This window comes from Janthinobacterium sp. NKUCC06_STL (assembly GCF_019345455.1).
In the GTDB taxonomy this organism is placed as follows: domain Bacteria; phylum Pseudomonadota; class Gammaproteobacteria; order Burkholderiales; family Burkholderiaceae_D; genus Janthinobacterium; species Janthinobacterium rivuli.
In genome coordinates this window covers 454264-511934 of sequence record NZ_JAHKQY010000003.1, presented here as the reverse complement: position 1 = coordinate 511934, position 57671 = coordinate 454264, and the positions used below count along the sequence as shown (strand labels likewise).

Below are 57671 nucleotides of genomic sequence, written 5' to 3'. Positions count from 1 at the left end.
GACGATCAGGCGCTCTTCGCGAGCCAGCTGCGACAGGATCGAGCAGATACCTGCGCGATACATCTTTTTGTTCACTTTGTGGGTGAAGTTTTCGTCAGGCGAGTTCGGGAAAATCCGACCACCGCCGCGCCACAGTGGCGACGACGACATACCAGCACGAGCGCGGCCGGTACCTTTTTGGCGCCATGGCTTTTTCGTCGTGTGGTGAACTTCTTCACGGTCTTTTTGCTTGCGGTTACCACTACGTGCATTCGCTTGATAAGCGATGACGACTTGGTGGATCAGCGCTTCATTGTAGTCACGGCCGAAAATCGTATCGGCTGCAGCAACGTTCGAGGCGGCTTGACCTTGCGCATTCAGAAGCTTGAGTTCCATCGTTTAAGCTCCCTTCTTGGCTTTGGTTTTGATGGCTGGCGAGACAACTACCTGGCCATTTTTCGCACCTGGAATCGCGCCTTTGACCAGCAACAGCTGACGGTCGGCATCGATACGGGCGATCACGAGGTTCTGGATCGTACGGTTAACGTCACCCAGATGACCGGTCATGCGCTTACCAGGGAAAACGCGACCTGGATCTTGTGCCATACCGATGGAACCTGGAACGTTGTGCGAACGCGAGTTACCGTGCGTTGCACGGCCAGAAGCGAAGTGGTAACGTTTGATAACGCCTGCATAGCCTTTACCGATGGTAACGCCTTGCACGTCGATCTTTTGACCGACTTCGAACAGGGAAGCAGCGACAACATCGCCAGCTTTCAGTTCAGCGGCTTTGGCAGCGTCGACACGGAACTCTTTCAACAGAGTACCGGCTTCAACACCAGCTTTAGCGTGATGACCAGCAACAGCTTTGGTCACGCGGGAAGCGCGACGTTGACCGAATGCGACCTGAACAGCGGAGTAACCATCTGTTTCAGGGGTTTTGATTTGCGCAACACGGTTGTTCGATACGTCCAACACGGTGACCGGGATCGAATCCCCTTCATCCGTGAAAATGCGCATCATACCAACCTTGCGACCGAGAAGGCCTAGGCTCATTTTTTCTCCATTCCCACCTGCGATTGGGCGGGGCTTGTTTAACTACAAAGTAACGTAGGACTCAAAAAAGACGAATCCATACCGAAGCCGGCTAGTATATAGCACAAAAACCCTTGACGCAACAAGTTAACACGAGGTATGTCAAAGTGTTGCAAGACGCCCCTGCGGGAGTTGTCGGCGCGCCTGAAAAACGCTGCCACAAGGCAATTTAACGGCCGCAAAGCACGGCGGCATGCGGCCTGCCGCACCGGGCGCCACCGGCGGCAAGTCAGTGGCAGCCGCAGAAACAACAAGGGCGCGTACACGGCGTACGCTCCCTTGCCCTCCTCCATCTTGCCCTCCTGCATCAGGCCTGGCGCCGGGCGGAGCGCGACTCAGCTCAGACCTTGCACTGCTCGATGCAATGCTGGTAGACCATCTCGCAAATCGGGCTCGAGGCCGAACCGGGCATGCCGCCCGAGCACGTATTGGCCCGGATGGCGCACTCCAGCGTGCAATCATTGCCAGCCATGGCATACGAGGCGCTGCAGCCGATGGCAAACAGGAATACCGCGATTTTCTTGTACATGCATGTCTCCAATTGTGTTTTTTCAGGAATCAAAGCGCACCCAGGCAAGCTGCCGGGAGCAGGTGCTTACTTCTGGCAATTGGCCAGACAATGCTCGTACAGATCCTCGCAGATGGGGCTGCCGCCGAGATGCGCGCGGCAATTGGCCACTTTCTGCCCGCACTCGCTATAGCACTGCGTGACATCGCCAGCGGCAACCGCATACGAGGCGCTCAGGCCCAGCGCAAACAGAAAAGCCATCGTCTTCTTGATCATATTTCGTCTCCGTTTATCAGATGGAAGAACAAGCAGGAAGACACGCCATCCTCGCACCGCCCCGGGCCGGCGCCACGGCGCCCGCCATTACCCAAAAAGCAATGCCAATAGAATACCGTAAACAATACCAACCAACTACCAATTATTGTGCCACCTTCGTTCCGGCCAAATAAAAAGCCAGCCAGGACACATCACCGTCACGGCTGGCTGCAAATGCGGAGGCGCATGGCGCCCGGATGGCCCCTATTCCTGCGGCGCTCCTTTGCCAATCTGATACCAGTCAACCTTGCGCGTCGCCACCATGATGGCGGCCAGGACGGCGAAAAGCAGGATGCTGCCCATTACCAGCGCATTGTTTTCCGAGTTCAGCAATCCGTACAGGGCGCCATAGAGCATTGTCAGCGCCACGCCGAAGCCGATGCCGCGCCAGGCGTTGTGCAATACATGCGCCAGGTAAAAACTGGTCAGCGCGATACAGGCGGCGCTGGCGATCAGGTAAGCGGCAAGGAAAGCGATATGCTCGGCCAGGCCCACCAGCAGCAGGAAGAAGATCACCAGCGACAGGCCCACCAGCAGATATTGCACGGGATGGATCGGCAGACTCTTCAGGATCTCGAAGATGAAGAAGGCGGCAAACGTCAGCGCCACAAACAGCAAGCCATACTTGGTGGCCCGGTCCGACTGCGAATACACATTGATCGGCTCGATGAAACCGACGCTGAAACGGTCCACCTGGCCCAGCGGTGCGCTGTCGGGCACCTTGAACTCGCCCTCGATCGTGCTCAGCTGCGTTTGCGCATTGCTGGCCAGCGACGAGATATTCCATTCGACCTGAAAGCCATCGGCATTGATCTGGCGGTGTTTCGGCGACGGCAGGAAGCGCCCGCCAAACTGCGGATGGGGCCAGTTCGACTTGATGCTGATCTGGCTGTTTTTCGCCACCGGCACGAAATGCTGGCGTTCGATGCCATCGAGGCCCAGGTCAAAGCTGAATTTCACCTGCTGCGCTTGCGCCAGCGGCATGGCGCCCAGGGGTGCATGCAGGCCGCTGCGGAAGGCAAACAGGTCGGTGCCCTGTTCGAATTCGATCTGGCGCCCGCCCCAGTCGATTTTCGGGATGTTGCGGATGCCGCGCACGTCCTCGATGGACAAGGCAACAAACGGCTCGCCCAGGGTCACGCGCGCGTCCGGCGTCTTGCGCGGCAACTGCTCAAGACTGGGCACCGTGAAGTCGCCCTTGAACGCATGCTGGCCGCTGTACACCAGCACCTGGTGGATGCCACGGTAGCGGCGGTCGGTCTCGATGGTGCCTTCCTGCAGCAAGAGGTTCGGGTACACCAGCAAGCGGCGCTGCATGACGCGGCGCTGCACCTGCGTCTGCGCCGGCACGCTGCCTTTCTGCTCCTTGTCGACGGCGATCTCGACCCGCTCGTCATATTGCTCCACATACGGGATCACGAGGATGGGACCGATGATGGTTTGTTCGCGCACCGAATCGGCGGCGATGCTGTTGACGGCTTCCTGGCGGAATTCCATCCGCTCCTTGATCGTTTCCTGAATCATCAGCAAAGGCAGGCCGATCAGCAGCATCAGGCCGAACACGATCAACGCTTTGACTAACAGAGTTTTTTGCATGGCGCATCCTTGAAGTAAGGCGGCCAGTGTAAAAAAGCTGTGTGCGCTGACGATGCAGTCCGTGTGAAGCGGGCAAATAAAGTGCGCTACACAAGCGGCAGGCACAGGCGCGCACAGGCGCCGCCCTCCGCATGATTAAGCACCTCGACCGTGCCGCCATGCAGCGAGGCCACCTCGCGCACGAAGGGCAGGCCCAGGCCCGTGCTCTTGCCGGCGCTCGGGCGCGGCAGGGAATAGAAACGCTCGAAGACGCGTTCCAGCGCATACGCGGGGATGCCTGCGCCGCGGTCGCGCACGGCAATTTCGACTTGGCTGCCCTGGCGCCGCGCCGTCAGGTCGATGCAGCTGCCCGGTGGCGCAAAGCCGGCCGCGTTGTCGAGCAAATTGCCCAGCGCCTGACGCAGCAGCAGGGCGTCGCCCGCCACGCTGGCTTCGTCGTGTTGCACCTGCAGGCGCACGCCGCGCGCCGCCAGGGTGGCGGCCGCGTCCTGCGCCACTTGCGCCAGCAGGGGCGCCAGCGCGATGCGCTCAGGGTGATCCAGCCGTTGCTGTTTTTCCACGCGCACGAGAGCCAGCAGCTTGTCGATCAGCTGCCGCTGGCGCGCATTCTGTTCCAGGATGCTGGCGAGAAACTGGCGGCGCTCGGCCGGCGGCATGTCTTCCTGCAGCAGCTCGGCCGAGGCCTGGATGGCGGCGATCGGGCTTTTCAATTCATGCGCCAGGGTGTGCATCAGCTGCTCCACGTATTCCTTGCCTTCCAGGCGCGTGCGCATCGCCTCGAGCGCCCGCCCCAGGGTGCCGATCTCATTCTGACCCAGCGCCGGCAGCGCCACCTTGCGCCCCGCTTCCACGTCGCCGATATAGTGCATCAGCTTGCCCAGCGCATGGTGCAGCCACCAGGCAAATGCCAGGCCGATCAGCAGCGACAGCAGCAACAGGATGGCGCCGCGCTGCAATATCTTGCGCTGGCTACGCTCGACAAACGCTTGCACGCTGGCGTTCGGCTTGGCCACCGTCAGCACGCCGATCACCTCATTGCCGTCGCGAATCGGTGCGGCCACGTGCATCACGGTCGACATCTCGTCGTCGGGCCGGCTGCGCGTGCTGCGCGCGCCATACTTGCCCTGCAAGGTCAGGTACACGTCATTCCAGCGCGAATAATCGCGCCCCACGTCGCGCCCGCTGGAATCGAACAGCACGATGCCGTGCCGGTCCGTAATAGTGATGCGGTAATCGAGGGTGCGCTTGCGCACGCCATTGATATTCACGTCCACGCCATGGCGCGCGTAACCCTGCATGCGCTCGGCCACGGGCGACTGCGCCAGCGTGCCCGCCTTCAGGTCGGGCGCCACCAGGCTGGCCAGCAGTTGCGAAGTGTCGACCAGGGTGTCTTCCAGGGTCGAGCGCACGCCGGGCTTGACCTGTTCCATGAAGACATTCAGCAGGAACCACGCGGCCAGCCCGACGATCAGGAAGTAGCCGAGCAGGATGCGCAGGCCGATCTTCATGCGCCGGCCAGGCTGTAGCCGAGGCCACGGTGGGTCTGGATGGAATCGACCTGCGCATCGACGGCGCGCAGCTTGGCACGCAGCGATTTGACGTGCGCGTCGACGGTGCGCTCAAGCGTATCGGGCGCCCCGCTCCACACGCGCTCCATCAGCTGCGCGCGCGACAGCACGTGGCCCGGATGCTCGAGCAGGGTTTTCAGCAACAGGTATTCATAGCGGGTCAGGTCCAGCGGCTGGCCGTGAAAGAGCACTTTCGCCTCCAGCGCGCGCAGCTCGAAGCGCGCCGGCGCGGCCGCGGCGGCAGGCGCGGCTATCGTCATGCCAGTCTCGCGGGGAGCTTGCGCAACACCGGCGCGGCGCAGGATGACGCGGATGCGCGCCACCAGTTCGCGCGGCGAAAACGGCTTCGTGACGTAATCGTCGGCGCCGATTTCCAGGCCGACGATGCGGTCGATCTCGTCGCTGCGGGCCGTCAGGAAGATCACCGGCACCTCGGAAAACTGGCGCAGCCGGCGGCACACTTCCAGCCCGCTCATGTCGGGCAAGCCCACGTCGAGCACCACGAGAACGGGCATCTGCGCGGCTTCGCCGGGCGTTGGGCGCAACGCGGCCAGGGCGTGCTCGCCCAGCATCACATGGCGCGGCATAAAGCCGTCCGTGCGCAAGGCATAGGCGATGCTGTCGGCAATCGCCTGTTCATCTTCCACGATCAGGACAGTCTTGGACATGGCGGCGGCACGCATTAATGGACAAGCCCGGAGTATCCCCGAAGCACGCGAGCGGCGTCAATCGCGTGCGCTGGCAAAAAGCCGCCCATCCCAAAAAACTTATAGTATATTTATTACGGCATGACTCCACCGATACACCGTGTTTGACACCCGTCCGAGGAGACTATGAAGACCCATACCATCAGCCTGCTATGCGCCGTCAGCCTGCTGGCCGCCTGCGCGGCGCCAGCGACGCTCACCACCTCCAATGAACAGCACGACGCCTGCAACGCGGCCGAACTCAAAGGCCAGTTTGGCGAAGCGGAACTGGCTTGCGTACAGGCGCTGCGCAGCGCCGAGCAAGCCGGGGCCAGCGCGGACGTCCTCTCGCAGCGCCAGTACAACCTGGGCCGCATCAAGCGTTTGCAGGGCAAGAATGCGGAAGCGGAGCAGTTGTACCGGCAAGCGCTGGCCACGGAAGAAGCGGCGCAGCCGCGCAGCGACGCGCGCGTCGGCCGCCGCATGGTGGAACTGGCGTCGGCCCTGGCAGCGCAAGGCAAATGGCAGGAAGGCACGGGCTATCTGGAACGTGTGCTGCCGCTGTTGCCGAAGCTGTCGCCCGCCTCGCGCACATATTCGGCGGAAGTGCTGCGCCAGTACGCGAAGCAGTTGCAAGGCGGTCCGCAAGCGGCACTGGGCGCGCGCTTTGAAGCCGTCGCGGCCAGCCTGCAATAAGCGACTCGCGGGGCCCGGCCTAGGGCTGGGCGACGTGGATGCTGGCCTTGATGTGCTTGAGGTGAGCCACGATGGTGAACGTCATCACCACCAGCAGCGACCAGGAGCTCCATTTGCTGACATGCACGACCGACCAGGCGCCAAGCTGGTTCGGATAGCGCCATACGCCCCAGAAGGTGCTGATGTTTTCAGCCAGCCAGATGAAGAAGCCGACCAGCACGAAACCGAGCAGCAAGGGCATGCTGCGGTCGCGGTCGAGCGGACGGAACACCACGCTGGTGCGCGCGTACAGGCCCAGCGCGCAGGCGGCCAGGTACCAGCGATAGTCGCCGATGTAGTGGTGAGTAAAGAAGTTGGCGTAAATCAGCAGCGCGATCAGCACCGCCATCCAGTATGGCGGATGGTGGCGGATCCGCATGTCGAGCAGGCGCCAGGTCTGGATGATGTAGCTGCCGACGGCCGCATACATGAAGCCGGAAAACAGGGGCACGCCGAACACCTTGGTGTAGGCGAAGTCGGGATAGCTCCACGACTGGATCGTCCCCGACACCTTGAACACCTCCAGCGCGAAGCCGACCGCATGAAACAGGCAGATGGCTTTCAATTCATCCCACGTTTCCAGCCCGCTCCAGAGCATCGCGCCCTGGATCGCCAGCGCCACCAGCAGCAGCACGTCATAGCGCGGCAGGCCGAACAGGCCAGCGCGCGGCACCAGGAACACGGCAGCGAAAAACAGCCCCACGAACAGGCACGACCTCGCCTCCTTGATGCCGAAATACAAAAATTCGGTCAAGAAACGCGGCCAGCCGCGCAGGCGCTCACGGGGAGCTGCATTTAACAGGTGGGTATCGAGGGCATTAAGCATGCGGCAACTTTATCGTCCAGCCGCGGCACTGTAAAGCGATTTTGCAGAGATGCGCTGGCACCAATAGCAATGGGGCCGGGCGCACTCACGATCGTGAGCAGGCCCGGCCCCATCATCAGGCAGCGGGACACCCCGCCGGCCTGTTTAAAAACGATTATTGCAGTTTGATTTCGACATCAACACCAGCTGGCAGGTCCAGCTTCATCAGCGCGTCAACGGTTTTGTCCGTTGGGTCAACGATGTCCATCAGGCGTTGGTGCGTACGGATCTCGAACTGATCGCGCGAAGTTTTGTTGACGTGCGGGGAACGCAGCACGTCGAAACGCTGAATACGGGTAGGCAGTGGTACTGGGCCTTTGACGACAGCGCCGGTGCGCTTCGCGGTTTCAACGATTTCCAGAGCGGACTGGTCGATCAGTTTGTAATCGAAAGCCTTCAGGCGGATACGGATTTTTTGGTTTGGTGCCGACATGATATTTCCTTAAAAGAACGAACCGCGCGGTCTGCACGGCAATGAGGTCATACGGGAATTTCTGACACAACAACCGTCAGGGTCGACATGATAGCACCAAAATGCTTGCCAACCCCGGCAGTTGAATAAAAAGAAGGGCGCCGGGCGACGACGCGTCTTCTTTTATGCAGGCTTAAGAATTAAGCCAGGATTTTTGCAACAACACCAGCGCCGACGGTACGGCCGCCTTCGCGGATAGCGAAGCGCAGACCTTCTTCCATCGCGATCGGGTTGATCAGCTTGACGGTGATCGACACGTTATCGCCTGGCATGACCATTTCTTTGTCTGCTGGCAACTCGATCGAACCGGTTACGTCCGTCGTGCGGAAGTAGAACTGTGGACGATAGTTGTTGAAGAATGGCGTATGACGGCCGCCTTCGTCTTTCGACAGAACATAGATCTCGCCGGTGAAGTGTGCATGCGGCTTGATCGAGCCTGGCTTGGCCAGAACTTGACCACGTTGCACGTCTTCACGCTTGGTGCCGCGCAGCAGCAGACCAACGTTGTCGCCTGCTTGACCTTGGTCCAGCAGTTTGCGGAACATTTCCACGCCGGTGCAAGTCGTTTTGACGGTATCGATAATACCAACGATTTCGATCTCTTCGCCGACTTTAACAATGCCGCGCTCGATACGACCGGTCACAACGGTACCGCGACCCGAGATCGAGAACACGTCTTCCACTGGCATCAGGAAAGCACCGTCAACAGCGCGCTCTGGCGTTGGGATGTACGAATCGAGGGCATCGGCCAGACGCAGAACCGCGTCAACGCCCATTTCGCCTTCTTTGCCTTCCAGCGCCATACGGGCCGAACCTTTGATGATAGGCACGTCGTCGCCAGGGAACTCATACTTCGACAACAGCTCGCGCACTTCCATTTCAACCAGTTCCAGCAGCTCTGCGTCGTCGACCAGGTCGCACTTGTTCAGGAACACGATGATGTATGGAACGCCAACTTGGCGGGCCAGCAGGATGTGTTCGCGGGTCTGTGGCATTGGGCCGTCAGCTGCGGAGCATACCAGGATCGCGCCGTCCATCTGGGCAGCACCGGTAATCATGTTTTTGATGTAATCGGCGTGGCCTGGGCAGTCAACGTGCGCGTAGTGACGCGATTCCGTTTCGTACTCGACGTGGGCGGTGTTAATCGTGATACCGCGCGCTTTTTCTTCTGGTGCTGCATCGATCTGGTCGTATGCTTTAGCTTCGCCGCCGAATTTCTTCGACAGAACCGTTGCGATTGCAGCGGTCAGCGTGGTTTTACCGTGGTCGACGTGGCCGATGGTGCCGACGTTGACGTGCGGCTTGGTCCGTTCGAATTTACCTTTTGCCATTTTATTCTTCCTTAGAACAATGATTTAAATGTAGGGACCGGCATTCTCGTGAAAGCCGGCCCGGAACTTCTATTACTTAGCTTTCGAGCTTACGATTGCTTCAGTCACATGCTTAGGTGCTTCAGCATAGTGCTTGAATTCCATCGTGTAAGTCGCACGACCTTGGGTCGACGAACGCAACGACGTGGCGTAACCGAACATTTCCGACAGAGGCACTTCGGCCTTGATGATCTTGCCGCCACCGCCAGCAATTTCATCCATACCTTGCACCATGCCGCGACGCGACGACAGATCGCCCATCACGGTACCGGCGTAGTCTTCCGGCGTTTCCACTTCCACGGCCATCATCGGCTCCAGGATGACTGGCGATGCTTTGCGGCAGCCATCTTTGAATGCCATCGAAGCGGCCATGCGGAATGCATTTTCGTTCGAGTCAACATCATGGTACGAACCGAAGAACAGCGTGACTTTCACGTCAACGACTGGGTAACCAGCCATCACGCCCGAAGTCAGCGTGTCGCGCACACCTTTTTCAACTGCAGGGATGTATTCGCGAGGAACGGTACCGCCCTTGATCGCGTCAACGAATTCGAAGCCCTTGCCCGGTTCTTGCGGTTCGATCTTCAGAACCACGTGACCGTATTGACCACGACCACCCGATTGCTTGACGAATTTGCCTTCCGACTCTTCGCACACTTTACGGATCGTTTCGCGGTAAGCCACTTGTGGCTTGCCGACGGTCGCTTCAACGTTGAATTCGCGCTTCATGCGGTCAACGATGATGTCCAGATGCAACTCGCCCATACCGGCGATGATGGTCTGGCCCGATTCTTCATCGGTACGCACGCGGAACGATGGATCTTCTGCAGCCAGGCGGTTCAGCGCCAGGCCCATTTTTTCCTGGTCGGCCTTGGTTTTTGGCTCGACTGCCTGCGAAATCACTGGCTCAGGGAAGACCATGCGCTCCAGAACGACGCTGGCTTTCTCGTCGCAAAGCGTATCGCCAGTGGTGGTGTCTTTCAGACCCACAACGGCGGCGATGTCGCCAGCGCGCATTTCCTTGATTTCTTCGCGTTCGTTCGCTTGCATCTGCACGATACGGCCGATACGCTCTTTCTTCTGCTTCACGGAGTTCAACACCGAGTCGCCCGAATTCAGGGTACCCGAGTAGCAACGGATGAAGCACAACTGACCGACGAACGGATCGGTTGCGATCTTGAACGCCAATGCCGAGAATTTCTCATTGTCGTCAGCGGCGCGCTCGACTGGTTGCTCGTCCTCGTCCAGACCTGGGACAGGTGGAATGTCGATTGGCGATGGCAGGTACTCGATGACCGCGTCCAACATGGCTTGTACGCCCTTGTTTTTAAAGGCGGTACCGCACAACATTGGAACGATTTCGCTGGCGATGGTACGCTGACGCAGGGCAGCCTTGATCTCTTCTTCCGAGAGGTCGCCTTCTTCCAGGTACTTGTTCATCAGGTCTTCCGACGCTTCAGCAGCGGCTTCAACCATGTTTTCGCGCCACTTGGCAGCTTCAGCGGCCAGGTGTGCAGGAATCTCGCCGTATTCAAACTTCATGCCTTGCGAAGCGTCGTCCCAGATAACCGCTTTCATCTTGACCAGATCGATAACACCGGTGAAGACGTCTTCAGCGCCGATAGGCATCTGAATAGGTACTGGGTTGGCTTTCAGACGCGAACGCATCTGATCGTAGACCTTGAAGAAGTTGGCGCCGGTACGGTCCATCTTGTTCACGAAGGCCAGACGTGGCACTTTGTACTTGTTAGCCTGACGCCATACCGTTTCCGATTGTGGCTGCACGCCGCCGACTGCACAGTAAACCATGCAGGCGCCATCCAACACGCGCATCGAACGTTCCACTTCAATGGTGAAGTCAACGTGGCCTGGGGTGTCGATGATGTTGATGTGGTGAGCTGGGAAGTTGTTAGCCATGCCTTTCCAGAAGCACGTAACAGCAGCCGAGGTAATCGTGATACCGCGCTCTTGTTCCTGTGCCATCCAGTCGGTGGTGGCAGCGCCATCATGGACTTCGCCCAGCTTGTGGTTCACGCCTGTGTAGAACAGGACGCGCTCGGTCGTGGTCGTCTTACCTGCATCGATGTGAGCGGAGATACCGATATTACGATAGCGCTCAATGGGGGTCTTGCGGGCCATAATTAATCCTAAATGAATGGACAAAACCGAGCAGCATTTTTTTGCAAAAATGAGCCCGGCCTCGAACAACAGATGCTTGACAGCCGCCTTGCGGTAGCTGGCTTTATATTAGAAGCGGAAATGCGAGAACGCTTTGTTCGCTTCAGCCATACGATGGACTTCGTCGCGTTTTTTCATCGCGCCGCCGCGGCTTTCAGCCGCTTCCATCAGCTCACCGCCGAGGCGTTGTGGCATCGATTTTTCGCTGCGCTTGTTAGCAGCTTCACGCAACCAACGCATGGACAAAGCCATACGACGGACTGGGCGAACTTCGACCGGCACCTGGTAGTTTGCACCACCGACGCGACGGGATTTCACCTCAACCAACGGCTTGGCGTTGTTGATTGCGGTAGCAAAAACTTCGAGTGGATCTTTACCCGATTTTGCTGCGATGTGCTCGAAAGCACCGTAGATGATGTTTTCTGCAACCGATTTCTTACCGGACAGCATCAGCACGTTTACAAATTTAGCGACATCAGTGTTGCCGAATTTTGGATCTGGCAAAATTTCGCGCTTGGGTACTTCACGACGACGTGGCATATCAATTCCTTTCAATCTTCAGTTGAGCGCGCGTTCTTCGCACACTCGCGGACGACCATCATAGTCTTCCACTTACTCGACCAGATGCGGTCGACTACATTCACTTAGCTAGTTGCCACTGAGCGAAACTTGGGTTTGCTGCGTACAACTTATTACTTCTTGCCAGCTTTAGCGCGCTTGGTACCGTACTTCGAACGCGATTGCTTACGGTCTTTAACGCCTTGGGTATCCAGGGCACCGCGAACCATGTGGTAACGCACACCCGGCAAATCCTTGACGCGACCGCCGCGCAACAGCACAACACTATGCTCTTGCAGGTTATGGCCTTCACCGCCAATGTACGAAATGACTTCGAAACCATTGGTCAGACGAACTTTAGCGACTTTACGCAGAGCCGAGTTAGGCTTCTTTGGAGTCGTGGTGTAAACACGTGTGCAGACGCCACGTTTTTGCGGGCTGTTTTCCAGCGCCGGCGATTTGCTCTTCACGGTCAAAGCGACGCGTGGATTGCGAATCAATTGATTGATGGTTGGCATCGTTATAAATCCAACAAAAAACTACGATTAATAACCCGGGCAAGATGCCCGGCGACTAAAACCTCGTCCCGCTTTCATCTACTGCACACCGGAGGCGCCCGCAGCCACTCGATAAGGAGCGGCCATGAAATGCCAAGCAATACGTAAACGATGAGCAGAATAAAATCGAGAACTCGCTAGTTTAGACCTTGTGTTACAGGGGGTCAATCTGTTTACCGCTTTTTGCTATAAAAAAAGGCAAAAAAGCGGCACTTTTGTAGCATTTTGACTAATCTTTGACCGCGGCGCGCAGACGCCGCCGCCTCGCGGTGCTTGATGATTTGACATTCTTTCTCTGCCACCAAGCATCTGCCGCGCACATTCTTGTATGACCGCAAGACAACAAAAGGATTGATAATAGCGGACATTTTTCGCTGCCCTCCCTTATGCGCTCCTTGCTTCGCCCTGCCACTCTGTTCCTGCTCCTGACGTATGCCTTGCTGACGGCCGTACCCTTCATCCCCGCGCTGCTGGGACGTGCGCTCGAGCATCCCTGGCAGATGCTCACGTTCGAGCTGCTGGCCTGGCTGGCCGTCTGGAGCGTGTTCAAGCGTCCCGCGTATTTCCACTGGCTGCTGGTGCCTGCCTTCCTGGCCCTGCCGACGGAAATCTACCTGTTCATCTTCTATGGCCAGGGTATTTCCACGCACCACCTGGGCATCATCTTTGAAACCAGCCCCAAGGAAGCGATGGAATTCCTCGGACAAAAAGTGTGGCTGATGGGCGCCGTCATGCTGGGCGTGATCGCCTGGTGCGCGCTGAGCTGGTATGCGGCCGCACGCACGCGCGACCTGGACTGGCGCGGCAAGACGCGCCCGGCCGCCTTCGTGCTGCTGCTCCTGCTGGGCGGCTTCTGGGCCTATGGCCATGAATTCGGTTTCGAGGCCAAGGTCCTGCACAGCGCCACCGCACCGGCCAAGGCCAGCGGGCCGGCGGCCAGCGGCAAGGCGGGCGCCTCCGGCTTCGGCGACGCCAGCTCGGCCGACGATGACACGGCCGAGGAAGACGAGGAAAGCAGCAAGCCGGAAAACGCCAGCATCGCCGGCGCCGATGAAACGGGCCTGGGCTGGCCCAGCCTGCCCCACTGGGCGCGCCTGCCCTACGCCTTCGACACCGTCAGCAATTCCTGGCCTTTCGGCCTGGCCGCGCGCGGCTTCGATTTCTACAAGGAACGCCGGTACCTGGCCGAGCTGGGACAGAAAAGCAGCAGCTTCCGTTTCGGCGCGCACCAGCAACAGCCCGATACCCACCCGGAAGTGGTGGTCATGGTGATCGGCGAATCGTCGCGCTACGACCGCTGGAGCCTGAACGGCTATGAACGCGACACCAATCCCCTGCTGAAACAGGAAAGCAACCTGGTGCCGCTGGCCGACGTCATCACGGCCGTTTCCGCCACGCGCCTGTCCGTGCCCGTCATCATCTCGCGCAAGCCGGCCACGCAAAGCCTCAAGGATGGTTTTTCAGAGAAATCCTTCCTGACCGCCTATAAGGAAGCGGGTTTCAAGACCTACTGGCTGTCGAACCAGATCTCGTTCGGCCAGTTCGACACGCCCGTGTCCGTGTTTGCCAAGGAAGCGGACGTGGTGCAATTCCTGAACCTGGGCGGCTTTACCAACAATTCAAACTTCGACCAGATCCTGTTCGACCCGTTCAAGAACGCGCTGGCCGACCCGGCGCCGAAAAAACTCATCGTGCTGCACACCCTGGGCAGTCACTGGAACTACAGCCAGCGCTATCCGAAGGCGTTCGACAAGTGGCAGCCGTCGCTGTTCGGCGTCGACAAGCCCGTCTACACGGACACGGCCATCAAGCCGCAGCTCAACAACAGCTACGACAGCTCCATCCTGTACACGGACTGGTTCCTGTCGAACGTCATCGGCATGCTAAAGGACGACGGCCAGCGCACCGCCCTGCGCAGCTCGCTTGTCTACGTGGCCGACCACGGCCAGACCCTGTACGACGGCACTTGCCGCCTGGCCTTCCATGGCCACAACACGCAATTCGAATTCCATGTGCCCGCCTTCGTCTGGTATTCGCCGCAATTCCAGCAGCACTATCCGGACAAGGTAACGCAGCTGCGGCGCCATCAGAAGGCGCGCCTGTCGACGGAAAACATGTTTCATACGCTGCTCGACCTGGGCGACATCCGCTTTGCCGGCGAACAGCCCGAATGGAGCATCGCCAGCCCCCGCTTCAAGCAGCACAAGCGCTACGTCGACAGCTATGGCTGGACCAACTACGACAACGCCATCATCCGCGGCGATTGCCGCGAAGTGATCGACAAGAGCACGCCGGAAAAGCAGGACAAGTAAGCGGCGGGCGGGCGACTGTCAGGCCGCCGCGGAATGGCGTTCGGCATCGCGCTCGGCATCGCGCAGCAAGGCCTCCGGCACGCCGCGCTTTTTCAGCGCCGCGATCAGCCGCGCCGTCGAGCCCTGCGCCAGTTGCGCCTCATCGCGGCGCAAGCCGTCGCTCAGATAGGCCTTCAACAGCGTTTGATAACCGGCAAAGCCGCGTAGTGGCGCGATCTCTTTCATGGCGTCCACCACGTCGACCGGAATGCGCAAGGTAATCGACGTCATGGGACGATCTTTCGCCAGGCGGGTTTTCAAGCGGTCAGACAGCATATGCAGTTTCCTCCTTGTGATCCGCCATACGGGCGGAAATAATGCGGATGGCGACGTCCTCGATCTCGACATGTACCACGAACAGCAGCCGCCCGGCAGCATCGAAACCGATGGCGGCATCGCGTGCCTCCTGATTGCGCGAGGCTTCCACCAGCACCAGCAGCGGGTCGCCAAATACCTGCGCAGCCTCCTCGAACCGGATACCGTGCTTGCGCTGGTTCAGCTGCGCCTTGGCAGCATCCCATACAAACGCATCAGCCCCCAGGGTGAAGTGGACGTCCATTTAAAAAGATTAGCACACGTATTGACGATGTCAATACAAACCATCGCGTGGGAGCGCACGTCCTCAAGCCATGTCCAGCACGCCGCCGCAATCGGCCGGTTGCGCCATGTGCGTGCTGAGCCAGTCGAAGACGCGCCCGGCCTTGTCCGCTATGCCGGCGTCAAATCCGCGCTGGGCCAGCAGGGCGATGCCATTCGTTGCTTGCAGCACGCCGGGCGCCAGCAACAGCGCGCCGGCATCATCGCGGCGCACGCACCATGGCGCCAGGCAGTCCTCCAGCAGCGGCCCCAGCACCAGGTTGTGCGACGAGACGATCACCAGGTGGTCTGCGGCCAGACTGTGCAGCACGGCGGCGGCCGCCGCCACCGATTCGAGGTGGTTCGTGCCGCGGAAGATTTCATCGATCAGGAACAGGGCCGGCGCGCCCTCCTCGGCCAGCGCCAGCAATTCGCGCGCGCGCCGCAATTCGGCGATATACAAACTTTCGCCGCCATCGAGCGAGTCTTCATTCTGCATGCTCGCGTACACGACCAGGTGCGGCACATCGGCGCTGTCCGCATAACAGAAACCAAAGGCCCGCGCGCAGACCAGGTTCAGGCCTATGCAACGCAGCAAGGTGCTCTTGCCGATACCGTTTTGGCCGGAGATGAAGCAGCCCTTGCCCTGCACGCCGAACGACAGCGGTGCGGCATTCTCCAGCAAGGGATGCCGCATACCCTGCAAGGCCAGCGCGCGCGGCGCCGCGGTGCCCGCCCAGCAAAACACGGGGGCCGCACGCAGCTGCCGCGCCAGCGCCAGGTCCGCTTCCAGCTGGGCCACCTGGGTAAAGGTCTCGCGCAGGAAGGGCAGCTGCCGCGCCACCAGCTGGCGCGTGCGGAAATAGCGCTTGACGTTTTTCAGCAGCAGCCAGTCGCCATATTCGACCAGCAGCGTATCGATGAAGGGCACGTAATGCAGCAACGAGCGCTCGATGGCGCGCGTCAGCCTGGCCGCCTGCGCGCTGCCGGCAGCCAATGACGAGGCTGCCGGCACATCGAGCCGCACCAGCGCGGCACGGGTTTTCAGCAGGTGGCGCAAGGTATCGAGCGTGCGTTCCCACAGCTTGGCGCTTTCGTAAAAACGCACTTGCACGGTCATCAGCGCAACACAGGCGGCCAGCACGCCAAACAGCGCCGGCCAACCTGCCAGCCAGCTGGCGGCGATGGCCAGCAACAAGGCCAGCGGCACCAGCCATAGCCAGGCACCCCACCATGGCGCCGGCGGCAGCGCCGCACCGAACAGGGTCTCGCTCACTTCCGTATCGGCCTGGCGCAAGGGACGGCAGGCTTGCTGCAGGCTGGCCGCCTGGGCCGGCTCGTCCAGCAATCGCCGGACGCGTGCAATGGAGGCCGGATCGGCCTGGCCACCGCTCAGGCGCCGGTGCAGCTCCTGCTGGCCGAAGATGCTGGTCTCGCGCGCCAGTTGCGACGCATACTGGTCGAGCAGCAGCTCGTTCCAGGTCTGGCCATCGAGCGCTGGCGCCTCGCCCGTCAGCCGTTGCAGCATCGCCACGTCGCTGCGCGCAAAAGGATAATCGAGCGCTGGCGCCAAGGCACGGGCAGGGAAAAGTTGCTGGAGGAACGGATGCATGGCGCCTGGGGAAGAGTCAAAAAAGGAGTCGCCACAGCAGATGCAGGCGATTGCCAATTTATCAAGCACAACTTGCGCGGACGGACATACTGGACAGCGCGGACACTTCGGACAGCCGGACACGAGAATTTTTCTCCATTCAAATCAATGACTTAATCTCTGGCACGGATCGTGCATTGGAAAACGCATCCTTCACGAGACATGACCATGATCCGCGATACTTCCTCCCAAGACGCCGTACTGACCGCCCCGCCGGGCCAGCGCCACAAGCAACGCGCCCTGCTGCTGGCCGGCGCCGTCATCGTCATCGGCGCCGCCATCGCTGTCGTTGCCGGCTGGCGCAACAGCGAGCATTCCGTCAACAGCAGCCGCCTGCGCATCGCCGAGGTCACGCGCGGCACCCTGATCCGCGACGCGGCCGTCACTGGCCGCGTGGTTGCCTCGATCAGCCCGACCTTGTACTCGACCACGGTGGCCACTGTGACCTTGAAAGCCAAGGCGGGCGACACGGTGAAAAAGGGCGATATCCTGGCCATGCTGGAGTCGCCGGACCTGTCCGACGCCCTCAAGCGCGAACAATCGAGCGTGCAGCAGCTGGAGGCGGAAGTGGCGCGCCAGCAGATCCTGGCCAAGAAGCAGAAACTGCTGGCGCGGCGCGAAGCCGATACGGCCGAAATCGAGCGCCTGTCCGCGCAGCGCACGCTCGAGCGCTACGAAAGCGTGGCGCAGGTGGGCATCATCGCCAAGATCGATTACCAGAAGGCCAAGGATGCCTTGAATTCGGCCGATATCCGCAGCAAGCACGCTTCGCAGGCCGCAGGCCTGGAAAGCGAAGACGTGACCCTGGCCCTGAAAACAAAAAGCAATGAACTCGAACGCCAGCGCCTGAGCCGCGACAATGCCCAGCGCAGGGTCGACGAGCTGACCGTGCGCGCGCCCGTCAACGGCTTCATCGGCACCCTGTCGGTGGCCAACCGCAGCGTGGTGCAAGCCAATACGGCCCTGATGACCCTGGTCGACCTGTCGCAGCTGGAAATCGAGCTCGAGGTGCCGGAAACGTATGTCGCCGACATCGGCCTGGGCATGCGCGCCGAGATCGAAACGGGCGTCATCAAGGCGACCGGCAAGCTGTCGGCGCTGTCGCCGGAAGTAGTGAAAAACCAGGTGCTGGCGCGCGTGCGTTTCGACGGCGAGCAGCCGGCCGGACTGCGCCAGAACCAGCGCGTGGCGGCGCGCCTGCTGATCGATGAAAAACCGAATGTGCTGATGCTGGCGCGCGGCTCCTTCGTCGAAGCCGAAGGCGGCCGTTTCGCCTACGTCGTGCGCGACGGCGTGGCGATGCGCACACCGATCAAGCTGGGCGCGACCAGCGTGTCGGCCGTGGAAATTCTCGACGGCCTGAAGCTGGGCGACAAGGTGGTCGTCGCCGGCACGGAAAACTTCGAGAACGCTGCCCGCGTCTCGCTCAACTGAAGTTCAACTGAATATCACTCTACAAGAGGCCCCTCCATGCTGCGCATGCAAAACCTGAGCAAAGTCTACCGCACCCACATGATCGAAACCCACGCCCTGCGCGGCTTCGACATCCATGTGCGACAAGGTGAATTCGTCACCGTCACGGGGCCGTCCGGCTCGGGCAAGACAAGCTTCCTGAACATCGCCGGCCTGCTCGAGGAATTCACGGACGGCGAATACATCCTCGACGGCGTCAACGTCCGGGGCATGGACGACAATGCCCGCTCGCGCCTGCGCAATGAAAAGCTGGGCTTCATCTTCCAGGGTTTTAACTTGATTCCCGACCTGTCGCTGTTCGACAACGTCGACGTGCCGCTGCGCTACCGGGGCTTCAACCGCGCCGAACGCAAGGAGCGCATCGAAGAAGCGCTGGCCAAGGTGGGACTGGCGTCGCGCATGAAGCATTATCCAGCCGAATTGTCGGGCGGCCAGCAGCAGCGCGTGGCGATCGCGCGCGCGCTGGCCGGCTCGCCCAAGCTGCTGCTGGCCGATGAACCGACGGGCAACCTCGATACGCAGATGGCGCGCGGCGTGATGGAACTGCTGGAAGACATCAACGCGCAAGGCACCACCATCCTGATGGTCACGCACGATCCGGAACTGGCGCTGCGCAGCCAGCGCAATGTGCACATCATCGACGGCCAGGTGTCGGACCTGGTGCAGCACCGCGCCACGCTGTCGGCCAGGCCGCAGCACCCCGTGACAGCGTAAGGAGAAACCATGTTCCGCTACTATTTCACCTTGGGCCTGCGCAGCCTGCGCCGCAACCGCGCCCTGACGGCACTGATGGTGCTGACCCTGGCCGTTGGCGTGGCCGCCAGCGTGTCCACCGTCACCATCCTGCACGCCATGTCGGGCGATCCGCTGCCGCACAAGAGCGACCGCATGTTCGTGCCGATGATCGACATCCTGCCCGTCAAAGGCTACGTGCCAGGCGAAGAGCCCGGTTTCTCGCAAGCCCAGATGAGCTATATCGATGCGCGCAATTTCATGGCCAGCAAGGTGGGCGTGCGCCGTACCGTCATGTACGGCGTGGCCGGTCCGGTCGAACCGGCGCGCAAGGATATCGGTTCCTTCCAGGCCCAGGGCTTGGCGCCCACGCGTGATTTTTTCAGCATGTTCGACGCCCCCTTCCGGTACGGCCAGCCGTGGAGCGAAGCCGATGACGCCAGCGGTGCCGACGTGATCGTCCTGAGCCGCGCGCTGGCTGAAAAACTGGTGGGCACGAACAACCCGGTCGGCCAGCGCGTGACAGTGCTGGGCCGGCCCTACATGGTGACGGGCGTTTTGGCGACCTGGGACGTGGTGCCACGCCCGCACCGCATCATCGGCAGCAAGGGTGCTTTCGGCGCGGAAGACGAATTCTTCATTCCGTTTGCCAGCGCGATTCGCCACGAGACGGAACACGACGGCGGCATGAGCTGCAACGGCGACAATAGCGCACCCGGCTTCCAGGGCCGGCTCGCTTCGGGCTGCACCTGGCTGCAGTTCTGGTTCGAGATGGCCAGCAGCGGCGAGCGTGGCCAGTTGCAGCAGTATCTGGATGCCTATGCGGGCGAGCAGCGCAAGCTGGGACGCATGAAGCGCAACGCGCCGAACCGGCTGTACGACCTGAACGAATGGATGGGCTATTTGCATGTGGTCGACAACGACAACAAGCTGGCGGCCTGGCTGGCCTTCGGCTTTCTGCTGCTATGCCTGGTCAACACCATCGGCCTGCTGCTGGCGAAGTTTTCCGTGCGCGCCAGCGAGGTCGGCATCCGCCGCGCGCTGGGCGCCACGCGGCGCGACATCTTCCGCCAGTTCCTGATCGAAAGCGGCGTGATCGGCCTGGCCGGCGGGGTGATCGGCCTGCTGCTGGCGTTTGGCGCGCTGGCCGTGGTCAGCCAGCAGTCGAAGGAACTGGGCACCGTGGCGCACATGGATGTGCCGATGCTGTTGCTGACGTTTGCCATGTCGGTGCTGGCGGCCCTGCTGGCCGGCCTGCTGCCCACCTGGCGCGCCTGCCAGGTGACGCCGGCGATCCAGCTCAAATCCCAATGAACATCCTTTACCCAACATGAGGTCCAGCATGGAAATCCGTCCCATCCTGTCGGCGCTGATGCGCAGCAAAACCGGCGCCATCCTGGTGGCCGTGCAGATCGCGATCAGCCTGGCCATCCTGGCCAATGCCCTGCACATCGTCAACCTGCGCCAGGCCGTGGCCGCGCGGCCCACCGGCGTGGCCGCTGAAAACGACATTTTTTATGTCCATATCCAGAACATGAACCGCGGCAACCACCAGCGCCAGCTGTCCGAGCAGAAGCGCCAGGCGGCTCTGCTGCGCGCCTTGCCGGGCGTGCTGTCGGTGGCGCAAACGTCGCAGGCTGTGCTGTCGCGCTCAGGCCACTCCACCAGCGTGTCGGCCAAGCGCAGCCAGGTCACGCCCAGCGCCAACATCTCGACCTACGTCACCCCCGATGCCCTGGTCAAGACCTATGGCTTGAAGCTGGTGGAAGGACGCGACTTCCTGCCTGAGGAGGTACCCGAGATCGATGAAGATGTCGACGACCGCTCCCCCACGGTGGCCATCGTGACGCTGGCCGCGGCGCAAAAAATCTGGCCCGGCGAAACCAGCTTTGTCGGCAAGACGCTGTACCAGGGCAACGGCGCAGATGATCCCGAACTGCGCGTGGTCGGCGTCGTCGAACGGCTGCAGACGCAGGTGGGCCAGGTCAAGGCCGAAGGTGAATACTCGATCCTGCTGCCGGCGCGCCTGACGGGCGGGCGCGATTCGCTGCTGTATGCGGTGCGCGCCGAACCGGGCCAGCGCGACCGCCTGATGAAGGAGGCCGAGCAAGCCATCCGCACTGCCACCAGCGACCGCCTGCTGGTACGCACCGATACCCTGGAAAAGCACCGCACGTCACGCTATCGGGCCGACCGCGGCCTGTCATGGATGCTGATCGCCGTGTCGACCCTGCTGCTGCTGGTGACGGCCAGCGGCATCGTCGGCATCGCCAGCCTGTGGGTGACGCAGCGCCGCAAGCAGATCGGTGTGCGGCGTGCGCTCGGTGCCCGCCGCGTCGACATCCTGCGCTATTTTTTGACGGAGAATTTCATGATCACCAGCGTGGGCGTGGTCTGTGGCGTGCTGCTGGCCCTGGGCTTGAACCAGCTGCTGGTGAGCCAGCTGGAAATGGCCCGCCTGCCACCCGTCTATCTGCTGGCCGGCGCGCTCGTGTTCTGGCTGCTGGGCGTGGGCGCCGTGTACGGCCCGGCATGGCGCGCGGCCAGCATTTCGCCGGCCACTGCCACCCGCAGTACCTGAGCCGGCACCTGAGTGATATGCTGCGCGCATGCCTACCGTACTGATTATTGACGACAATGCCGCCGTGGCCATCGCGCTCGACGTGCTGTTCTCCCTGCACGAGATCGACGCCGTGCGCGCCGCCTCGCCCGAGGAAGGCCTGCACCTGCTCGAGCGCCACGCCATCGACCTGGTGGTGCAGGACATGAACTTCACGGCCGACACCACGTCGGGCGAGGAAGGCGGCGCGCTGTTCCACGCCATCCGCGCGCGCTACCCGGACCTGCCCGTGATCCTGCTGACGGCCTGGACCCAGCTCGACGCGGCCGTCGACCTGATCAAGTCCGGTGCGGCCGATTACCTGGCCAAGCCATGGGATGACCGGCGCCTGATCGCTTCCGTGCAGAACCTGCTGGAACTGGGCCAGGCCAACCGCGCGCTGCGCCAGCGCGTGGTGGCCGAGCAGCGCCAGCGCCACGCGCTGGAACACGACTTCGACTTGCGCGGCATGGTGTGGCAAGACCCGGCCACGGAAAGAGTCGTGCACCTGGCGTGCCAGGTGGCGCGGGCCGACGTGCCCGTGCTCATTTCGGGGCCGAACGGCAGCGGCAAGGAGCGCATCGCCGCCATCGTGCAAGCCAATTCCCAGGTCGCCGGCGGCCCCTTCGTCGTGCTCAATTGCGGCGCCGTGCCGGTCGAGCTGATCGAGGCGGAACTGTTCGGCGCGGAAGCGGGCGCCTACACGGGCATCACGCGCGCGCGCGACGGCAAGTTCGACGCGGCCGACGGCGGCACCCTGTTCCTCGACGAGATCGGCAACCTGCCGCTGGCCGGGCAAATGAAACTGCTGCGCGTGCTCGAAACGGGACGCTTCGAGCGCCTCGGCTCGAACCGCGAACGGCAAGTGAAAGTGCGCGTCATCAGCGCCAGCAACGCCGACCTGCCGGCGATGATCAAGGCCGGCACGTTTCGCGAAGACCTGTTCTACCGCCTCAACGTGATCGAACTGCGCCTGCCGCCACTGGCCCAGCGCCCGCTCGACATCCTGGTGCTGGCGCGGCATTTCCTGGGCAGTGACAAAACCCTGGACGCGCAAGCGCAGGCGACCTTGCTGGCGCACGGCTGGCCGGGCAACGTGCGCGAACTGAAAAACGTCATGCAGCGCGCCAGCCTGCTGACGGCCGGCCCGGTGATCGGCGCGCAGGAAACGGGCTTGCCGCTGGCGGGGATGCCATCGCCGCGCGCGCCGCACGATGGCGCCGCGACGGAGCCGGACCGCGACAGCGTCACCGCGGCGCTCGCGCGCGCGCACGGCGTGGTGGCGCAGGCGGCGCAGGAACTGGGGCTGTCGCGCCAGGCCCTGTACCGGCGCATGGAACGCCTGGGCATCGCGCGCGGCTGATGGCCTACCGTCCCATGCGCCTCTCCCTGCTCACGCGCTGGACGGCGCTGATCGTCACCCTGCTGGTGCTGGGCATCGTCATCGCCCTGCTGCTCGCGCATTTTTTGCCGGGCCAGCCGCTGCTGGTGCTGGCCGGTACCCTGTTGTGCGTGCTGCCGGTGGCCGTCATTACCATCCGCGCCCAGCTGCAATCGATGCTGTCGCTGTTTCGCGCCTTGAGCGGCACGGTGACGAGCTACCAGGACGGCGACTTCGGCTTCAGCCTGCGCTGGCCGCAGAACGATGAACTGGCCGACCTGGTGGCGGCCCACAATGCGCTGGGCGACGTGCTGCGCAAGCAGCGCCTGGAGCTGGTGCAGCGCGAACTGCTGCTCGACACCATGGTGCAAAACACGCCGGTGGCCATGCTGCTGGTGGCCGAGGGCAGCGCCATCGTCTACGCCAACCTGGCCGCGCGCCAGCTGCTGCACCACGGCCGCCGGCTCGAAGGGCGCCACCTGGCCGATATCGTGCGCGAGGCATCACCGGCCTTGGCCGAAGCGCTGGCGCGCGCCAGCGATGGCTTGTTTACCAGCGGCGAGGGGGAACAGGAAGAGGTGTATCACCTGGCGCGGCGCAGCTTCAGCCTGAACGGACGCAAGCACGAACTGCTGCTGTTGCGCCAGCTGACCCTGGAACTGCGGCGCCAGGAAGTACAGACCTGGAAAAAAGTCATCCGCGTCATCAGCCATGAGCTCAACAACTCGCTGGCGCCGCTGGCCTCGCTGGCCCATTCCGGCGCCGAGCTGGTGCGCCGCGGCCAGACGGAACGCCTGCCGCAAATCCTCGCCACCATCGAGGAGCGCACGCGCCACCTGGAAACCTTCATCCTCGGCTATGCGCGCTTTGCCAAGCTGCCCACGCCGCGCCTGGCGCCGTGCGAGTGGCAGCCGTTCCTCGACGGCCTGGCCTCGCAGGCGGCCTTCACGCTCGACTGCGTACCCCCCGCCCAGGAGGCCGTGTTCGATGCGGCGCAAATGCAGCAGGCGCTGCTGAACCTGCTCAAGAATGCGCTGGAATCGGGCTCGCGTGAGGAGCATATCGGCCTGCACGTCAGCCAGGCGCAAGGGCAGCTGCGCATCGAAGTGCGCGACCGCGGCCCGGGCATGAGCGGCGCCGTGCTGGAAAACGCGCTGGTGCCGTTTTATTCCACCAAGCGCAGCGGCACGGGACTGGGCCTGGCCCTGGCGCGCGAAATCGCCGAAGCCCATGGCGGGCGCATCACCCTGGCCAACCGCGAGGGCGGCGGTCTGGCGGTGACCTTGATCCTTCCATTACTGACTGGAAATTAATTTCCCGTGCAACGAATTTTTGATCACATGCTCTGCAATTATTTTTCAGTATTATATTGATAATTAGAGTTTTTAATATTGCAACATCGCGAGCGCCATGCCCGTGTGTTAGAAATAAGCTATTTAAGTTTGCATAATGATATAAAAATAGCTCATTGACAATGAAATGTCCTGGCGATAATTTATCTGAGCGGCACGGTTTTTTTGAAACATCAATCGTTTTTTCGCGGGGATAAAAATGAAACTGAAATCACTCATCGCAGTAGCACTCTTGAGCGCGGCTTCCATCGGCGTAGCCCAGGCAACAGCGTACAACGTGGACCTGAGCAACACTACCGGCGACCTGTGGACGGGCGGCTTCAACGCCACGCCCAATCCGCTCGGTGAATTTACCGATACCTTCACCTTCACTCCCGACGCGACTTTCGGCTCGACCGCGCAAGCCTTCCTGGCCAACTTGTCGGTCACGGGCAGCGATGCGGCCTCCATCAACTTCAGCGGCGCCAACCTGAACGGCATCGCCCTGACGGGCTTTGGCGGACCCACCGTCTTCGGCTATGCCCAGGGCGAGGTGCTGGCGCAAACCAGCCTGCTGTTCAACGGTCCAATGATCCTCACCGTCATGGGCAACAGCAATGGCGGCAGCTATGGCGGCACCTTCAACCTGAACCTTGCCCCGGTCCCCGAACCGGAAACGTATGGCATGCTGCTGGCCGGCCTGGGCGTACTGGGCTTCCTGGCACGGCGCCGCAAGCAATCTTGAGCTCCCTACCCGAAAGACGCTACGGCGTCTTTTTTTCGGCCGGCTGCTAAACTGGCGCCATGACGACCGACTTTACCTCCACCAGCCATACCGCTTTCAGCCACCCCGGCCACCCGCCGGCCACCACCACCGAACATCGCGGCATTCGCTACCTGCACCTGGGGACCAAATGGGTGCAGGGCGCCATGCGCCTGGACAAACCCGACGCCATCGAGCTCGAATACGTGCAGATGATGATGATGTGGATGCTGTTCAAGACGCAGCCCAGACGCATCGTGCAGCTGGGCCTGGGCAGCGCCGCGCTGACCAAGTTCAGCTACCGCCGCTTCCCCGACGCCACGGTCACGGCCATCGAACTCAATCCGAACGTGATCGCCATCTGCGGCGCCCAGTTCGCGCTGCCGCCAAACGACGCACGCCTCGACGTGCGTGAAATGAATGCGCTCGACTTCGTGCTCGATCCGGCCAACCACGGCACGGTCGACGCGCTGCAAGTGGACCTGTACGACGAGGACGCGCGCGGGCCCGTGCTCGACACGCCCGAGTTCTACCAGGCCTGCTTCGACTGCCTGACGGACGACGGCATCATGTGCACGAATGTCTTCGGCGACTTCCCCAACTATGACAAGAATTTGCAGGCGATGGAGCTGGTCTTCGACGCCGTCGTCTGGGTGCCGGAAGTGGAAGATGAAAACATCGTCGTTCTCGCTTTCAAAAAATCGCCATCGCTCGACTTCAGTGAGCTATACGAACGCGCCGCCACCATCAAGAAGCAGTTCAACCTGCCCGCCAAGAACTGGGTCAACGGCTTGAAGCAGTGGATGCAGGATCAGCAATAACATAGCTGCATCACGCCGGCAGCAGCGCGCCCAGCCGACGCGCCAGGCCATCCATGTGTTCGGCCGGCACCTGCGCATAACCGAGCAGGAAACCGTTCCAGCCCGCACCTTCACCCATCCTGTCGCCCGTGCCATGCGCGGACAACGCCAGCGCCACGATGCCGTCCTGCGCGGCGCTGCGGCTCAGCGCCAGGTCATCCCATGCGCGATCGTGAAAACGCAGCGCCAGGTGCATGCCGGCCGTGCCGCCATGGATGGCCGCGCCGCCACACGCATGGCGCTGCAGGGCTTCGCTCAAGGCATCGCGGCGCTGGCGATACAGGCGGCGCATGCGGCGCACGTGGCGCGCAAACAGGCCGCTGCGCAGGAACTCGGCCAGCGCCAGCTGTTCGGCCACGCGTCCGCGCGCGGCGCCCTGCGCCTGCATCTGCGCGAAGGCCACGGCCAGAGCGGCCGGCACGACGATAAAGGCGATGCGCAAGGCGGGAAACATGGTCTTGCTGAAGGTACCCAGGTACACGACGGGGGCGTCTGCCACCAGTCCCTGCATGGCGGCCAGAGGCGGGCCACCATGGCGAAACTCGCTGTCGTAATCATCTTCGATGATCAGGGCGCCGGCGGCGCGGGCGCGTTCGAGCAGCGCCATGCGGCGCGCGGGACTGAGCACGCTGCCCGTCGGATACTGGTGCGACGGCGTCGTGTAGATCAGGCGCGGCGGCGTCTCGCGCCAGTCGTCATCGGTCGGCGCGATGCCATCCATGTCGACGGCGATACCGGTCACCTGCAAGCCGGCGCCACGGCCCGCCGCCAGCGCGCCGCCATAGCCGGGATGCTCGATCCACAAGGTATCGCCCTGGTCGGCAAAGGCGCGCAGGCAGACATCGAGGCTGCTCTGCGTGCCGTCCGTGATGAACACCTGGCCCGCATCGCAGACGACGCCGCGCGCGGCGCGCAAATGCTCGGCGATGGCCATGCGCAGTTGCGGCTCGCCGGCAGGGTCGCCGTAATTGAGCTGGCGCGGCGTCAGCGCGCGCCACGCGCGGTCCAGCATGCGGCGCCACTGCGCCAGCGGGAATTCGTCGAGCGCCGGCACGCCGGGCGCGAACGCCCCCATGGCGTCGGCGGGAAACACCAGCGCCGCATTCACATCCTGTCCCGCCACGCCGCGCAAATGCCGTGCCCGGCGCGATAATCCATCATGACCACCGCTCACTGACGATGCCACCGGCACCCCGGCGCTGCCAGCGACGACGGTGCCGCGCCGGTCCGGCAAGACAAACCCTTCGCTGGCCAATTGCTCGTAGGCGTACAGCACGGTATTGCGCGCCAGCCCCAGTTCGGCGGCCAGCACGCGCGTGGCGGCCAGGCGCGTGCCGGGCGCCAGCTGACCGCTGCGGATCGCCGCGCGCAGGCATTCATGCAGCAGGCGCTGGCGCGGCCAGCCCCGCTCTCGGTGCGTGCACTCGAACGCGTTCAGCAGCAAAGCATAATCCATGCGACATCCTTGATTGTGGCTCTAAATTATTTCTCACCTCTGGATCTTTTTTCAGGGCCAGATGCCGATTATAGTGCGGCCTTCCTCTTCAACCAACGGGACTTCCGCCATGACCACTACCGCCCTGCCCCCCAGCCCCCGTACCCGCGTGCGCCGCGTCGCCGAACTGGCCAGCTACGAGCAAGCCACCTTGCACGCCATTCTCGACGCCGCCTACCTGTGCCATATCGCCTTCCACGACGAGCACGGAAACCATTGCATCCCGACCGCCTGCTGGCGCATCGGCGGCCACCTGTACATCCATGGCTCGAACGGCAGCCGTATGCTCAAGCTCCTGCAAGACAGCGACGTGTGCGTGACGGTGACCCATCTCGACGGCCTGGTGCTGGCGCGCTCCGCCTTCAACCACACGATGAACTACCGCTCGGCGATGGTGTACGGGCAGTTTGAAAAAGTCAGCGACATCGGCCAGCAGCATGCGGCCATGGATGCGCTGATGGAAAAGCTGGTGCCGGGCCGCCTGGCGCAGGTGCGCGGCGGCAGCGCCAAGGAATACGCGGCCACCACCGTGCTGCGCATCGCGCTCGACGAATACGCCGTCAAGCAGCGCAAGGGCGGCCCGCTCGACGACGCGGACGACATGGCGCATGCCGTCTGGACGGGCGAGCTGCCCTTTACGCACGGCCGTGGCGCGGCCATCGCCGAGGCGCTCAACACCAGCGACATGCCCGCGTATGCCGCCGCATGGGGGATGGAATCCGCTTGACCGGCCAGCGTGCTTGACCGATGATCGGCGTTGATGGCGATCGCCACCAATTGACCAACCGATCCAATCACGCATGGAGCATATGATGATGAAGCGAGTATCCCTGGCCGCGGCCATGACGGTCATGCTGGCCTGTGGCGGCAGCGGCGCGGCACTGGCCGCCGATGCGGGCGACACGGCCCTGAAGGCGGCCATCGCCGGCAGTGCGCGCACGCCGGCCAACGCGCTGCGCGACAGCGCACGCCACCCGTATGAAACGCTGACGTTCTTCGGCATCAAGCCGACGATGACGGTGGTGGAACTGGCGCCTGGCGGCGGCTGGTACACGGAAATCCTGGCGCCCTACCTGCGCGACCACGGCAAGCTGATCGCCGCCGGCAACGATCCGCAATCGGCCAGCGAAGGCGCCCGCCGTGGCGCGGCGCGCTTCCAGCAAAAACTCGACGCCAATCCAGCCGCCTTCGGCAAGGTGGAACTCGGTGCCTTCGCGCCACCGACCACCTACCGCATCGCGCCCAAGGGCACGGCCGACATGGTGCTCACCTTCCGCAATATCCACAACTGGATACCGATCGGCGAGGCGGGCATGCAGACCCTGTTCAAGGAAGTGTATGACAGCCTGAAACCGGGCGGCGTGTTCGGCGTCGTCGAGCACCGCCTGCCGGTGAGCCAGGCGCAGGACGCCACGGCCAGCAGCGGCTACATGCACGAAGCGTATGTGATCAAGCTGGCCGAAGGCGCAGGCTTCAAACTGGCGGCCAAGTCGGACATCAACTCCAATCCGAAAGACAAGGCGGACCACCAGGGCGGCGTCTGGGCGCTGCCACCGACCTACGCCAACAAGGATGTCGATCGGGCCAAATACACGGCCATCGGCGAGAGCGACCGCATGACCCTGAAGTTCGTCAAGCCATAGCGACTGACAGGCGGTGCGCCTGCCTGGCGCGCCGCCAACTGAGGTGATGCCTACACGTGGATGCCATACACGCCGCACAGGCGTTTCACCAGAGCACAATCGTTTTCATTGCCGTTGGCGAGACAGGAGTCGCGGGCTTCTTCACACGCTTCACGCGAAGGCAAGGCATAGGCGCTGGAACTGATGGCGCCGGCAAAACCGACGGCTGCGCAAAAGACAAATACGGCTTTTTTCACATTGATCATTTTTATCCCATTCCCAAGAGTTGAGTCGTTATATAAAACCACTGGAAGACAAAGACGTCAGCCACCAGAAACCGCCTGTCAACAGACGAATTTCATGGCGCATGGAAATAGTACCACCTTAAAAAGTTAGTAAATACGCAAACAAGAAAACAAGATAACGTTTCTTTTTTATCCCATTTCATGAAATAAAAACCGGCTCGCCGCCCTCCTGCCGCGCATTTGCATGGAAACAGGCGAAAAAAACCGCAGACCAGGCTGCGGTTTTGGTATCGACCTTTTATTTCTTCGCGTCCTTCGGCTTCACCGGCACCAGGCTCAGGTCCTGGAAGTCGTAGCTGAAATCCGTCTCGGCCGACACGGGCGCCATTTTTACCCGGTCGATGCTGCCATCGGGATTGAGCGAGAACGTCACGTAGGCATCGGCGTTGAAATTGCGCTCTTTCCAGCGCACGATGAAGGTGTCGTGCTGCCAGTGTTCCAGCTCGCCCGTCAGATCCGGCGTGCGCGTGAAGCTGAGGATATGCTTTTTCCCCTCGGGCTTGATGACGACCTTGCCGTACCAAGCGTCTTCATACTCGCCGTCGTACGCCGCCAGCGGCAACGACGGCTGCGATTTCGCCGCGCGCGCGCTCGACGCCTTGCCCTGCTTTTTCACTTCTTCCGCATGCTGCTCCTGCTCTACCTTGGCCACCAGTGCCAGCCAGTCCGACGGCGCCGCCTGCAGGTAATGGTCGAGGATGCGCCATTGCAGCGCCGTCATCGAACCGCCATTTTCCGCATTGGTCAGAATGGCCACGCCCAGTTTCGCTTCCGGCACCATCACCACGCGCGAATAAAAGCCCTGCAGCGCGCCGCCGTGCATGGCCACTTTCATGCCCTTGTAGTCGCGCAGCTGGAAGCCCAGGCCATACGCGCTGAAGTTCGGTTTCGTCGCGGCCAGCGCCGGCTTCGGTTCGGAAATCTTGATCGGCGTTTGCGCCGTCCACATTTCGCGGCCCTGCTTTTCGCTGAACAGGCGCGCGTCCTTGCCATCCTTGTCCTTCACGCCGGCGATCTTGCCGCCGTCGAGCAGCACCATCATCCACTTGGCGATATCTTCCGCATTCGTGTTGATGCCGACGGCGCCCACGGCGTTCGGCACGGGCATCGATTTGACGGCAGCGATCTTGCCGTCGATCTTGCTGTGCGCACTGGCGACGTCGGGCTTGCCCGCATTTTCAGCCAGGCTGGTGGTGGTGCCCGTCATGCCCAGCGGCGCCAGGATGCGCTCATGCATGGCCTCGCCCCAGCTTTTCCCCGCCTTGTCGGCGATGATCTTGCCGGCCACGATATACAGCAGGTTATCGTAGGCATAGCTGTTGCGAAAACTCGTGGCCGGACGGATGTAGCGCAGCTTCTCGATGATCTCGTCGGTGCTGAAGGTGGTGGTTGGCCACCACAGCAAGTCGCCCGCGCCCAGGCCCAGGCCGCTGCGGTGCGTCAGCAGGTCGCGGATGGTCATGGCGCCCGTCACGTAGGAATCGTGCATCTGGAAGCCAGGCAAGTGCTTGGTGACGGGATCGTCCCAGGCCAGCTTGCCATCGTCGACCAGCATGGCCAGCGCGGCGGCCGTGAAGCCTTTCGAGTTCGATGCCACTTCAAACAGGGTCTGCGCGTCGACGGCGGCCGGTTCGCCGAGTTTACGCACGCCAAAGCCTTTGGCGGCGACGACCTTGCCATCCTTGACGATGGCGATCGCCATGCCGGGCACGTCGAACACTTTCAGGGCGGTGGCGACGTCGCGCTCAAGATCGAAGGCAGGCGCGGATGCGGGTGCGGCGGCAACGACGGGGGCCGCGTCAACAGCCAGCGCCGGCACGGCGATGCTGGAAAACGCCAGCACGATGGCGGCGGCAAGACGGTTCATGGTATGCATGGTCAGGATGTCCAAAGAAGGTTCAATGCGCTTGCGCGGCCATCAATTTATCGACGCTTTCCTGCGTCACCGGGTGGTAGCGTTCACGCGCCTTCGCATACACGTCCTTGGCCCAGGCATGGCCCTGCGGCGTCTTCATCAAGGCGCTGTAGAGGGGCACGACGAACTTCTGGCGGCCCACGCTCATCAGGAATGCCTGCAAGGGCTGGTGCACGTCGTAACCGGCGTTCACGGCGGCCAGGTAGAAGCGGTACGCCACTTCATTATTGCCGCTCTTGCCCACGCCGTAGACCTGGTCCAGCTCACGCAATTGCGCCGCGCTGGCCTTGTTGTTGATGTCGTTCAGGAAGTGCATCGATTCGATAGCGATCCACTTGTCCATGCCCAGGTCTTTCGTCGGCAATGTGCCTTTCAACCAGGCGTCGCGGTGCTGGTCGAGCAGCTCCAGGCGCGGCGAGACGACGCGCTGCGCGCTGGCCGGCACGCCCGTGCCATACAGCCACTCATCGAGTTCCGCTTCCGGCATCACGTCCGGATGCTGCGCCAGCAGGTTCTTGCGCAGGTAAGCGATGAACTGCTCCGTCGTCACGCTCTGGAACGCGTGCTGGTCGAACCAGCCGCGCAGGAAAGGGTCGAACACGGCGCGGCCGGCGCGACGCTCCATGGTGGCCAGGAACCAGGCGCCTTTCGGGTAGATGATGCCGTCGTCCGTGTACGTTTCCGCCGGATTGGCGTCCGCATCGCGCGTGATCAGCGCCGTTTTCGCCGCCGGCAATTCGCGGATCGCAGCGGCCAGTTCTTCCTGGTCGACCTGCACGCCCATCTGCGCCACTTCGCTGCCATACAGCTGCTCGACGATGCGCGTGGTGACGTAGGTGGTGAAGCCTTCGTTGAGCCACATGTGCTTCCACGAGGCATTGGTGACCAGATTGCCCGACCACGAGTGGGCCAGTTCATGCGCGATCAGGTCGACCAGGCTGCGGTCGCCCGCGATCATGGTTGGCGTGAGGAAGGTCAGGCGCGGGTTTTCCATGCCGCCGTAGGGGAACGATGGCGGCAGCACGATCATGTCGTAGCGTCCCCAGCCATACGGACCATACAGCGCTTCGGCGGCCTGTATCATCTTTTCCGTGTCGGCCAGCTCGTATTCGGCCGCCTTGATGCGCGGCGGTTCCGCATACACGGCGGAGCGGGGACCGAGTTTGCGCACTTCCAGTTCGCCTATGGCGATGGCCAGCAAATACGATGGAATCGGCTGCGGCATCCTGAATTTCCAGCCGCCCTTGCCCGTCGCCTTTTCGTCATTTTCGGCGCTCATCACGACGCGCATGCCCGCTGGCGCATCGATGCGCGCGCTATACGTAAAGCGCACGGCCGGCGTATCTTGCGACGGCACCCACGAGCGGGCATTGATGCTTTGCGACTGGCTAAACATGAAAGGCAGCTTGCCCGACATGGTTTGCTGCGGCGTGAGCCACTGCAGCGCGATGGCGTTCGGCGCCGTGTGATAGTAGACGCGTACTTTGCCCGGCTGGCCCGTGGTGGTGATGCGCAGCGCCTGGCCCTTTTCCGGGTCAGCCTTGTCCAGCTGGTACGGCGCCATCTGCCATGCGCCGCGCTTGTCCTGTACCTGCACCTTGGCGATCGACAAATCGCGCGTATCGAGCACCAGGGTGCGCGCCGCCGGATCGATCCAGTTCAAGGACAGCTCGGCATAGCCGGAGAGGGTCTTTTGCTTGAAGTCCGCTTTCAGGTCCAGCTGCAGGTCGCGCGTGCGCACCTGGTCATAGCGCGCATAGCTGAGGGGGTCGGCGTGCGCGGCCAGGGTCACCTGGCAAAGTAGCGCACAGCCCAGCGCGCGCAGGAAGGTCAAAGTTTGCATGGTCGTCTTTTGAATGATTTGCGAAAGCCCCGGTCCGTGTGCGCCGGGGCGTCGCGCAGAATAGCACTTCCGGCGCAGGCCGGCAGAAAAAAGCGCCGGACCGGCCGGCGCTGTTTCCCTATTTCGTATCTGACCGGACTTCGGGCTGGGCCTCGAGCGCCTTCAGCGGCGTATTAACATCCTTCATCAGGTTGTTCTTGTCGCGGTCCTGCTTGAACAGTTCCAGGCGCGACGGCGTAATTTTCCTCGGCCAGCTATTGTTGCTGGTATCGATGTCGGCCGTCTCCCAGTACGGGTCCTGCACCAGGCCCACCATCGGCTCGTCCGTGACGATCACCTTGCTGATCTTGTGCGGCGCGTAGCGCCACACTTCGGCCGGTACGCGCTCGATGATCTTCTTGCCGCTTTTCAGTTCGATTTCCAGGATCAAGGGCATCACCAGGCCGCCGAGATTCGAAAAGTCGACCAGGTACAAATGCTTGCCCATGTTGCGCTGTTCCAGCAGCTTGCGCTCCCACGGTTCCAGCGTTTCCTGCTCTTCCGCATAGCTGTTGCGGTCCTTGTTGGTGACCGTGAAATCATCGTGCCGGTTATAGAAATCCTTCAGCGCAGGATCGGCATCGACCTTCTTCGGCAGCGCCTTGTTGCGCTGGTCCGAGATCGAGATGGGCTGCGCGGCCTTCTGCGCCTTCTTCCACGCCTTCTCGACTTCCGGATTCTTCGTGCTCACGCCATATTCGCTGATGCCGTCGATGCTGATGTCGACCGCATCGGTGGTATAAAACCAGCCGCGCCAGAACCAGTCCAGGTCCGTGCCGGAAGCGTCTTCCATGGTGCGGAAAAAGTCGGCCGGCGTCGGGCGCTTGAACTTCCAGCGCAAGGCGTACTGCTTGAAGGCGAAGTCGAACAGTTCGCGCCCGAGGATGGTCTCGCGCAGGATGTTGAGCGCCGTGGCCGGCTTGTCGTAGGCGTTCGCCGTAAACTGCAGCAGGGACTCGGAATTGGTCATGATGGGCACCTGGTTCTGGCTGCGCATGTAGTCGACGATCTTGCGCGGCTCGCCATTCCACGACGGGAAATGCTCTTCCCACGCCTGCTCGGCCAGGTACTGCAGGAAGGAGTTGAGGCCCTCGTCCATCCACGTCCACTGGCGCTCGTCCGAGTTGACGATCATGGGGAAATAATTGTGCCCCACTTCATGGATGATCACGCCGATCAGGTCATATTTTGCCGTCTTCGAATACGTGAGCTCCCCCGTCTTCTTGTCCTTCACGGGGCGCCCGCCATTGAACGCAATCATCGGATACTCCATGCCGCCCACGGCGCCGTTGACGGAGATCGCGTTCGGATACGGATAGTCGAAACTGTATTTGTTGTACTGCTCGATCGCGTGCACGACGGCGCGCGTGCTGTACTGCTGCCACAGCGGATTGCCCTCGTTCGGGTAATACGACATGGCCATCACGCGCTTGCCGCCGCTGTCCAGGCCCTGCGCATCCCAGATGAACTTGCGGCTCGACGCCCACGCCACGTCGCGCACATTGGCCGCCTTGAAGTGCCAGGTTTTCATGCCCGCCGCGCGGCCCTTTTCCGCCGCCAGCGCTTCCTGCGGCGTGACCACCAGCAGCGGCGTGTTGCTGTTTTTCGCCCGCGCCAGGCGCTCGCGCTGCGCCGCGCTCAGCACGCTAGCAGGATTTTGCAGTTCTCCCGTGGCAGCCACCACGTGATCGCCCGGCACCGTCAGGTACAGCTCGTAGTCGCCAAACTCCAGGGTGAATTCACCGGAGCCGAGGAACTGCTTGTGCTGCCAGCCGACGGCGTCGTAGTAGGCGGCCATGCGCGGGAACCACTGCGCGATCTGGAAGATCGTGTTCTTGTCGTCTTCAAAATATTCGTAGCCGGAGCGCTCGACGAGCACCTTCTGGTCATTGATCTGATACGACCAGTCGATATTGAACGTGATGCTCTGGCCGGGCGCCAGCGCCGCCGGCAGATCGATGCGCAGCATGGTCTGGTTGACGACATGCGGCAGCGGCTTGCCGCTGGCCGCCTTCACGGCGGTGAGCTTGAAGCCGCCGTCAAATTCTCGGCCCGCATGGAGGGCGCGCAAGTCCTCGAACTTCAGCGCTTCGTCCTCGCTGCCACTGAGCCAGGCCTGGCGCGATGGGGCGCTCAATACGCGGCGCTGGTCGGCATCCTGGCGCAAGCCATTCTGGTCCAGCTGCAGCCACAGATACGCGAGGCTGTCGGGCGAGCGGTTGTGGTAGGTGATCTGTTCGCTGGCCGTGATGGCGCGGCGTTCCTCATCGAGCGTGGCGCGAATCACGTAATCGGCGCGCTGCTGCCAGTAGGCGTGGCCCGGTGCGCCGGACGCCGTGCGGTAGTTGTTCGGCGTGGGCAGCAGTTCTTCCAGCTGGCGGAACTTGTCGTCGAAGGGCGCCGCGGCGCACAGGCCGGACAAGGGAGCAAACAGGGTCAAACACAAGGCAAGCAAGCGGACAAGGACCGGCATGGCGCATTCCATCTGGGAGTCGTGGACAGAACTGCATTCTAAGTCGAGTCTGTTTTCAAATCGATCATTGTTGTCGAAGTCCCACACACCAGGGAGCACCGTGCCCCGGCAGCACTGGCGCCGGCGCAGGCATTGGCGTATGATGCGCCTCGAACATTGGGGAGTAGTCGTCCCGCGGTCACGCCGCGGGAACCTGTATCAACATGATTGGCCCGCAGGCCATGGTGCAGGTGGTTGAAAAACTTGACGAGACCATTGATCCAGGGCGGCCGCATGGGCCGGAGTCGCCCGTGGATCATTGGTTAATTCGTCCGGCCCGCGTACCTCTTGCAATCTCATGGAAGCATTCCTCATCTCCACCGGCATCGTCGGTCTCGCTGAAATCGGTGACAAAACCCAACTCCTGGCCTTTCTGCTGGCCGCCAAATTCCGCAAACCCCTGCCCATCGTGCTGGCCATTTTCGTCGCCACCATCGCCAACCACGCGTTTGCCGCCGCCGTCGGCGCCTGGATCACCAGCATGCTGGGGACGGACGTGCTGCGCTGGGTGCTCGGCGTATCGTTCCTCGCCATGGCCGCCTGGACCCTGATCCCCGACAAGCTCGATGAAGACGAAACGAAGCTGGCCAAGTACGGCGTCTTCCTGACCACCCTGATCGCCTTCTTCATGGCGGAAATGGGAGATAAAACGCAGGTGGCGACCGTGGCGCTGGCGGCGCGCTATCACGATATTTATTCTGTCGTGCTGGGTACCACTTTCGGCATGATGCTGGCCAACGTGCCGGCCGTCTACCTGGGCGACAGGATCGCCAACCGCGTCCCGCTGCGCCTCGTGCACGGCATCGCGGCGCTGGTGTTTGCCGTGCTGGGCGTGGCGACCCTGCTCGGTGCGGGTGCGGCCCTGGGATTTTGACACAAGCACAGATAATTTCTCATTTACAATATTCATGTTCATAATTACAATGTCGTGGACATGAATACTGGCGCGCCAATTCCGAACGGTCGGCGCGCTTTCTTGAGGAATCTATGCAGTTAAATGGAAAAGTGGCGGCGCTGTGCCTGGCCGCCTGCGCAAGCCAGTTCCCCGCCGCCATGGCGACACCCGTGAGCTCCCCCTCTCAGACGGCAACGCAGTCCGCACCCGAAGTGCGCACGCGCGACCTGTTGCTGCTCGGCGCCGGCCTGATCCTGCTGCTTGGCCGGCGCCGTCCCGATGACGACACCTGGCAAGACTAGACCAGCAGCAGCACCGCATACTCGCGGCCCTCGTCGCGCAGGGCGATGCTGTTGCCCTGCTGCGCCACGCCATCGAGCGACAAGCCCGCAGGCCGCCCCTGTGCCTGCTCCACCGTGATGGCATAGCTGCTGGCGCCGAAGCGGTAATGCAGCTTGAAGCTGCGCCACTCGGCCGGCATGGTCGGCGCCATGCGCAGCACGTTCGCTTCGCGCGTCAAGCCCAGCAGGGATTCGACGATCAGCCGGTACAGCCAGCCCGAGGATCCCGTGTACCAGCTCCAGCCGCCGCGTCCCACGTGCGGCGCCACGGCATACACGTCGGCCGTCACCACATACGGTTCCACCTTGTAGCGCGCCACCGCCTGCGCGTCAGCGCCATGGCGCACGGGACTGATCATGCGCAGCAATTCCCACGCCTTTTCGCCGTCGCCCATGCGGGCAAACGCCATCGCCGTCCAGATGGCCGCATGCGTGTACTGGCCGCCGTTCTCGCGCACACCGGGCACATAGCCGCGGATGTAGCCGGGATTGAGGTCGGCCTTGTCGAACGGCGGATCGAGCAACTGGATCACGCCGGAATCACGGCGCACCAGGCGCGCATCGACCTGGCGCATGGCGCCGGCGACCCGCTCCTTGTTGGCGGCGCCCGACAGCACGCCCCAGCTTTGCGAAATCGAATCGATCTGGCATTCCTCGTTGGTGTGCGATCCCAGCGGGGTGCCGTCGTCAAAATACGCGCGCCGGTACCACTCGCCATCCCACGCATGTTCCTCGACGTTGGCCGCCAGTGTCACGGCTTCGTCGCGGCAGAACTGGGCAAACGCAGCGTCGCCGCGCAGCAGGGCCACTTCGGCGAAACGCTGCAGCACTTCGTACAGGAAGAAGGCCAGCCACACGCTCTCGCCCTTGCCATGTTCGCCCACCTTGTCCATGCCGTCGTTCCAGTCGCAGGAACCGATCAGCGGCAAGCCGTGCACGCCCAGGCGCAAGCCATGGCGGATGGCGCGCACGCAGTGCTCGTACAGGTCGGCCGATTCGCCCGAGCGCACGGGCAAGTCGTAATACGAATCCTCTTCCGGCTTGACGGCCCGTCCCTCGATGAAGGGCGCCACTTCCGACAGCACGTTGACGTCGCCCGTGGCGATCACATAGCGGCAGGCGGCCAGCGGCAGCCACAGGTAATCGTCGGAGCAGTGCGTGCGCACGCCCCGGTCCGACGGCGGATGCCACCAGTGCTGCACGTCGCCCTCGACAAACTGGTGCGCCGCGCACAGCAATAAATGCTTGCGCAGCAGCTGCGGCGCCGTGTGGATCATCGCCATCGCATCTTGCAGCTGGTCGCGGAAACCGTAGGCGCCGCCCGACTGGTAATAGCCGCTGCGCGCCCACAGACGGCAGGCGATGGTCTGGTACATCAGCCAGCCATTGGCGATCACGTCGAGCGACGGGTCGGGCGTTTCGATGCGCACGGCGCCCAGAGTACTGTCCCAGTGCGCGCGCACCGCGTCGAGCGCACTGCGCGCCGCTTCCTTGCCCGCATGGCGCTGCACCATGGTGCTGGCGTCGGCATTGCGGCGCCCGCCCACGCCGAGGATGAAGACGATGTCGCGCTCCTGCCCCGGCTGCAGCTCGAACGGCACCTGGATGGCGGCGCACTGGTCCAGTCCCGTGCCCGCCTTGCCGGACAGGCGCACGCGGCGCAGCGCCGCCGGCTGCGCCAGGCTGCCATTGCGGCCGATGAATTCATTGCGGTCGCAGGTGATGGAGCGGATGCTGGCGTCGGTATTAAAAAAGCCGACGCGGCCCGAAAACTCCGTGTTGTAGTTATTGCGCGCAAACAGGGCGCCGCTGATCGTGTCGACCTCGGTGGCCACGTGCATGCCGGACTTGGCGCGCAAGTCGGCCATCACCCATTCCACGTAACCGGTGACGGACAGGCGGCGCGGCACGCCGCTGTCGTTGCGCACCTTGATCACCGAATATTTGACGGCCGCATCGAGCGCCACATAGGTGCACAATTCCGTGGCGATGCCGCCTTCGCTATGCTCAAACACGCTGTAGCCGAAGCCGTGGCGCGTCACGTAGTCGCCGCTGCCGCGCGCGGGCAAGGATGAGGGCGACCAGAACTGGCCCGTCTGCTCGTCGCGCACATAAAACGCTTCGCCGGACAGGTCGGAGACAGGGTCGTTCTGCCATGGCGTGAGGCGGAATTCATGCGCATTCTCGCTCCACGTATACGCCTGGCCGGCTTCCGACACCACCGTGCCGAATTGCGCATTGGCCAGCACGTTCGACCATGGCGCCGGCGTCTGCTTGCCTTCTGCCGTGGTGATCACGTATTCGCGCCCATCGGGCGTAAAACCGCCGAGGCCATTTTCCAGAATCAGCTCGCGCTCTGGCGCGCGGTGCGGCACGCCGCCCTGTTCGCGGGCCGGATCCTGCAGCAGCGGCGGCATGCGCAGCACGGGGCTCGGTGGACGCTTGACCTGCTCGGCCAGGGTGCCGCGCAGGTCGCTGATGATGGCGCGCGCCACCGATTGCAGCAAGATGCGGTCTTCATTGGCGATCTGCTCGGCCAGGCGCACGAAGATGCCGCCCGGGCGGTCGATCGCCTGCGCGTCGATGCCCGAGGCGATCAGGCCCATGATCTGGTCGTGCAGCAGCTGGCGGTAGCCCGACTGCTCTTCGTACCAGATCACCAGGTCGACGATCAATCCCTTCAGGCGCCAGTAGGCGTGCGCCTGCACCATCTGGCGCGCCAGTTCGATATTGGCCGCGTCGCGTATCTGCAGCAGCACGATGGGCAGGTCGCCGGAAATGGCATACGCCCACAGGCCGGACTGGCCGCGCTGGTTTTTGATCAGGATGCTGGCCTCGGCGCGCAGGGCCGCATTCGGATAGATTACGGCGTTGGCCAGGCGCGCATACAGCTGCGCGTCCGCTTCGCTGGCATTCAACTGGCGCAGCACCACCTGGCTGTGCGTCCAGGCCAGCTCGAACACACGGTCGGCCAGATGGCGGTCCTGGTATTTGTCGATCAGGTGCAGGGCCGCCTCGCGCTGCTCCACCATGCCGGTCACGCTGTCAACAGTGACGGCCTGGTCGGGTTCGAGCGTGATGACGTAACGGATGGCCACGATGGGGTCGAGCACGGAGCCGTGGCCGCCACTGAGCGGCCCACTTTCCTGCAGCGCCTGCGGCAGCTGCGCCGTGTTGCCGCGGCCGATGAAGCGCGCGCGGTCCGTCTCGAACGATACTTCGTAGCGCTCGATATCGTGCACGGTCATTACATGCAGCAGCCACGGCATCTGCTCCTCTTTCGAGCGGGGCCGGCGCGTGCATAGAATCGCCTTTTCATGCGCGAGGATTTCCGTCTGCACGAACAGCTTGCTGAACGCGGGATGGGCCGCGTCGGCCGCCGCCGGCGCCATCACCACTTCGGCAAAGCTGGTGATTTCGATGCGCCGCTGGCGGTTCGAATTATTGCTGATGCGCGTGCGGCGGATTTCAATGTCGTCCTCGGGCGAGACGACGATTTCCGTGTACAGGTCGAGGCCATGGTCGGCACGGCGGAACTCGGCCCGCCCTTCGGAGAAAATCACTTCGTACTTCTTCGGTTCGGCCAGGGTCGGCTGGTACATGGTGGACCAGACTGCACCATCGTCAAGGTCGCGCAGGTAGCAGAAATTGCCCCAGTTATCACGCGTGCTGTCTTCGCGCCAGCGCGTCACGGACAGGTCTTTCCAGCGGCTGTAGCTGCCGCCCGCATTGCTCACCATGACGTGGTAGCGGCCATTCGACAGCAGCTGCGTTTCCGGCACGGCGCTGTTGGCCTGCGTGAGGATGCGCATCGGCATGGCCTGCTCGGGCGCGCCGCTGCGCAGCACCGCCAGTTCGGCCGTGTTCGAGTAAAACGCGCCGGCCTGCGGCGTGCGTTCCTGCAGCACCAGCAAGGCCGATTGCAGCAGCGGATCGGACTCGAAACGGCGCTGCATCGGGCGGTCGTGCAGCAAATAGCTGAGGGCCAGAAAGCCCATGCCCTGGTGGTGCACCATGAAGGAGCGGATAATGGCGCTGCCCTGCCCGCGCGGCAGGCGGGCCGTGGTGAAATCGATGGCTTCAAAAAAGCCGTAGCGGCCCATGTAGCCGGCCGCCTGCATGCGCTGCAGGTTCTGGCACGACGCTTCCGGCTGCACCATCAGGCCCATCATGCTGGCATATGGCGCCACCACCAGGTCGTCGGCCAGGCCCCGTTTCAAACCCAGCCCCGGCACGCCGAAGGCGCGGTACTGATAGTTCAAACTGGCGTCGACCGTGTTGTAGCCGGACTCGGAAATCCCCCACGGCACATCGCGCTGGCGCCCGTAATCGATCTGCGCCTCGATGACGGAATGGTAGGTCTGGTCGAGCAGGGTATTCGGGTAGTTCGGCATCACCAAGAGCGGCATCAGGTACTCGAACATCGAGCCGCTCCACGACAGCAGCACGGGCTGGCCGGCCACCATGCACAGCTGGCGGCCCAGGGCGAACCAGTGCTCCTGCGGCAGCTGGCCCTGGGCGATGGCGATGAAGCTGGCCAGGCGCACTTCGGAAGCCAATAAGTCGTAGTAGCTGGGGTCCAGGCGCCGTTCGCTGACGTTGTAGCCGATGGCCAGCAGTTTTGTCGCCGGGTTGTACAGGAACGCGTATTCGATCTGCGCGAAGTCGCGTGCCTGGCCCGCCGCGTGGGCGATGTCGCGCATGTGGCGGCCCGCCTGTTCGCGGCCCTGCGCCAGCAGCACCGCCAGTTCGGGCGGCGTGCCTTCCGGCGCTTCCAGGTTGGCCAGTTCGCGCAGGGTCGGCACGCGCATCAGCGTCGCATCGACGCCCGCGTGCGCCGCCCATGGCGCCAGTTGCAGCAACTCGGCCAGCGCCGCGCGGCACTGGCGCGCCAAGGCTCCCGCCCACATGGACAGGTCGCCATCCTCGCTTTGCAAGGTCAGCGACAGCAGCGCGTCGGCCGCCCCATTCGCGGCGGCGAGATAGGCATGCCATTCGGCCAGGCTGGCGGGCGCGGCCGCTGCCTGCAGCAGGGTCATGCTGTCGCGTATGGCCTTGCCCTCGCCTTCGGCGGCGATGAATTCCTGCAGCACCTGCGCCGTCGTGCGGATGCCCTGCACGATCTGCGTGCCGATGATGGGAGTGTCGTACAGTTCCACCAGGCCCGGTTGCAAGGTCAGCAAATGGCCGGCCAGGTTGCCGCTGTCGACGGTCGAGATGTACATCGGCTGCAGGGCCTTGAGCGTTTGCGTGTCGTACCAGTTATAGAAATGGCCCTGGAAGCGTTCCAGCTCGCCCATGCTGTGCAGGGTGGCGCGGCTGCGCTCGATCAGCTGGCCCAGGGTGAGGTAGCCGAAATCGTAGGCCGTCAGGTTGGCCAGCAGCGCCAGGCCGATATTCGTCGGCGAGGTGCGGTGCGCCACCACCAAATTCGGATGCTCCTGCATGTTATCGGGCGGCAGCCAGTGGTCGTCCGGCCCGACGAAGGTATCGAAATACGCCCAGGTCTTGCGCGCCACGCCATGCAAAAAACGTCCCTGCTCGGCCGACAGGCGCGCCACGGCCCGTTCGATGGGGCGGCTGATCCACCAGGCGATGGCGGGGGCGGCCAGCCATAGCAGCAGCACCACGGCGGCGGCGGGCAAGGCCTCGGGGCGCCAGTAGAGCAAGGCGCCGAAGGTAGCCAGCGCCAGCGCGGGCGAGCACCACATGGCGCGCCAGCTGTCGGCCTGCGAACCTGACGATACATGCAGATTCGAGGCGCGCCAGTCAAGCAAATGCTTGTGCGACACGCCCAGGCGCCACAGGGTGCGGGCGATGGCGTCGAGACTGATCCAGGCTTCGTACGGCAGGAAGACGAGGGTCAGCATGGCATGCGAAAACTGCACGCCGCAGCGCCGCTCGAAGGCGGCCAGATGCTGGCGCCATAAGGTGTCGCGCGGCTTGCGCAGCAAATCGTACAGGGCCGAAAACACGGGCGGCAGGAAGATGATGGCCAGCACGGCCGCGCTCCAGAAGGCCACGTGCGGTAAAAAGCCCCACACCAGCAGCAGCGATAAAGTGGTGGCGGGCGCCACGACGCTGCGGCGCAGATTGTCGAACAGCTTCCAGCGCGACAGCATCGACAAAGGATTGCGTTCGCGCTTGCCGGCGCGGCCCGGCACCCGGCCCAGCAACCAGCCGACCAGTTGCCAGTCGCCGCGGATCCAGCGCTGGCGGCGGCTCACGTCGGCGTCGTAGCGGGCCGGATATTCCTCGTACAGCTGCGAGTCGCTCAAGAGGCCCGCGCGCAAATAACAGCCTTCCAGCAGATCGTGGCTGAGGATTTTATTGTCGGGCAGGCGCTGGCCCAGCACGCGCTCGAACATGTCGAGATCATAGATGCCCTTGCCGATGAACGAGCCTTCATAAAACACGTCCTGGTACAGGTCGGATACGGTGCGCGTGTAGGGGTCGATGCCCGGTTCGCCGCCGCACAGCAGCTCGTAGCGCGAGGCGTTCGCGCTGGGCAGCGCCACGGCCACGCGCGGCTGCAGGATGCCGTAGCCGGCCACCACGCGCGTGCCGGCCGCGTCCAGCACGGGACGGTTCAGCGGGTGCATCATGGTGGCGATGAATTCGCGCGCCGCGTCGCGCGGCAGCTGCGTATCCGTGTCGAGCGTGATCACGTATTTGATCGTGCGCAGGCCGCGCAACTCGCCTTCCACCAGCGAGAATTTGTCGCGCGCGCCGCCGCGCAAAAACGCGTGCAGGTCGGACAATTTGCCGCGCTTGCGCTCCTGCCCCATCCACGCATTTTGCTGCGAATTCCACAGGCGCGGACGGTGCAGCAGCAGGAACGGCCCCACATGGCCCAGCTCCTCGGGGTCGGCCGGGTCGCCGTTTTCCTTGAATTCGGCGCCCTCCACGCGGTATTTGTCATTCAAGCCACGGATGGTGTCCTGCGCCTGGCGCAGCAGGGCTTCATCACCGGGCATCGTTTGCGCCTCGGCGTCGACGAAGTCCGTCAGCAGGCAGAAACGCAGGTTCGGGTCGCGGTTGGCGAGATAGCGCACTTCCAGCGCCTCGCACAGGGCCGCCACATTTTCCTGGCTGTAGATCAGGGTCGGCACGACGACGATGCCGCGCGCATCGGATGGAATGCCGGTCTGGTAATCCATGCGCGGCAGTGGATGCGGCGACGTCATCAGGGTCGCCAGCCAGTTCACCACGGCGACAGACAGCTGGCTGCTGCCCAGCAGCGCCAGCGCACCCAGCGCCGCCAGGGGCCAGCCCTGCACGCCATGGCGCACGGCGCGCTCGAGCAGCAAGGCACTCGTCGCCAGGCTCAGGAAGCAGATGGCGCCCAGGTAGACGGCCAGCGGCGCGGCGCGCGCCGTATGCTGCAGCGCCTCGACAAACGGCAGCCTGGCGCCGGCCTGCTTTTCCAGCACCAGCACGCCGCGCCCCACCAGGTAAAAGCCGATATGGCCGCGGCGCGCGTCATTGCCGTTGCCATGCGTGTGCGCCAGCTGCACCACCATCTCGGCCACCTCCACTTCGCTGCGCGCGCTGCGCTTGGCGATGCGTTCGATGGCGTGGCGGTAGCTGTCGCGCGTGGCGAAATCCATCAAGCCATAGGTGCCGGCCGGGTCCAGGCGCAAGGTTTGCTCGACCACGCTCATGGTCTCGACGAATTCCTGCCAATCCATGGTGCCCAGAAAACGCAGGCTGCCGATGCTGTTGGCGATCGACACCTGGTCGGCCGCCTGCTGCCCGATCTCGGACTGGATCTGCTGCTCGATGGTGAGCCCCGACTCGGCCAGCTTGTGCGTGAGCCACGACAGCGCCAGGGTCAGCGAGGAACTTTGTCCCTGCAGGCGGCGCGACAATTCGGCCACGAAAGCGCTGGTCATCGGCGGATTCGAACGGGCCATGTCGGCCACCAGCAGGATCAAGCCGCTGGGATTGCGCTCGGCGATCTCCGTCATCTGGTCGGCCCAGGTATTGGCCAGGTCGCGCTGCATGCGGTCGTCGGCCACGCGCACGGCGACGCGGCGCAGGTTTTCGATCAGGGCCAGGCGCAGCATGATGGGCACGGCCCACAGTTCGCCCAGGGTCAGGGTGGCCACGTCCTGGTAAGCCTCGACAAAGTGGCACAGGTTTTCCAGGTCGACCCTGCCATCGCCATGCGAGATGATTTCCAGCGCAATTTTATACACGCGCGGACAGCCCGCGTCCGCGCCGGAGCTCAGCCGTGGCAACTCCTTGCTGTAGTTCTTCGGCAGGTGGCGCCGCGTGGTGCGGATCTGCTCTTCGATCAGATAGAAATTATCGAGCAGCCATTCCGAGGCGGGCGTGACCTGCCGCCCGCTTTTGACGGTCGCCGTCAGCTCGTTGACGGTGGCCGTGATCAGGGCCGCATTGTCGGCCAGGCGCGCCAACAGGCGGTCGCGGCCGTGATGCCGCCCTACCGCATGGCCGGCGGCCACGTGCTTGCCGTGGGCGGCCATCTGCATGGCGCTGAATAATTCGGAACGCAGGGGCAAGGCATCGTCGCGCGCGGCGTCGAAGGTGTCCGGTGCAAGGGAATGGTCGCGGAAGATTTCTTTAACTTTGGAAATCTGTTCCTTGATCTGCTGCGTGACAACTGCTGTGTACTCTTTCAACTTGGGCCTCGCTAGGTGCGCGCAGGCAACCAGCGGCCACCGTCACGTTGGCCCAGTCTGGAAGAACACGATCGGACACTGGCGAAGACGGAAAGCGAAGCGCCGGAGCGTTGCGACGAATCTCAGGGTATAGGGAGATTTTCTGAACTTCATCGTAGGAGGGCGACGCAGGCAAGACCGTGCGCTAGCGTACATAGCTGGCGCTTTGGCAGCGTGTCGGCAAAGAAATTCGCGGACTGGACAGTGGAAAAATGCCGCAAGGAAACGAATAGCTTGCTCCGTGCCAATGATGACACGGAGCAATATTTCAAGGAGGAAAGTTCAAGATGCTCAGGCCGCAATGGCCAGCGGGTGGCGCGTCGCTTCCGCCATCGCCATGCCGCCGTTCAGTTGCCATGCGGCGCCATGGCCGAGGCGGCGCAGGCAGGCGCTGGCGCGCGCGCTGCGGTTGCCGCTGCGGCAGAAAAAGACCAGCGGGCGCTGCGGTTGCTGCAGCCATGCGGCCACCTGTCCCGCCAGGCGGCTCAGCGGTACGCTGCGCACCTCGCAACCCTCGAATACCGTGCCGGCGCACGCCGCGTGTTCATACGCTTCGCGTACGTCGACGAGGATGGCGTCGGGATGCTGGCGCAGAAAGGCGGGCAAGGCGGCCGCATCGAGCTGGAGTTCGGCGGACGGCACGCTACCGTCCTGCACGCTGTGCACGGTGCCGCAGATACTGCCGTCGTCGCCTGACGCGCACAGCACGGTGTCTGGCGTCAGCAGCGCCGCATCCAGCAAGGGCATCAAGGCGTCGGGCGCCAGGGTGCCGATGAAGGCGAAGCGCTGCTCCAGCAGATACACATGGTTATCACCGCATTCGATGCGGCGCAAACGCTGCTGGCCCAGTGCCAGCTCACCATCGATATCGACGTGACCGACTTGTTCGATCTCGAGTTCCTGCAGCAAGGCCAGGCGCGCCACGCCATGGTCGGCTGGCGCCGTCGTGTGCACGATGGCGCGCAAGGCCAGGTGCTGGCAGCGGATGAAGGCGGCCAGGCGCGGCACGAGCGCGGCGACGGGGTCGATGACGACGCAACTGGCGCTGGCAGCGTCGCTGAGCAGCCAGGTGCACTGGCCATCGACGCTGAGCTGAATCACGCCATCCTGTGGCGATGGCGCCAGCGCCGACGGCAGCAAACAGCTGCTGCGCAGCGCTTCACCGCAGCGCTCGATGCGCGCGCAGGCGGCGGTAATGGTCGCCGCGTCGATCAGGGGGCCGAACGACAAACGGATGGCCGAGCTGGCGCGCCATTGCGGCACGTGCATCGCTTCCAGGACATAACTGGGGAGCGCTTTGGCGGCGGAACAGGCGCTGCCCGAGCTGACGCGCACGCGCGCCGCATCGAACAGGTCGAGCAATTCTTTCGACGACAGGCCCGGCACGGAAAAATTGAGCGTCGTCGACAACGACAAATCGAACGGCATATTGAACACGATGCCAGGGAAAGCGCGTTCCAGGCTGGCCACCAGCTGCGCGCGGAACGCGGCCAGGTCGGCGTGGCTGCGGAAAGTCTTGCCATCGTCGAGCGCGGCCAGCACGGCGCCCAAGGCGGCGATGCCGGCCATGTTTTCCGTTCCCGAACGCAAGCCCGCTTCCTGGCCGCCGCCCATCATCAAGGGCGTAAACGGCGCACCCGCGCGCACGTACAGCATGCCGATGCCCTTCGGCGCATACAGCTTGTGGCCGGAAAACGGCGCGTAATCAATGCGCGTGGCGGCCAGGTTCAGTTTCAGCTTGCCCAGCGCCTGCACGCAATCGACCATCCAGTAGGCATCGGCGCCGCGCTCCTGCAGCAGCTGCGCGATGGCGGACAAATCGCTGACGACGCCCGTTTCATTATTCGCCGCCATCGTGCACAGCATGGCCGCGTCGCCGATCAGCGCATCGAGCGCCTGCAGATCGTGGCGTCCCTGCGCATCGACGGGCAGCTTGCGCACTTCCAGGTCCAGGCCCAGCAGGCGGTTCCAGTGCGCCAGGCTTTCCGGCACGGCCTTGTGCTCGGTCGCGCCATACAGCAGCAGGCTGCCGATACGCTTGCCGGAATCGCGCCGTTCGCGCAGCGCGCACAGGGCCGACAGCACGGCCGTCTGGATGCCTTCGGTGGCGCCGCTGTTGAACATCAGGCGGCCGTCGCCCACGCCCAGCAAGCCAGCGGCGCGCCGGCGCACGCCATCCATCATGGCCTTGGCCTGCAACCCCGTCGCGTGAGTGCTGCTGGGATTGCCATAACCCTGCTCCATCGCTTGCCGGGCGGCGGCAACGGCGGCGGGCAGCACGCAAGTGGTGGCATTGCTGTCGAGGTAGATTTCTTTCATGATGGCAGTCTGACTATTCTATAAAAAGGGGGCAGCGCAGGCGGCTGGAACATATGGATAGTCTACCGGCCGGCCCCCGTGAAGATATGCCAAAAAATGCTGCAAACAAGGTACCATGCAGCATGTTTATGCCATAAAACACGGAATAACAAAATGAATTCACCAAGTACTCAGCTCGACAAATTCGACTGCGCCATCCTCGCCGCCCTGCAGCAGGACGGCACCTTGTCGATCGCGGCCCTCAGCGAGAAGATCGGCTTGTCCAGCACGCCGTGCTGGAAGCGGGTCAAGCGCCTGGAGGAAGACGGTTATATCGAGAGCCGCGTGGCCATCGTCAACCGGCAAAAAGTGGGCTTGCCTGTGACCGTCTTCGTCAGCGTGCGCACGGGCCAGCACGATGAGAAATGGCTGCGCCGCTTCGCCGCCGCCGTCATCGTCTTGCCCGAAGTACAGGAATTTCACCGCATGAGCGGCGACATCGACTACCTGCTGAAAGTCGTCACGACCGACATCAAGGGTTATGACACCTTCTACAAAAAGCTCATCAAGGCAGTGCAATTGACGGGTGTCTCGTCCGCCTTTTCCATGGAACAAATCAAGTGCAGCACGGAATTGCCGCTGGAATTGATCGCCCACGGCTTGCCTGCCTGATGAGAAAACGCGTTGCTGCAATGCAACATAAATGAATGAAAAGCAGCAATGGTGCGATGGAACGCGCAGTGCGGCCGGTATACTGTCGGCCTGTCTGCCCGTAGTGCAGGCCATACTCCAAGGTCTTCCATGTCTCTGCTCCGCCGCCTCTCCATCCAGAAAAAACTCCTGTTCAGCATGGGCTTGTGCCTGCTGCTCTTCATGGCGATCTCGTCTTTCCTCAGCGTGCGCATGAGCAGCGATTACGTGCGCGAGCGCGTCGTCAGCCAGGAATTGCCGGCGCAAGTGGGCGAGATACGCAATGACGTGCTGCGCCAGATCAGCCAGCCTCTGTCCGTGGTGCAAACCATGGCCAACGATGTCTACCTGCAAGACTGGGAAGACGCAGGCTTGCCCGACAGCGGCATCGCCACCTTCCAGCGCTATGCCAAGGTGGTCAAGGAAAAGAACAAGGCCGCCTCGATCAACTGGGCCTCGGCCAGCACGGGCAAGTATTTCACCACCGAAGGCTTGCTGCGCACCCTGGACAAGAACCAGGCGGCAGACCAGTGGTTTTATGGCTTGCTGGCCGGCGACAAGGCCTACACGCTCGATATCGACAAGGCGGAAAACTCCAGCGACCTGATGTTGTACCTGAATGCGCGCGGCCAGACGGCGGGCGGCAAGCAGATCGCGGCCGGTCTGGGCCTGTCCATCAATGCGCTGGCCGATACCATCCGCAGCTACAAGATCGGCCAGACGGGCCATGTCTACCTGGCGCGCGCCAACGGCGTGCTGCTGGTGCACCGCGACACGGCGCTGGCCGACGGCAAGCATGCACTCAAGGATTTGCCCGGCTTTAGCGATACCCTGAGCCAGAGCCTGCTGACGGGCAAAAAATACGCGTATGCCATCTACGACGCGCCTGCCGGACGCCAGTTCGTCGCCGCCTCTTTCGTGCCGGAATTGAATCTGTACGTGATGGCCGAAGTGCCGGAAGCGGAAGTGCTGGGCAATGTCACGCGGTCGGCCCTGATCGCCGCCCTGATCGCCGGCCTCGTCGGTGGCGGCATCGCCCTGCTCATCATCTATGTCATCAGCCGCGCCATTGCCGGCCCCGTCGCGCGGGCGGCCGACATGCTCAGCGAAATCGCCAGCGGCAATGGCGACCTGAGCCGACGCATGCCCGTCGAATCGGAAGACGAGGTCGGCGCGCTGGCTGCCGCCTTCAACCGCTTCGTCGCGTCGCTGAACGTGACGATACGCGAAGTTCGCGACAGTACCGGGGCCATTGCCAGCGCATCGAGCCAGATCGCGTCGGGCAATCTGGACTTGTCGGCGCGCACGGAAGCCCAGGCGTCGAGCCTGGAAGAGACGGCGGCGGCCATGGAAGAGCTGACGTCAACCGTGAAACAGAACGCGGACAATGCGCGCCAGGCCAATCAGCTGGTGGTGTCGGCCTCAAACCACGCCGTCAAGGGTGGTGAAGTGGTCGGCCAAGTGGTGCAGACAATGGGGGCGATTACGGAAAGTTCACGCAAGATCGCGGATATTATCGGTGTGATCGACGGGATTGCCTTTCAAACCAATATCCTCGCCCTGAACGCTGCCGTCGAGGCGGCCCGCGCGGGCGAACAGGGACGCGGCTTTGCCGTGGTGGCAACCGAGGTACGCAATCTGGCACAGAGGTCAAGCCAGGCGGCCAAGGAAATCAAGGACTTGATCGTCGATTCGGGCAGCAAGGTGGATGCGGGCAGCAAGCTGGTCGACTCGGCCGGCGCCACCATGCAAGACATCGTCGTTTCCGTGCAACGCGTCGCCGACCTGATGGGAGAAATCGCTTCGGCCAGCCAAGAACAAAGCCAGGGCATCGCGCAAGTCAATGCCACGGTCACGCAGATGGATGACGCGACCCAGCAAAACGCGGCCCTGGTGGAAGAAGCGGCGGCGGCAGCCCAGTCCTTGCAGGATCAGGCGGGCCGGCTGGCGCAGGTAGTCAGCGTCTTCAAGCTGGAAGAATCCGGGCATGCGGCGCAGCCACAGCCTCGGCAACCGGCGCACCAGCCCAGACTGCCCACGCCATCGCGCCCGACAGCGCCGGCCAGCGATGCGTGGGAAGAGTTTTGAAGAAGTTTGAAAGCGCTTAAATCGCCGGCGCTTTCACGCTTGCCGCTTGCTTGAAGAAGTCATAAATGCCGCTCTCGCTCATGCGACGGGCATTCGCCAGTTCGCCGCCCTTGGTGGCGTACAGCACCTGCTTGTTGTCGCTCGATACGAGCACGGCAGCCGGGATGCCTTTCTTGAGCGGATTGCCATAGGCTTGCGCCACGTCCAGGTTATGGTCGAAGTTACCCACGTCGACCTTGACGACCTTGAACTGTTGCTGCATCAACTCCGCGTTCTTGCCTTCCTTCAATGCCTTGTCGAGCGCGCGGCAATCCTCGCACCAGTTGGCGCCAAAGATCAGCAAGACGGGCACGTGCGCCGCCTTGGCTTCGGCCAGCGCGCGGGCCACGTCGGCCTTGGCGTCGGCCGCCGCGTTGTACGGCAAATGCGGCGTGGCGACAGGGTTGCTCGGCGTTGGCGCGGCGGCAATGGCGGTGCCGGCAAGCAGCAGGCTGGCAAGGAAAATAGAAAAGCGCATGCGGGCTCCTGAGATAAATCGTGGGGACCAGCTGAACAGCTGTCAGCCAGTGTGATTGTCTAGAATATGCGTACCTGTAGGAAATATCCACCATTTAATTGCACTGTGCTTATGCGGAAAACGTATAAGCGCGTATCAGCACCAACAAGGAGTAGCCGCTTGAGCATGCCAGATACCCTGCCTCCGGCTTTGTCCGGCGCCGCGCGCATGCTATGCAGTGCCTATCCCGGCGGCATGCCAGACACGGCGTATTTCGCCGTACTGGCCCTGCTGTATGAACACTTTTCCGACCGCAACCTGGCCGAGCTGATGGCCGCTGTCACGCACAAGGATGCGGCGACGGTCCTCAATGACATCTATGCCTGCGCCAGCAGCAAGCCGGCGCCGTCCGCCATCGCGGCCGTCAGGAACTTGCTGGCGCGGCACGGCTTGCAAGCCGTCTGCGCCGAGGATTAATGCCCGCAGGCAGCGAAATGGAACGCATGGGATAATATCGGGCTCACACAGAGCAACGCGGCCCGAACGCGCCCTCCCCCATGACGACTTCTTTCCTGGCACGCTGGCTGCCGCAACCGAACAACGGCAGCCGCCGCGAACAATTGCGCGCCTGCGCGGGCGCCATCTGCGGCTTGCTGCTGACGGGCCTGATCTGCCATTTCCTGCTGGCCCCCGACAGTGCCAGCGTCTACCTGATCGCACCCATGGGCGCCTCGGCCGTGCTGCTGTTCTGCCTGCCGGCCAGCCCGCTGGCGCAACCGTGGTCCGTGGTGGGCGGCAATGTCGTCTCCGGCCTGGTCGGCATGGCTTGCGTCAAATGGATGGGATCGAGCGTGGGCGTGGCGGCGCTGGCCGCCTGCCTGGCCATCGGCGCCATGTTTGCCCTGCGCTGTTTGCATCCGCCGGGCGGGGCCGTGGCGCTCACTACCGTGGTCGGCGGCGCCAGCGTGCATGCGGCCGGCTTTGAATTCGTCTTCATCACCGTGCTGTTCAATTCCGCCGTGCTGGTCGCTTGCGCCGTGCTGTACAACAACCTGACGGGACGCCGCTACCCGCACATCCAGCAACTGGTCGCGCCACATCCGCACGCCACCAGGGATGACGTGCCCAGCAACCGCCTGGGCTTTTCGCCGGACGACCTCGATGCCGTTCTGCGCCAGCACAGCGAAGTGCTCGATATCAGCCGCGATGATTTGCAAGCGATCTTCCTGCAGACGGAAATGCGCGCCTACCAGCGCCGCTTCGGCGTCGTCACCTGCGCCGACATCATGTCGAAAGACGTGCTCAGCGTGGAATTCGGCACGCCGCTCGATGTAGCCTGGCGCACCATGCGCGAGCACCAGGTGGGCGCCCTGCCCGTGCTGAACCGGGCGCGCCGGGTCATCGGCATCATCACGCAGACGGATTTCCTGCGCCATGGCGGCCTCGACGATTATCAGGGCATGCGCCAACGCCTGCGCGGCCTGCTGCAGCGCAGCGGCCTGTCCCACAGCGACAAGCCGGAAGTGGTGGGCCAGCTGATGACGCCGTCGCCGCACACGGCCCGCCTGGGCACGCCCATCATCGACCTGGTTCCCCTGATGGCCGATGCCGGCTACCACCATATTCCCATCCTCGACGATGAAGAACGCCTGGCCGGCATCATCAGCCAATCCGACCTGATGGCGGCCCTGTACGAAAGCCGCTTTGCCGAGGCCGCCGCATGACGCCATTCCAGGCGCTGCTGACCGGCCCCGATGGCGGCCCGGCCGGCACGGCCGTCAGCGCGCATTTTTTCGGTGCGCAGTTGGCCATCGATGCGCCCGGCTATAACGTCGACGTGGCGCAGCTGGTCGTCAGCGTGGGCGGTGTCGACGGACCGGAACTGTTCCTGAACTGGCTCGACGACCAAGGCCGGCAAGCGTCGCTGAAACCGCTGACCGCGAGCGACATCGCCATCGTCTTGCGCGAAGCGCCGGCCGCGCTGCAGCCGCAACTGCAACGCCTGTGGGGCGAGCGCCAGCGCAACCGGCGACAAGTATCGGGCTGGCTGGCCGGCTTGACGGGCGCGACCGTCGTCGCGGCCGCCCTGCTGTGGTGGCAAGGCGGCCATGCCATCGGCGCGTTGGCAGGATTAATCCCCTTGTCGACGGAAAAACAGCTGGGCGAACTGGCCCTGTCGCAAGTGCGCGCGCAAGGCGGCATCAGTGAAAGCGGCGTGGCGCAGCAGACGGTGCAGGAGATCGGCCGCAAGCTGACGGCCGGTTCGCGTTACCAGTACCGCTGGCTGATCAAGAACGACGACACGGTCAACGCGTTTGCCATGCCCGGCGGCATCATCGTCGTGCATACAGGCTTGCTGCGTCAGGCAGCCGATCCGGGCGAACTGGCCGGCGTGCTGGCGCATGAAGTGCAGCACGTGGAACAGCGCCATTCGTTGCGGCAAATGATCAGCAGCCTGGGCTGGGGCGCTTTGGTGGGCGTGACCATCGGCGACATCAGCGCCGTGGCCGCCATGCTGGCGCACCAGGCCGGCACTCTGTATTTCAGCCGCGACATGGAAGAAGAGGCGGACCGCCTCGGTTTGCTCGCCTTGCAGCGCGCACACATCCGTCCCGATGGCATGCTCAGCTTTTTCCAGAAGCTCGATGACAAGGACAAGGCCAAGGTGCCCGACTGGATTTCTTCGCACCCGCAAACGGCGGCGCGCGCGCAGCAGATCCGCAGCCTGATCGCCGCCACGCCGTGCTCTGCCTGCCTGCCCTTGAGCAGCAGCCACTGGCAAGCGATGAAAGCGGCCTTGCCGCCTACGGCAAAATAGCAACATTCCCCTCGTACAATTTATCCAAACGTACTGGGCAATGGCGTATGCTTACGCCCCGGCTGCTCCATCGCGACCGGCCACCCCGACCTCGCTAAGCCTCCGTTCATACCCTCCTTACAAAGGACCTCGCGCATGAAGCATCGTTTTGCCGCCGGCACCCTCGGCACCCTGGCCATCTCCCTGTTGCTCGCCCATGCGCCCATGGCGCAAGCGGCCCAGTCCGCAGCCAAAAGCGTGGCCGTCAGCGCGCCGCAAGCCAAGCAGCGGTTGCAGGTCGTGGCCGATCAGTACTACGATGCGCTGGCCCGTTTCGAGCCGATCAACGCCACCGAGAGCGGCGACAACCGTTTTGACGACCAGCTCGGTTCAGCCATCGTGCCCGCCGCGCGGGCAAAGCAGTTCGCGCTGTACCGCCAGTACCAGAAGACCCTGCGCAGCATTGCCCGCGCACAGCTGTCGCACCAGGACCAGATCAACTACGATATCCTCGACTATGAACTGGCGACGGCGCTGAGCTTCGAGCGCTTCCCCGAATACCTGCTGCCCTTGAACCAGATGGACAGCATGCCCGTCACCCTGGCCAATTATGCGGGTGGCGAGGCATCGCAGCCTTTGACCACGGTCAAGGAGTATGACGCTTACCTGAGCCGTATCGGCCAGTTGCCGGGCTGGATAGACCAGGCCATCGCCAATATGCGCGTCGGCATGCAAAAAGGCATCGTGCTGCCGAAGGCGCTGACGGAATCGGCCTTGCCGCAATTTAAAAAGCTCGTCAGCGCCACGCCGCAGGACAGCGTCTATTACACGCCCGTCAAGAGCCTGCCGGCCAGCTTTTCCGCCGCGGACAAGGCGCGCCTGACGCAAACCTACACCGTCATCATCGAAGCCAAGCTGATGCCTGCGCTGCAGCGCCTGTCCACCTTCATGGAACGCGATTACCTGCCAGCCAGCCGCGCGAGCAGCGGCTGGAGCGCCCTGCCCGATGGGGCTGCCTGGTACCAGGCGCGCGTGGCCAGCAGCACCACCACGGATTTGAAACCGGAGCAGATCCACGCCATCGGCCTGAAGGAAGTGGCGCGCATCCAGGAACAATATGCGATCGTGGGCCCGAAGATGGGCTACAACGGCCCGGCCGCCGGCTTGCCCGTGTGGGTGTCGCAGCAGGAAAAATTCCGCCCGTTCAAGACGGAACAGGAAGTGCTCGACGTCTACCGCAAGCTGAACGTGCTGCTGGACAGCAAATTGCCAGCCCTGTTCACCCTGGTGCCGAAGGCGCCGCTGGACTTGCGTCTGGAACCTGAACTGAGCCGCGACACGGCCGCCGACCACTACACGGCGCCGGCCGCCGACGGTTCGCGCCCCGGCGTGTTCTGGTCCGTCGTCACGGATCCGAAACTGTATGGCGACACGGGCATGACCACCCTGTTCCTGCACGAAGGCAAACCTGGCCACCATTTCCACCTGGCGCTGGTGCAAGAGATGGACTTGCCGAACTTCCGCCGTTTCGGCGGCAACAATGCCTTCACGGAAGGCTGGGCCCTGTATGCGGAAACCCTGGGCAAGGAAATGGGCCTGTTCGAGGATCCGGCCCAGTATTTCGGCCACTTGAATGACGAGATGCTGCGCGCCGTGCGCCTGGTGGTCGACACGGGCTTGCACACCAAGGGCTGGACGCGCGAACAGACGATCAAGTACATGCGCGACACCCTCGGCTATGACGCCGTGGCGAAAAGCGAGACGGAACGCTACATGGCGTGGCCGGGCCAGGCGCTGGGCTACAAGATCGGTTCGCTGAAGATCGTCGAACTGCGCCAGCGCGCACAGCAGGCGCTGGGCGACAAGTTCAGCCTGCCGAAGTTCCACGAAGTCGTGCTGAGCGACGGCACCCTGCCCCTGAAACTGCTGGAAGCCAAAGTCGACCGGTGGATCGCCCAGCAAAAGTAAATTAAGCCCCTCCCGCAATAGCGGCAGCGCCAGTCCGGGCTGCCGTTTTTTTCGTGCCGATATTTGATCTGGCACAGATCCAGCGCATCTCGCGCACGCCTGCCGGAACGCGTACCAGACCATGCTGCCTAATTCCCATACACAGAAGGGAGGCAGCATGCAAAACGAAGACATCAGCGATGGCGCCACGGCCAGGCCGCCCGCATGGCAAGCGTCAATGGAGATACCCGATGATGCTGGCGCATCGGCCCATGGCCACGACGCCATTCTTCATTACACGAGTGCGCACGGCCAGGCCGATGGACGGCCGCAGCGGCACATTCCCGACGCTACCGCGCACGGCAACCATGCCATGATCAGGGCACTTGGCTGGCTCAGCATCGGCCTGGGCCTGGTCCAGTTAGTGGCGCCGCAGGGCCTGGCGCGGGCCAGCGGCTTGCGCGGCGTCTCGTCTGTCTGGATACGCGCCATCGGCTTGCGCGAAATGGCCTGCGGCGTGGCCTTGCTGCGCGGAGAAACCCGGCCGGCATGGCGCTGGTCGCGCATCGCCGGCGACGCCATGGATCTGTCGCTGCTGGGTGTGGCCATGGCCAGCCGGCGCAATGCGCGCACGCGCCTGGCGGCGACGGCAGCCGTGGTGGCGGGCGTGACGGCCATCGACTATATCGCCAGCGCACAACTGGCGCCGCGCAAGCTGAGCGAATTGCCCGCGCCCGGCGAAGCGGGGCTGGCGCTGCAAAAGAGCGTCATCGTCAACCGCTCCGCCGACGATTGCTACCGCGCCTGGCGCGACCTGGAAAACCTGCCCCGCTTCATGCCGGGCCTGCAATCGGTGCAGGTAATCGATGCGCGCCGCTCGCGCTGGCATAGCGTCGAAGGCGTATGGATAGGCGAACTGACGCAAGAGTGTCCGGGCCAGGGCATGCGCTGGCGCGCGGCGGAGAACCATGCCGAAACGGGAGCGCTGGAACTGTCGCCCGCACCCGACGGACGCGGCACCGTGGTGACCATGCAGCTGCACATGCAACCACCGGCCGGCAAGGTGGGCACTGCCGTGGCCGGCCTGTTCAGCCAGGCGCCCGCCTACCAGATCGAAACCACCTTGCGCCGTTTCAAGCAGTGGATGGAAACGGGCGAGGTCAGCACCACCGAGGGCCAGCCGTCAGGCAAGCGCAGTTTCAAGACGCGCTTGCTGCACAAGGCTGGCGGCATGGCACCGGCCCCTCGGCCGCAAGCAAACGGAGGTCTGTCATGAAAGCCAATTGCTGGCACGGCAAGCGCGACGTACGGATCGAACACGTACCCGATCCCGCCATCCTCAATCCCGGCGACGCCATCATCAAGGTCAGTTCCACGGCCATCTGCGGTTCCGACTTGCATCTTTACAATGGCGTCGTGCCGACCATGGAGCAAGGCGATATCCTCGGCCATGAGTTCATGGGCGAAGTGGTGGAAACGGGCTCCGCGGTGCGCAAGCTCAA

46 protein-coding genes and 1 riboswitch (2 of these 47 only partly in view) are annotated in these 57671 nt (G+C 63.1%); of the genes, 22 read left to right on the top strand and 24 right to left on the bottom strand.

The genetic code is table 11. The features are described from left to right. From rplD to creB, 7 genes are all read right to left on the bottom strand, one after another. On the bottom strand, positions 1-375 hold the 5' portion of the coding sequence (gene rplD / locus KO539_RS14840; RefSeq protein ID WP_034753197.1) for a 50S ribosomal protein L4. 246 nt of this gene lie to the left of the window's left edge; the window shows 375 of its 621 coding nt (coding positions 1-375); the start codon lies at positions 373-375; its stop codon lies off the left edge, out of view. Positions 376-378: 3 nt separating this feature from the next. Next, the gene (rplC, locus tag KO539_RS14835; protein ID WP_010394393.1) at positions 379-1035 is read right to left on the bottom strand and encodes a 50S ribosomal protein L3; all 657 of its coding nucleotides are present in this window, start codon (positions 1033-1035) and stop codon (positions 379-381) included. 379 nt (positions 1036-1414) lie between these two features. Next, on the bottom strand, positions 1415-1603 hold the full coding sequence (locus tag KO539_RS14830) for a hypothetical protein (RefSeq protein ID WP_035824017.1): 189 nt from the start codon (positions 1601-1603) through the stop codon (positions 1415-1417). Between the two features lie 66 nt (positions 1604-1669). Then, on the bottom strand, positions 1670-1858 hold the full coding sequence (locus KO539_RS14825) for a hypothetical protein (RefSeq protein ID WP_176387683.1): 189 nt from the start codon (positions 1856-1858) through the stop codon (positions 1670-1672). Positions 1859-2101: 243 nt separating this feature from the next. Beyond that, entirely contained in the window at positions 2102-3493 is a 1392-nt protein-coding gene (creD, locus tag KO539_RS14820; protein WP_176387682.1) for a cell envelope integrity protein CreD, read from the bottom strand. An 86-nt stretch (positions 3494-3579) separates the two neighbouring features. After that, complete coding sequence (gene creC, locus KO539_RS14815) at positions 3580-5001, bottom strand: two-component system sensor histidine kinase CreC (RefSeq protein WP_219310375.1); 1422 nt, start codon at positions 4999-5001, stop codon at positions 3580-3582. Next, positions 4998-5729, bottom strand: coding sequence for a two-component system response regulator CreB (creB, locus tag KO539_RS14810; RefSeq protein ID WP_219310374.1), 732 nt, complete (start codon positions 5727-5729; stop codon positions 4998-5000). Before creB ends, creC begins: the two co-directional genes overlap by 4 nt. Positions 5730-5894: 165 nt before the next feature. On the opposite strand from creB, the gene KO539_RS14805 reads away from it, so the two are divergent. Then, on the top strand, positions 5895-6443 hold the full coding sequence (locus KO539_RS14805; protein WP_051959312.1) for a tetratricopeptide repeat protein: 549 nt from the start codon (positions 5895-5897) through the stop codon (positions 6441-6443). Positions 6444-6462: 19 nt separating this feature from the next. Here the strand turns inward: KO539_RS14805 and KO539_RS14800 are convergent, their stop codons facing one another. The 6 genes from KO539_RS14800 to rpsL all read right to left on the bottom strand — a co-directional run bounded on the left by KO539_RS14800 (position 6463) and on the right by rpsL (position 12443). Further along, positions 6463-7308 (bottom strand): DUF817 domain-containing protein, encoded by an 846-nt coding sequence (locus KO539_RS14800; RefSeq protein WP_176387679.1) that lies wholly within the window; start codon positions 7306-7308, stop codon positions 6463-6465. A 154-nt stretch (positions 7309-7462) separates the two neighbouring features. Next, positions 7463-7780, bottom strand: coding sequence for a 30S ribosomal protein S10 (gene rpsJ / locus KO539_RS14795; protein ID WP_010394389.1), 318 nt, complete (start codon positions 7778-7780; stop codon positions 7463-7465). A 179-nt stretch (positions 7781-7959) separates the two neighbouring features. Beyond that, positions 7960-9150 carry an elongation factor Tu gene (gene tuf / locus KO539_RS14790; RefSeq protein WP_100875273.1) on the bottom strand — a complete coding sequence of 397 codons (1191 nt, stop codon included), beginning with the start codon at positions 9148-9150 and terminating at the stop codon, positions 7960-7962. 72 nt (positions 9151-9222) lie between these two features. Then, the gene (fusA, locus tag KO539_RS14785) at positions 9223-11328 is read right to left on the bottom strand and encodes an elongation factor G (RefSeq protein ID WP_219310373.1); all 2106 of its coding nucleotides are present in this window, start codon (positions 11326-11328) and stop codon (positions 9223-9225) included. A gap of 108 nt (positions 11329-11436) precedes the next feature. Beyond that, the gene (rpsG, locus tag KO539_RS14780; RefSeq protein ID WP_010394377.1) at positions 11437-11907 is read right to left on the bottom strand and encodes a 30S ribosomal protein S7; all 471 of its coding nucleotides are present in this window, start codon (positions 11905-11907) and stop codon (positions 11437-11439) included. Between the two features lie 152 nt (positions 11908-12059). Beyond that, positions 12060-12443 carry a 30S ribosomal protein S12 gene (rpsL, locus tag KO539_RS14775; protein WP_010394376.1) on the bottom strand — a complete coding sequence of 128 codons (384 nt, stop codon included), beginning with the start codon at positions 12441-12443 and terminating at the stop codon, positions 12060-12062. Positions 12444-12868: 425 nt separating this feature from the next. On the opposite strand from rpsL, the gene KO539_RS14770 reads away from it, so the two are divergent. Further along, positions 12869-14794, top strand: coding sequence for a phosphoethanolamine transferase (locus KO539_RS14770; RefSeq protein ID WP_219310372.1), 1926 nt, complete (start codon positions 12869-12871; stop codon positions 14792-14794). Between the two features lie 18 nt (positions 14795-14812). Here the strand turns inward: KO539_RS14770 and KO539_RS14765 are convergent, their stop codons facing one another. The 3 genes from KO539_RS14765 to KO539_RS14755 all read right to left on the bottom strand — a co-directional run bounded on the left by KO539_RS14765 (position 14813) and on the right by KO539_RS14755 (position 17021). Next, positions 14813-15109 carry a hypothetical protein gene (locus tag KO539_RS14765; protein ID WP_035824005.1) on the bottom strand — a complete coding sequence of 99 codons (297 nt, stop codon included), beginning with the start codon at positions 15107-15109 and terminating at the stop codon, positions 14813-14815. Then, complete coding sequence (locus KO539_RS14760) at positions 15099-15392, bottom strand: BrnT family toxin (protein ID WP_035824003.1); 294 nt, start codon at positions 15390-15392, stop codon at positions 15099-15101. The genes KO539_RS14765 and KO539_RS14760 overlap by 11 nt, the downstream gene beginning before the upstream one ends. Positions 15393-15455: 63 nt before the next feature. Then, complete coding sequence (locus tag KO539_RS14755) at positions 15456-17021, bottom strand: DNA mismatch repair protein MutS (RefSeq protein ID WP_257626295.1); 1566 nt, start codon at positions 17019-17021, stop codon at positions 15456-15458. A gap of 207 nt (positions 17022-17228) precedes the next feature. On the opposite strand from KO539_RS14755, the gene KO539_RS14750 reads away from it, so the two are divergent. From KO539_RS14750 to KO539_RS14715, 8 genes are all read left to right on the top strand, one after another. Further along, a complete protein-coding gene (locus tag KO539_RS14750) occupies positions 17229-18494 on the top strand; it encodes an efflux RND transporter periplasmic adaptor subunit (protein WP_219310371.1) in 1266 nt (421 codons plus the stop codon). A 36-nt stretch (positions 18495-18530) separates the two neighbouring features. Beyond that, positions 18531-19247, top strand: a complete 717-nt coding sequence (locus KO539_RS14745) for an ABC transporter ATP-binding protein (RefSeq protein WP_035823997.1) — start codon at positions 18531-18533, stop codon at positions 19245-19247. 9 nt (positions 19248-19256) lie between these two features. Next, complete coding sequence (locus KO539_RS14740; RefSeq protein ID WP_219310370.1) at positions 19257-20579, top strand: ABC transporter permease; 1323 nt, start codon at positions 19257-19259, stop codon at positions 20577-20579. Positions 20580-20607: 28 nt separating this feature from the next. Beyond that, on the top strand, positions 20608-21846 hold the full coding sequence (locus tag KO539_RS14735) for an ABC transporter permease (RefSeq protein ID WP_219310369.1): 1239 nt from the start codon (positions 20608-20610) through the stop codon (positions 21844-21846). A 28-nt stretch (positions 21847-21874) separates the two neighbouring features. Continuing rightward, on the top strand, positions 21875-23227 hold the full coding sequence (locus tag KO539_RS14730; protein ID WP_219310368.1) for a sigma-54 dependent transcriptional regulator: 1353 nt from the start codon (positions 21875-21877) through the stop codon (positions 23225-23227). Beyond that, on the top strand, positions 23227-24558 hold the full coding sequence (locus KO539_RS14725; protein ID WP_219310367.1) for a PAS domain-containing sensor histidine kinase: 1332 nt from the start codon (positions 23227-23229) through the stop codon (positions 24556-24558). Before KO539_RS14730 ends, KO539_RS14725 begins: the two co-directional genes overlap by 1 nt. Positions 24559-24796: 238 nt before the next feature. After that, positions 24797-25321: an FxDxF family PEP-CTERM protein gene (locus tag KO539_RS14720; RefSeq protein ID WP_219310366.1), complete on the top strand. Its 525-nt coding sequence runs from the start codon at positions 24797-24799 to the stop codon at positions 25319-25321. Between the two features lie 59 nt (positions 25322-25380). Beyond that, the gene (locus KO539_RS14715; RefSeq protein WP_219310365.1) at positions 25381-26160 is read left to right on the top strand and encodes a spermidine synthase; all 780 of its coding nucleotides are present in this window, start codon (positions 25381-25383) and stop codon (positions 26158-26160) included. Between the two features lie 10 nt (positions 26161-26170). On the opposite strand, the gene KO539_RS14710 is transcribed toward KO539_RS14715, so the two are convergent. Then, a complete protein-coding gene (locus tag KO539_RS14710) occupies positions 26171-27655 on the bottom strand; it encodes a PLP-dependent aminotransferase family protein (RefSeq protein WP_219310364.1) in 1485 nt (494 codons plus the stop codon). A gap of 109 nt (positions 27656-27764) precedes the next feature. On the opposite strand from KO539_RS14710, the gene KO539_RS14705 reads away from it, so the two are divergent. Further along, on the top strand, positions 27765-28421 hold the full coding sequence (locus KO539_RS14705) for a pyridoxamine 5'-phosphate oxidase family protein (RefSeq protein ID WP_219310363.1): 657 nt from the start codon (positions 27765-27767) through the stop codon (positions 28419-28421). A gap of 85 nt (positions 28422-28506) precedes the next feature. Further along, positions 28507-29337: a class I SAM-dependent methyltransferase gene (locus KO539_RS14700; protein WP_374106411.1), complete on the top strand. Its 831-nt coding sequence runs from the start codon at positions 28507-28509 to the stop codon at positions 29335-29337. Positions 29338-29387: 50 nt separating this feature from the next. Here the strand turns inward: KO539_RS14700 and KO539_RS14695 are convergent, their stop codons facing one another. From KO539_RS14695 to KO539_RS14680, 4 genes are all read right to left on the bottom strand, one after another. Next, positions 29388-29582, bottom strand: coding sequence for a hypothetical protein (locus tag KO539_RS14695; protein WP_219310361.1), 195 nt, complete (start codon positions 29580-29582; stop codon positions 29388-29390). Positions 29583-29859: 277 nt separating this feature from the next. Further along, the gene (locus KO539_RS14690) at positions 29860-31497 is read right to left on the bottom strand and encodes a serine hydrolase (RefSeq protein ID WP_219310360.1); all 1638 of its coding nucleotides are present in this window, start codon (positions 31495-31497) and stop codon (positions 29860-29862) included. Positions 31498-31519: 22 nt separating this feature from the next. Beyond that, positions 31520-33379 carry a M1 family metallopeptidase gene (locus tag KO539_RS14685; RefSeq protein ID WP_219310359.1) on the bottom strand — a complete coding sequence of 620 codons (1860 nt, stop codon included), beginning with the start codon at positions 33377-33379 and terminating at the stop codon, positions 31520-31522. Between the two features lie 118 nt (positions 33380-33497). Continuing rightward, positions 33498-35891, bottom strand: a complete 2394-nt coding sequence (locus KO539_RS14680; RefSeq protein ID WP_219310358.1) for a M1 family aminopeptidase — start codon at positions 35889-35891, stop codon at positions 33498-33500. Positions 35892-36037: 146 nt separating this feature from the next. Further along, positions 36038-36219: riboswitch (yybP-ykoY riboswitch) on the top strand. Positions 36220-36228: 9 nt separating this feature from the next. Between KO539_RS14680 and KO539_RS14675 the strand changes: the two genes are divergently transcribed. After that, positions 36229-36804: a TMEM165/GDT1 family protein gene (locus KO539_RS14675; protein ID WP_219310357.1), complete on the top strand. Its 576-nt coding sequence runs from the start codon at positions 36229-36231 to the stop codon at positions 36802-36804. Positions 36805-36917: 113 nt separating this feature from the next. Continuing rightward, a complete protein-coding gene (locus KO539_RS14670; RefSeq protein ID WP_099401272.1) occupies positions 36918-37127 on the top strand; it encodes a hypothetical protein in 210 nt (69 codons plus the stop codon). Here the strand turns inward: KO539_RS14670 and KO539_RS14665 are convergent. Next, positions 37124-45751 carry a GH36-type glycosyl hydrolase domain-containing protein gene (locus tag KO539_RS14665; RefSeq protein WP_219310479.1) on the bottom strand — a complete coding sequence of 2876 codons (8628 nt, stop codon included), beginning with the start codon at positions 45749-45751 and terminating at the stop codon, positions 37124-37126. The two genes, KO539_RS14670 and KO539_RS14665, sit on opposite strands and share 4 nt — an antisense overlap. Before the next feature lie 393 nt (positions 45752-46144). Next, positions 46145-48172: an aminotransferase class V-fold PLP-dependent enzyme gene (locus tag KO539_RS14660; RefSeq protein ID WP_219310356.1), complete on the bottom strand. Its 2028-nt coding sequence runs from the start codon at positions 48170-48172 to the stop codon at positions 46145-46147. A 153-nt stretch (positions 48173-48325) separates the two neighbouring features. On the opposite strand from KO539_RS14660, the gene KO539_RS14655 reads away from it, so the two are divergent. After that, entirely contained in the window at positions 48326-48823 is a 498-nt protein-coding gene (locus tag KO539_RS14655; protein WP_219310355.1) for an Lrp/AsnC family transcriptional regulator, read from the top strand. Between the two features lie 129 nt (positions 48824-48952). Then, the gene (locus tag KO539_RS14650) at positions 48953-50929 is read left to right on the top strand and encodes a methyl-accepting chemotaxis protein (RefSeq protein ID WP_219310354.1); all 1977 of its coding nucleotides are present in this window, start codon (positions 48953-48955) and stop codon (positions 50927-50929) included. Positions 50930-50945: 16 nt separating this feature from the next. Here KO539_RS14650 and KO539_RS14645 read toward each other — a convergent pair whose 3' ends face one another. Then, a complete protein-coding gene (locus KO539_RS14645) occupies positions 50946-51446 on the bottom strand; it encodes a co-chaperone YbbN (protein WP_219310353.1) in 501 nt (166 codons plus the stop codon). A 165-nt stretch (positions 51447-51611) separates the two neighbouring features. Here KO539_RS14645 and KO539_RS14640 point away from each other — a divergent pair, with 165 nt between their 5' ends. From KO539_RS14640 to KO539_RS14615, 6 genes are all read left to right on the top strand, one after another. Next, a complete protein-coding gene (locus KO539_RS14640) occupies positions 51612-51902 on the top strand; it encodes a DUF3349 domain-containing protein (protein WP_225243228.1) in 291 nt (96 codons plus the stop codon). 80 nt (positions 51903-51982) lie between these two features. Then, positions 51983-53149 carry an HPP family protein gene (locus KO539_RS14635; RefSeq protein WP_219310351.1) on the top strand — a complete coding sequence of 389 codons (1167 nt, stop codon included), beginning with the start codon at positions 51983-51985 and terminating at the stop codon, positions 53147-53149. Beyond that, the gene (locus KO539_RS14630) at positions 53146-54243 is read left to right on the top strand and encodes a M48 family metallopeptidase (RefSeq protein WP_219310350.1); all 1098 of its coding nucleotides are present in this window, start codon (positions 53146-53148) and stop codon (positions 54241-54243) included. Before KO539_RS14635 ends, KO539_RS14630 begins: the two co-directional genes overlap by 4 nt. 135 nt (positions 54244-54378) lie before the next feature. Further along, the gene (locus KO539_RS14625) at positions 54379-56190 is read left to right on the top strand and encodes a DUF885 family protein (RefSeq protein WP_219310349.1); all 1812 of its coding nucleotides are present in this window, start codon (positions 54379-54381) and stop codon (positions 56188-56190) included. Between the two features lie 157 nt (positions 56191-56347). Continuing rightward, positions 56348-57445: an SRPBCC family protein gene (locus tag KO539_RS14620; protein ID WP_219310348.1), complete on the top strand. Its 1098-nt coding sequence runs from the start codon at positions 56348-56350 to the stop codon at positions 57443-57445. After that, a protein-coding gene (locus KO539_RS14615; protein ID WP_219310347.1) for a zinc-dependent alcohol dehydrogenase crosses the window boundary here: on the top strand, positions 57442-57671 show its 5' portion. The gene runs 946 nt beyond the window's last position; 230 of the gene's 1176 nt are visible here — the first part of the coding sequence; the start codon lies at positions 57442-57444; the stop codon falls past the right edge of the window. Before KO539_RS14620 ends, KO539_RS14615 begins: the two co-directional genes overlap by 4 nt.

What these genes read in the sequence shown, in the direction of transcription:
- rplC (WP_010394393.1), bottom strand. Translation starts at nt 1,035, where the DNA reads ATGAGCCTAGGCCTTCTCGGTCGCAAGGTTGGTATGATGCGCATTTTC.
- KO539_RS14830 (WP_035824017.1), bottom strand. Translation starts at nt 1,603, where the DNA reads ATGTACAAGAAAATCGCGGTATTCCTGTTTGCCATCGGCTGCAGCGCC.
- KO539_RS14825 (WP_176387683.1), bottom strand. Translation starts at nt 1,858, where the DNA reads ATGATCAAGAAGACGATGGCTTTTCTGTTTGCGCTGGGCCTGAGCGCC.
- creD (WP_176387682.1), bottom strand. Translation starts at nt 3,493, where the DNA reads ATGCAAAAAACTCTGTTAGTCAAAGCGTTGATCGTGTTCGGCCTGATG.
- creC (WP_219310375.1), bottom strand. Translation starts at nt 5,001, where the DNA reads ATGAAGATCGGCCTGCGCATCCTGCTCGGCTACTTCCTGATCGTCGGG.
- creB (WP_219310374.1), bottom strand. Translation starts at nt 5,729, where the DNA reads ATGTCCAAGACTGTCCTGATCGTGGAAGATGAACAGGCGATTGCCGAC.
- KO539_RS14805 (WP_051959312.1), top strand. Translation starts at nt 5,895, where the DNA reads ATGAAGACCCATACCATCAGCCTGCTATGCGCCGTCAGCCTGCTGGCC.
- KO539_RS14800 (WP_176387679.1), bottom strand. Translation starts at nt 7,308, where the DNA reads ATGCTTAATGCCCTCGATACCCACCTGTTAAATGCAGCTCCCCGTGAG.
- rpsJ (WP_010394389.1), bottom strand. Translation starts at nt 7,780, where the DNA reads ATGTCGGCACCAAACCAAAAAATCCGTATCCGCCTGAAGGCTTTCGAT.
- tuf (WP_100875273.1), bottom strand. Translation starts at nt 9,150, where the DNA reads ATGGCAAAAGGTAAATTCGAACGGACCAAGCCGCACGTCAACGTCGGC.
- fusA (WP_219310373.1), bottom strand. Translation starts at nt 11,328, where the DNA reads ATGGCCCGCAAGACCCCCATTGAGCGCTATCGTAATATCGGTATCTCC.
- rpsG (WP_010394377.1), bottom strand. Translation starts at nt 11,907, where the DNA reads ATGCCACGTCGTCGTGAAGTACCCAAGCGCGAAATTTTGCCAGATCCA.
- rpsL (WP_010394376.1), bottom strand. Translation starts at nt 12,443, where the DNA reads ATGCCAACCATCAATCAATTGATTCGCAATCCACGCGTCGCTTTGACC.
- KO539_RS14770 (WP_219310372.1), top strand. Translation starts at nt 12,869, where the DNA reads ATGCGCTCCTTGCTTCGCCCTGCCACTCTGTTCCTGCTCCTGACGTAT.
- KO539_RS14765 (WP_035824005.1), bottom strand. Translation starts at nt 15,109, where the DNA reads ATGCTGTCTGACCGCTTGAAAACCCGCCTGGCGAAAGATCGTCCCATG.
- KO539_RS14760 (WP_035824003.1), bottom strand. Translation starts at nt 15,392, where the DNA reads ATGGACGTCCACTTCACCCTGGGGGCTGATGCGTTTGTATGGGATGCT.
- KO539_RS14755 (WP_257626295.1), bottom strand. Translation starts at nt 17,021, where the DNA reads ATGCATCCGTTCCTCCAGCAACTTTTCCCTGCCCGTGCCTTGGCGCCA.
- KO539_RS14750 (WP_219310371.1), top strand. Translation starts at nt 17,229, where the DNA reads ATGATCCGCGATACTTCCTCCCAAGACGCCGTACTGACCGCCCCGCCG.
- KO539_RS14745 (WP_035823997.1), top strand. Translation starts at nt 18,531, where the DNA reads ATGCTGCGCATGCAAAACCTGAGCAAAGTCTACCGCACCCACATGATC.
- KO539_RS14740 (WP_219310370.1), top strand. Translation starts at nt 19,257, where the DNA reads ATGTTCCGCTACTATTTCACCTTGGGCCTGCGCAGCCTGCGCCGCAAC.
- KO539_RS14735 (WP_219310369.1), top strand. Translation starts at nt 20,608, where the DNA reads ATGGAAATCCGTCCCATCCTGTCGGCGCTGATGCGCAGCAAAACCGGC.
- KO539_RS14730 (WP_219310368.1), top strand. Translation starts at nt 21,875, where the DNA reads ATGCCTACCGTACTGATTATTGACGACAATGCCGCCGTGGCCATCGCG.
- KO539_RS14725 (WP_219310367.1), top strand. Translation starts at nt 23,227, where the DNA reads ATGGCCTACCGTCCCATGCGCCTCTCCCTGCTCACGCGCTGGACGGCG.
- KO539_RS14720 (WP_219310366.1), top strand. Translation starts at nt 24,797, where the DNA reads ATGAAACTGAAATCACTCATCGCAGTAGCACTCTTGAGCGCGGCTTCC.
- KO539_RS14715 (WP_219310365.1), top strand. Translation starts at nt 25,381, where the DNA reads ATGACGACCGACTTTACCTCCACCAGCCATACCGCTTTCAGCCACCCC.
- KO539_RS14710 (WP_219310364.1), bottom strand. Translation starts at nt 27,655, where the DNA reads ATGGATTATGCTTTGCTGCTGAACGCGTTCGAGTGCACGCACCGAGAG.
- KO539_RS14705 (WP_219310363.1), top strand. Translation starts at nt 27,765, where the DNA reads ATGACCACTACCGCCCTGCCCCCCAGCCCCCGTACCCGCGTGCGCCGC.
- KO539_RS14700 (WP_374106411.1), top strand. Translation starts at nt 28,507, where the DNA reads ATGATGAAGCGAGTATCCCTGGCCGCGGCCATGACGGTCATGCTGGCC.
- KO539_RS14695 (WP_219310361.1), bottom strand. Translation starts at nt 29,582, where the DNA reads ATGATCAATGTGAAAAAAGCCGTATTTGTCTTTTGCGCAGCCGTCGGT.
- KO539_RS14690 (WP_219310360.1), bottom strand. Translation starts at nt 31,497, where the DNA reads ATGCATACCATGAACCGTCTTGCCGCCGCCATCGTGCTGGCGTTTTCC.
- KO539_RS14685 (WP_219310359.1), bottom strand. Translation starts at nt 33,379, where the DNA reads ATGCAAACTTTGACCTTCCTGCGCGCGCTGGGCTGTGCGCTACTTTGC.
- KO539_RS14680 (WP_219310358.1), bottom strand. Translation starts at nt 35,891, where the DNA reads ATGCCGGTCCTTGTCCGCTTGCTTGCCTTGTGTTTGACCCTGTTTGCT.
- KO539_RS14675 (WP_219310357.1), top strand. Translation starts at nt 36,229, where the DNA reads ATGGAAGCATTCCTCATCTCCACCGGCATCGTCGGTCTCGCTGAAATC.
- KO539_RS14670 (WP_099401272.1), top strand. Translation starts at nt 36,918, where the DNA reads ATGCAGTTAAATGGAAAAGTGGCGGCGCTGTGCCTGGCCGCCTGCGCA.
- KO539_RS14660 (WP_219310356.1), bottom strand. Translation starts at nt 48,172, where the DNA reads ATGAAAGAAATCTACCTCGACAGCAATGCCACCACTTGCGTGCTGCCC.
- KO539_RS14655 (WP_219310355.1), top strand. Translation starts at nt 48,326, where the DNA reads ATGAATTCACCAAGTACTCAGCTCGACAAATTCGACTGCGCCATCCTC.
- KO539_RS14650 (WP_219310354.1), top strand. Translation starts at nt 48,953, where the DNA reads ATGTCTCTGCTCCGCCGCCTCTCCATCCAGAAAAAACTCCTGTTCAGC.
- KO539_RS14645 (WP_219310353.1), bottom strand. Translation starts at nt 51,446, where the DNA reads ATGCGCTTTTCTATTTTCCTTGCCAGCCTGCTGCTTGCCGGCACCGCC.
- KO539_RS14640 (WP_225243228.1), top strand. Translation starts at nt 51,612, where the DNA reads ATGCCAGATACCCTGCCTCCGGCTTTGTCCGGCGCCGCGCGCATGCTA.
- KO539_RS14635 (WP_219310351.1), top strand. Translation starts at nt 51,983, where the DNA reads ATGACGACTTCTTTCCTGGCACGCTGGCTGCCGCAACCGAACAACGGC.
- KO539_RS14630 (WP_219310350.1), top strand. Translation starts at nt 53,146, where the DNA reads ATGACGCCATTCCAGGCGCTGCTGACCGGCCCCGATGGCGGCCCGGCC.
- KO539_RS14625 (WP_219310349.1), top strand. Translation starts at nt 54,379, where the DNA reads ATGAAGCATCGTTTTGCCGCCGGCACCCTCGGCACCCTGGCCATCTCC.
- KO539_RS14620 (WP_219310348.1), top strand. Translation starts at nt 56,348, where the DNA reads ATGCAAAACGAAGACATCAGCGATGGCGCCACGGCCAGGCCGCCCGCA.